The 41,367-nt window shown below is 71.9% G+C and carries 38 protein-coding genes and 1 pseudogene; 21 read left to right on the forward strand and 18 right to left on the reverse strand.

Annotated elements, in window-relative coordinates:
* Positions 1-349: 349 nt before the first annotated feature.
* Both GCU69_RS27700 and GCU69_RS27705 read left to right on the forward strand, forming a co-directional pair.
* Positions 350-826 (forward strand): annotated as a pseudogene (locus GCU69_RS27700) (heme-degrading domain-containing protein); the annotation flags it as partial.
* A 299-nt stretch (positions 827-1,125) separates the two neighbouring features.
* Positions 1,126-2,373: a YncE family protein gene (locus GCU69_RS27705; protein ID WP_156207502.1), complete on the forward strand. Its 1,248-nt coding sequence runs from the start codon at positions 1,126-1,128 to the stop codon at positions 2,371-2,373.
* A gap of 216 nt (positions 2,374-2,589) precedes the next feature.
* Here the strand turns inward: GCU69_RS27705 and GCU69_RS27710 are convergent, their stop codons facing one another.
* The 4 genes from GCU69_RS27710 to GCU69_RS27725 all read right to left on the reverse strand — a co-directional run bounded on the left by GCU69_RS27710 (position 2,590) and on the right by GCU69_RS27725 (position 6,039).
* Positions 2,590-3,171: a GNAT family N-acetyltransferase gene (locus GCU69_RS27710; RefSeq protein ID WP_156207503.1), complete on the reverse strand. Its 582-nt coding sequence runs from the start codon at positions 3,169-3,171 to the stop codon at positions 2,590-2,592.
* 40 nt (positions 3,172-3,211) lie between these two features.
* Positions 3,212-3,958: a YidC/Oxa1 family membrane protein insertase gene (locus tag GCU69_RS27715; RefSeq protein WP_156207504.1), complete on the reverse strand. Its 747-nt coding sequence runs from the start codon at positions 3,956-3,958 to the stop codon at positions 3,212-3,214.
* A 166-nt stretch (positions 3,959-4,124) separates the two neighbouring features.
* Positions 4,125-4,445: a DUF6412 domain-containing protein gene (locus GCU69_RS34145; protein WP_170315948.1), complete on the reverse strand. Its 321-nt coding sequence runs from the start codon at positions 4,443-4,445 to the stop codon at positions 4,125-4,127.
* 406 nt (positions 4,446-4,851) lie between these two features.
* Complete coding sequence (locus GCU69_RS27725; protein ID WP_156207506.1) at positions 4,852-6,039, reverse strand: NAD(P)/FAD-dependent oxidoreductase; 1,188 nt, start codon at positions 6,037-6,039, stop codon at positions 4,852-4,854.
* Positions 6,040-6,110: 71 nt separating this feature from the next.
* Between GCU69_RS27725 and GCU69_RS27730 the strand changes: the two genes are divergently transcribed.
* The gene (locus tag GCU69_RS27730) at positions 6,111-6,737 is read left to right on the forward strand and encodes a helix-turn-helix domain-containing protein (protein WP_098750528.1); all 627 of its coding nucleotides are present in this window, start codon (positions 6,111-6,113) and stop codon (positions 6,735-6,737) included.
* Positions 6,738-6,919: 182 nt separating this feature from the next.
* Here GCU69_RS27730 and GCU69_RS27735 read toward each other — a convergent pair whose 3' ends face one another.
* From GCU69_RS27735 to GCU69_RS27750, 4 genes are all read right to left on the reverse strand, one after another.
* On the reverse strand, positions 6,920-7,402 hold the full coding sequence (locus tag GCU69_RS27735; protein WP_098750527.1) for a GNAT family N-acetyltransferase: 483 nt from the start codon (positions 7,400-7,402) through the stop codon (positions 6,920-6,922).
* A gap of 231 nt (positions 7,403-7,633) precedes the next feature.
* Positions 7,634-8,194: a DinB family protein gene (locus tag GCU69_RS27740; protein WP_235978740.1), complete on the reverse strand. Its 561-nt coding sequence runs from the start codon at positions 8,192-8,194 to the stop codon at positions 7,634-7,636.
* A 70-nt stretch (positions 8,195-8,264) separates the two neighbouring features.
* Positions 8,265-9,011 (reverse strand): hypothetical protein, encoded by a 747-nt coding sequence (locus GCU69_RS27745; RefSeq protein WP_156207507.1) that lies wholly within the window; start codon positions 9,009-9,011, stop codon positions 8,265-8,267.
* A 31-nt stretch (positions 9,012-9,042) separates the two neighbouring features.
* The gene (locus tag GCU69_RS27750) at positions 9,043-9,558 is read right to left on the reverse strand and encodes a GNAT family N-acetyltransferase (RefSeq protein WP_098755451.1); all 516 of its coding nucleotides are present in this window, start codon (positions 9,556-9,558) and stop codon (positions 9,043-9,045) included.
* 245 nt (positions 9,559-9,803) lie between these two features.
* On the opposite strand from GCU69_RS27750, the gene cpt reads away from it, so the two are divergent.
* From cpt to GCU69_RS27785, 7 genes are all read left to right on the forward strand, one after another.
* Entirely contained in the window at positions 9,804-10,337 is a 534-nt protein-coding gene (cpt, locus tag GCU69_RS27755; RefSeq protein WP_156207508.1) for a chloramphenicol phosphotransferase CPT, read from the forward strand.
* A gap of 559 nt (positions 10,338-10,896) precedes the next feature.
* Positions 10,897-12,654 carry a cellulase family glycosylhydrolase gene (locus GCU69_RS27760; RefSeq protein WP_218037991.1) on the forward strand — a complete coding sequence of 586 codons (1,758 nt, stop codon included), beginning with the start codon at positions 10,897-10,899 and terminating at the stop codon, positions 12,652-12,654.
* Between the two features lie 322 nt (positions 12,655-12,976).
* A complete protein-coding gene (locus GCU69_RS27765; RefSeq protein WP_156207510.1) occupies positions 12,977-13,519 on the forward strand; it encodes a DinB family protein in 543 nt (180 codons plus the stop codon).
* A gap of 193 nt (positions 13,520-13,712) precedes the next feature.
* A complete protein-coding gene (locus GCU69_RS27770; RefSeq protein WP_156207511.1) occupies positions 13,713-14,597 on the forward strand; it encodes an alpha/beta hydrolase in 885 nt (294 codons plus the stop codon).
* 504 nt (positions 14,598-15,101) lie between these two features.
* Positions 15,102-15,662, forward strand: coding sequence for a GNAT family N-acetyltransferase (locus GCU69_RS27775; RefSeq protein WP_098755394.1), 561 nt, complete (start codon positions 15,102-15,104; stop codon positions 15,660-15,662).
* Positions 15,663-15,732: 70 nt separating this feature from the next.
* Positions 15,733-16,413 carry a maltose acetyltransferase domain-containing protein gene (locus tag GCU69_RS34630; RefSeq protein ID WP_156207512.1) on the forward strand — a complete coding sequence of 227 codons (681 nt, stop codon included), beginning with the start codon at positions 15,733-15,735 and terminating at the stop codon, positions 16,411-16,413.
* A gap of 429 nt (positions 16,414-16,842) precedes the next feature.
* A complete protein-coding gene (locus GCU69_RS27785) occupies positions 16,843-17,391 on the forward strand; it encodes a DUF2165 domain-containing protein (RefSeq protein ID WP_098755212.1) in 549 nt (182 codons plus the stop codon).
* A 79-nt stretch (positions 17,392-17,470) separates the two neighbouring features.
* Here the strand turns inward: GCU69_RS27785 and GCU69_RS27790 are convergent, their stop codons facing one another.
* The 4 genes from GCU69_RS27790 to GCU69_RS27805 all read right to left on the reverse strand — a co-directional run bounded on the left by GCU69_RS27790 (position 17,471) and on the right by GCU69_RS27805 (position 20,717).
* Positions 17,471-18,406, reverse strand: a complete 936-nt coding sequence (locus GCU69_RS27790; protein WP_098755211.1) for a hypothetical protein — start codon at positions 18,404-18,406, stop codon at positions 17,471-17,473.
* The gene (locus tag GCU69_RS27795) at positions 18,403-19,527 is read right to left on the reverse strand and encodes a S1 family peptidase (protein ID WP_156207513.1); all 1,125 of its coding nucleotides are present in this window, start codon (positions 19,525-19,527) and stop codon (positions 18,403-18,405) included. The genes GCU69_RS27790 and GCU69_RS27795 overlap by 4 nt, the downstream gene beginning before the upstream one ends.
* Positions 19,524-19,931, reverse strand: a complete 408-nt coding sequence (locus GCU69_RS27800; RefSeq protein WP_156207514.1) for a CU044_2847 family protein — start codon at positions 19,929-19,931, stop codon at positions 19,524-19,526. Before GCU69_RS27800 ends, GCU69_RS27795 begins: the two co-directional genes overlap by 4 nt.
* Positions 19,932-20,234: 303 nt before the next feature.
* A complete protein-coding gene (locus GCU69_RS27805; RefSeq protein WP_156207515.1) occupies positions 20,235-20,717 on the reverse strand; it encodes an SgcJ/EcaC family oxidoreductase in 483 nt (160 codons plus the stop codon).
* Positions 20,718-20,950: 233 nt separating this feature from the next.
* Between GCU69_RS27805 and GCU69_RS27810 the strand changes: the two genes are divergently transcribed.
* Positions 20,951-21,439, forward strand: coding sequence for a very short patch repair endonuclease (locus GCU69_RS27810; protein ID WP_156207530.1), 489 nt, complete (start codon positions 20,951-20,953; stop codon positions 21,437-21,439).
* Between the two features lie 28 nt (positions 21,440-21,467).
* On the opposite strand, the gene GCU69_RS27815 is transcribed toward GCU69_RS27810, so the two are convergent.
* Positions 21,468-22,040 (reverse strand): rhodanese-like domain-containing protein, encoded by a 573-nt coding sequence (locus GCU69_RS27815; RefSeq protein WP_098755207.1) that lies wholly within the window; start codon positions 22,038-22,040, stop codon positions 21,468-21,470.
* 288 nt (positions 22,041-22,328) lie between these two features.
* Between GCU69_RS27815 and GCU69_RS27820 the strand changes: the two genes are divergently transcribed.
* Positions 22,329-23,177, forward strand: coding sequence for an endo alpha-1,4 polygalactosaminidase (locus GCU69_RS27820; RefSeq protein WP_156207516.1), 849 nt, complete (start codon positions 22,329-22,331; stop codon positions 23,175-23,177).
* Between the two features lie 610 nt (positions 23,178-23,787).
* On the opposite strand, the gene GCU69_RS27825 is transcribed toward GCU69_RS27820, so the two are convergent.
* From GCU69_RS27825 to GCU69_RS27835, 3 genes are all read right to left on the reverse strand, one after another.
* On the reverse strand, positions 23,788-25,194 hold the full coding sequence (locus tag GCU69_RS27825; protein WP_156207517.1) for an MBL fold metallo-hydrolase: 1,407 nt from the start codon (positions 25,192-25,194) through the stop codon (positions 23,788-23,790).
* An 805-nt stretch (positions 25,195-25,999) separates the two neighbouring features.
* Positions 26,000-27,766, reverse strand: coding sequence for a hypothetical protein (locus tag GCU69_RS34150; RefSeq protein WP_235978742.1), 1,767 nt, complete (start codon positions 27,764-27,766; stop codon positions 26,000-26,002).
* Between the two features lie 541 nt (positions 27,767-28,307).
* Positions 28,308-28,835: a hypothetical protein gene (locus GCU69_RS27835; protein WP_156207518.1), complete on the reverse strand. Its 528-nt coding sequence runs from the start codon at positions 28,833-28,835 to the stop codon at positions 28,308-28,310.
* Between the two features lie 452 nt (positions 28,836-29,287).
* On the opposite strand from GCU69_RS27835, the gene GCU69_RS27840 reads away from it, so the two are divergent.
* The 5 genes from GCU69_RS27840 to GCU69_RS27860 all read left to right on the forward strand — a co-directional run bounded on the left by GCU69_RS27840 (position 29,288) and on the right by GCU69_RS27860 (position 36,395).
* A complete protein-coding gene (locus tag GCU69_RS27840; RefSeq protein WP_156207519.1) occupies positions 29,288-30,820 on the forward strand; it encodes an ATP-binding protein in 1,533 nt (510 codons plus the stop codon).
* Positions 30,810-31,829 carry a PD-(D/E)XK motif protein gene (locus GCU69_RS27845; protein ID WP_156207520.1) on the forward strand — a complete coding sequence of 340 codons (1,020 nt, stop codon included), beginning with the start codon at positions 30,810-30,812 and terminating at the stop codon, positions 31,827-31,829. The genes GCU69_RS27840 and GCU69_RS27845 overlap by 11 nt, the downstream gene beginning before the upstream one ends.
* Before the next feature lie 85 nt (positions 31,830-31,914).
* Positions 31,915-34,902, forward strand: coding sequence for a Z1 domain-containing protein (locus GCU69_RS27850; protein ID WP_235978743.1), 2,988 nt, complete (start codon positions 31,915-31,917; stop codon positions 34,900-34,902).
* Positions 34,903-34,941: 39 nt separating this feature from the next.
* On the forward strand, positions 34,942-35,898 hold the full coding sequence (locus tag GCU69_RS27855) for a NaeI family type II restriction endonuclease (RefSeq protein WP_156207521.1): 957 nt from the start codon (positions 34,942-34,944) through the stop codon (positions 35,896-35,898).
* Between the two features lie 5 nt (positions 35,899-35,903).
* Positions 35,904-36,395 (forward strand): very short patch repair endonuclease, encoded by a 492-nt coding sequence (locus tag GCU69_RS27860; RefSeq protein ID WP_156207522.1) that lies wholly within the window; start codon positions 35,904-35,906, stop codon positions 36,393-36,395.
* Here the strand turns inward: GCU69_RS27860 and GCU69_RS27865 are convergent.
* On the reverse strand, positions 36,318-37,475 hold the full coding sequence (locus tag GCU69_RS27865; RefSeq protein WP_156207523.1) for a DNA cytosine methyltransferase: 1,158 nt from the start codon (positions 37,473-37,475) through the stop codon (positions 36,318-36,320). The genes GCU69_RS27860 and GCU69_RS27865 overlap by 78 nt on opposite strands.
* A gap of 160 nt (positions 37,476-37,635) precedes the next feature.
* Between GCU69_RS27865 and GCU69_RS27870 the strand changes: the two genes are divergently transcribed.
* Positions 37,636-38,391, forward strand: a complete 756-nt coding sequence (locus GCU69_RS27870) for an HNH endonuclease (RefSeq protein ID WP_156207524.1) — start codon at positions 37,636-37,638, stop codon at positions 38,389-38,391.
* 23 nt (positions 38,392-38,414) lie between these two features.
* Here GCU69_RS27870 and GCU69_RS27875 read toward each other — a convergent pair whose 3' ends face one another.
* Complete coding sequence (locus GCU69_RS27875) at positions 38,415-38,891, reverse strand: ATP-binding protein (RefSeq protein ID WP_156207525.1); 477 nt, start codon at positions 38,889-38,891, stop codon at positions 38,415-38,417.
* A gap of 219 nt (positions 38,892-39,110) precedes the next feature.
* On the opposite strand from GCU69_RS27875, the gene GCU69_RS27880 reads away from it, so the two are divergent.
* From GCU69_RS27880 to GCU69_RS27890, 3 genes are all read left to right on the forward strand, one after another.
* Positions 39,111-39,956, forward strand: coding sequence for a helix-turn-helix domain-containing protein (locus tag GCU69_RS27880; protein ID WP_156207526.1), 846 nt, complete (start codon positions 39,111-39,113; stop codon positions 39,954-39,956).
* Positions 39,956-40,192: a DUF397 domain-containing protein gene (locus GCU69_RS27885; protein ID WP_235978744.1), complete on the forward strand. Its 237-nt coding sequence runs from the start codon at positions 39,956-39,958 to the stop codon at positions 40,190-40,192. The genes GCU69_RS27880 and GCU69_RS27885 overlap by 1 nt, the downstream gene beginning before the upstream one ends.
* A 651-nt stretch (positions 40,193-40,843) precedes the next feature.
* Positions 40,844-41,257 (forward strand): peptidoglycan-binding domain-containing protein, encoded by a 414-nt coding sequence (locus GCU69_RS27890; RefSeq protein WP_156207527.1) that lies wholly within the window; start codon positions 40,844-40,846, stop codon positions 41,255-41,257.
* Positions 41,258-41,367: the final 110 nt, after the last annotated feature.

Raw genomic sequence — 41,367 nt, forward strand, 5'->3', positions numbered from 1 at the left:
GGGCCGGGACCGGGGCCGGGACCGGGACCGGGACCGGGACCGGCAGCCGGGGCCGGGACCGACCCCGAGCACCCGGCCCGTCGGCCGATGCGTCGGCCGACGCGTGGCCCCGCCGACCTACCGACCCGCCGGCCTGCCGCCCCGGCGACTGACGACTGACGACCGCACCACCGCTCCACCGACCCTGCCGACCTGCCGACCTGCCGACCTGCCGACCGATCTCTGAACGACCGATCTGCCACCCACGGATCCACTGACCGACCGATCTGCCGCCGACCGCCGATGACCCGACGACCGGCCGGGGACCGGCCGGCCGGCCGCGCACCCCCACCTCTCACGGGAGCAGCCCATGACCGACCCCGCGTTCGACCCCGCCGCGCTCGTCACCGTCCTCCGTTCCCAGGAGAGCCGGCTGGTGCTGCGCCGCTTCACCCACGACGACGCCTGGAACCTGGGCTGTCTGCTGGTCCGGCTGGCCCGGGACCGGCAGGCGCCGGTGACCGTCGACATCCGCCGCGGCCACCAGCAGCTGTTCCACGCCGCTCTGCCGGGCACCTCCCCGGACAACGACGACTGGATCGACCGCAAGCGCCGGATCGTGGAGCGGTTCGGAGAGAGTTCGTATCTGGTGGGCACCCGGTTCCGGGCGCGGGGGACGACCTTCGAGGCGTCGTCGCCGCTCGACCCGTGCCGCTATGCCGCGCACGGAGGCTCGTTCCCGATCGCGGTCGAGGGCGCGGGGGTCATCGGCACGGTCACGGTTTCCGGACTGCCGCAGGCCGAGGACCACGCGCTGGTGGTCGAGGCGCTGGAGAGCTTCCTGACACCGGACGCGCCGCAGACCCCGACGCCCTCGCCCTCGCCGCAACCAGAACCGGAACCGGCACCGCTGCCGGGCCCGTCGCCCGCCCCCGGGCCGACACCCGCGCCGGCACCCGGGCCGGGCCCCTCCCCCGCGCCGACTCCGGAGCCCTGACGGCTCAATCACGTCCGGCGGGGCGGGCTTTGGTGCGCACGCACCCTTGCCGGGGCGCGGCGCCGTGGTTACCGTCACGTAGCGCACGTGCTTACCGACGGTAACTCTCTCTCCTCGCCCGCCCCTGCCCGGATCCCCGGAGGACGACGATGCCCGCACCCGCCCCGAGGCGCCCGCGCCGCCCGCTGCTTCCCCTCTCCACCGCCGCCGTCCTGGCCTCCCTCGTGCTGACCTGCGGCACGACCCCGGCGGGCGCGGCCGAACGGGCCGCGCCGCGGGCGGCCGGAGCGCCGCGCGACGTGATGGCGGTCGGCAACGGCCAGGGCGGCACCGTCAGCTTCATCGACGCCGCGACCTTCGAGAACCTGGGCTCCTTCGACGCGGTGCCCGACCTCGAACAGCGCATCGACGAGATGAACCCCGTCGAGCGCATCGCGTACGAGACCGTCAACAGCATCCAGGGCTACCGCAAGCTCGTCGACGACATGGCCGTCTCCCCCGACGGCAGCACGCTCTACGTCTCGCGCGGCGTCCTCTCCGACGCGGTCGCCTTCGACCTCGCGAGCGGCACCATGCTCTGGCGCTACGAGACCGCGGGGTTCAAGGCCGACCACGCCGCCCTCTCCCCGGACGGCAGCAAGTTCATCGTCTCGGCGACCACGGCCAAGAAGGCGGAGGTGCTCAACACCGCCGACGGCACCCTGCACGCCAGCTTCGAGACCGGCACCTACCCGCACGGCAACGACTACTCCGCCGACGGCAGCCTCCTCTACAACTCCAGCATCGGCGTCACCTCCATGCCCAAGGCCCTCAACGGCCTCAAGGGCGCCAAGCAGGTCGTCGCGGTCGACGGGGAGACGTTCGACCCGGTGCGGACGTACGACTTCGAGTACGGCGTCCGGCCGGCCGTCTTCACCGCCGACAACAAGACGATGTACGCGCAGCTCTCGTACCTCAACGGCTTCGTCGAGTACGACCTGGAGGCCGGGGAGATCACCCGCACCGTCGAGATGCCGTACAGCGACAAGGCCGCGGAGCTGCGTGAGGACGACTACCCGCAGAACTCCGCGCACCACGGCATGGCCATGAACGCCGACGAGTCGAAGCTGTGCATGGCCGGGACCATCGACGACTACGTGGCCGTCGTCTCCCGCCCCGGTCTGGAGACCGACGGCTACGTCCACTACGGGACCGACGCCCTGCCGTACTGGACCGCGACCGGCCCCGGCGGCCGGTACTGCTTCGTCTCGCTGTCGAACGAGAACGAGGTCTCGGTCGTCGACTACGCCACCGCGAAGGAGGTCGCCCGCGTCCCGACCGGCCACTTCCCGCAGCGAGAGCGCCCGGCGAAGCTGACGGACGAGGCGCTCGCGGGCCTCGACCCGTCGGACGGCTGACCCCGGCCGACCCGGCGGGGCACGGCCGCCCCGGCTCCTCCCCCAGCTGCCCGCGGCTGCTCCCGGCTGCTCCCGGCTGCTCCCGGCTGCTCCCGGCAGAGCTTCCCCCGCTGCTTCGGCAGACCGCCGCCGGACGTTGCCGGACGTTGCCGGACCGAGCGGGGCGCGTCGGGCCGGAGCCGGCCCCGGTGCGGCGGGCGCGGCGCCGGGGCGCGGTCAGGACGGAGGCGGCCCGTGCCCGGCCGGCCGTGCGGCGCGCTCGGCCTCGTACCGCACGTCGCCGTGCTCGGCGCCCTCGACGTACTCCGGCCAGGTCGCGTGGAAGGTGCGGACGTACCGCAGTCCGGCCTTCTCCAGCACCCGGCGGGAGGCCCGGTTGACGGTCATCGTCTCGGCGACGACACGCTCGATGCCGAGTTCGGTGAACGCCTTGCGGACCAGGGCGCGGGAGCCCTCGGTGGCGTAGCCGCGCCCCCAGGCTGCCCGGTGCAGCCGGTAGCCGAGTTCGGCCACCGGCGAGCCCGGATCGCACGGGCGCAGCTCGAACCAGCCGAGGAACGCGCCCGTGGCCCGCTCCTCGGCGGCCCAGGCTCCCAGCCCGCGGTGCTCCTGGTACCGGCGCAGGATGCGGGGCAGCACCTCCTCGCGGACGGTCTCCGGCGGTTCGGGGGCGGCGGAGATGAAGCGCATGACGTCCGGGTCACCGTGGAGGCCGCCGAGCAGGTCCGCGTCGGCCCCGGTGAACCGGCGCAGCGTGAGCCGCTCGGTCTCCAGGAAGACGGTTCGCGTGGTCCGCATCCGCGCGAGCGTAGTCGGCCCGCCGCGCCGGCCCCAGTGGTTATCGGGTGAGCCAGGCGCGTTCGGCGGCGGTCCACGCCGTGCTCGTCACCACGTACAGCCCGGCGGCGAGCGGCACGACGGCCGCCGTGAGCAGCGTGCCGAACGACAGCAGCGGAAGCATCCTGGCCATGCCCGCCACGGCCTGCGCCCCGGGCACCGCCCCGGTGTCGCCGGACCGGCCGGCCGGCGCGGCCGGGGCCACGAGCTGCGGGGCGTCCCGCGCCGTGCGCCGGGCCCGTGCGTACGTCCAGGTGGCGACGGCCGCCGTCAGCGCGAACAGGGCGAGGTAGACCAGCCCCTGCGGCCCGAACGGGCCGCCGTCACCGAGCGCGTCGGCCCAGCGGCCGCCGAGCGGCGCGGCGAGGAGCCGGTGGTCCAGCAGTTCGTTGGCCTCGCCGCCGATCTCGGAGGCCGTGAACAGCCGGTACATCACGAAGAACACGGGCAGCTGCACCAGCATCGGCAGACAGCCGGCGAGCGGAGAGGACTTCTCCTCGGCGTACAGGTCGGCCAGCGCGCTCCGCAGCCGCTCCGGGTTACGGGCGTGCTTCCGGCGCAGTTCGGCGACGCGGGGCGCGAGCCGGGCACGGGTCTTCTCACCACGTACGGCGGCACGGGTGAGCGGGTGGAGCGCGAGTTTCACGCACAGGGTGAACAGGACGATGGCGGCGGCGGTGGCCGACGCGGCGAACACGGGCTGGAGCGCGCCCGCGAACAGCGAGACGAGGTGCGCGAATACGGACATGGGTGAGCCCTCCGGGGGTCTCGTCGTGCCGGAACGAAGGATTTCGGCGTGACGAGCCGGGCAGGCGTGCGTGCTCCGTTCCCGGCACCGCGCGCTGCGTAGCGCGTGCCGCGTGCGCGCGCTGCGCGCCGCGTGCTGCGGGGAACGTGTGGAGAGGGAGCGCCGCCTACCCGGCTGCCGGGGCGGGACGCCCGGGTGCCCTGGGCCGTGGCCGGCCGGAGGCGTCGGGGTCGCGCTGGGGCAGGAAGGCGGTGCGCAGGGCCCGTTCGCGCAGGGCGGTCCGTACCCGGGTGGGCGGAACGGGACGGGCGGCGCGGGCGGTGAGGACGGCGCAGGCGAGGAGTGCCGCGCAGACCGCGGTGGTGGCGGCGAGGGCGACGGCCCCGGCCAGGGCCTCGCCGAGGAGGCCGCTCTGGCCGAGCAGGATCTCGCCGAGCAGGGTCAGCACGAGCCCGGCCCGCACCCGCTGCACGACGTCGCCCCTCATCCCGCTCCTTCTTCGACCGACCGTCTCATCATAGGGCCGGCCGCCCCGGCGAGCGGAGGCGCGCCCCGGAGCCCGGCCCGCGACCGTGGTGACGGCAGTGGTGAGGGCGGTGGCCAACACCACCTCGGCGGTGACCAGCCGGTGCGCCCGCGACTCCCTGCGCTCACCGGATTCCGCGTCGAGGTTGAGCCCGCCGCCCGCGACGGCGGAGAGCACGCCCGGCGAGGACGCCCGCGACGGTCCGCACGAGCGGGACAGCACATCGCGCGCTTCGGCGGCTTTCCGCGGACCGAGCGCGCCCCCGCGGCCGCCCGAAGCCGGGTAGGCCGCCCGGGCGGCCGCCCGAAGCCGGGTACGCGCCCGGGCGGCCGCCCGAAGCCGGGTACGCGCCCGGGCGTGCCCGGATTCAGGGCCGGGGGAGGCCGTGGCGGGCGGAGCCCAGCACCCGTTCGGCGACCTCGCGTTCCGCCGCGGCGGTGAAGACGCCGCCTCCGCCCCGGCGGGCGGCGACCGCGCGCCGGGTCTCCTCGGCGAGCAGATCGGCGTTGATCGCCGCCCCGGCCAGCAGACCGGCCGCGACCGCGCCGGCGACCTGGCCGGTGATGTCCGCGGCGTTCCCGGCGACCCACACCCCGGGCACCTCCGTCGCCCCCGACGGGTCGGCGGCGACCTGGCTGCCGACGACGTGGCCCGCCATCTCCCGGCCGGTGGCCGTCAGGCCCAGCCCCTCCAGGACCCCGGCACGGCCGGTGAGGCGGGAGGCGACCGTCAGCGCGTCGCGCGGGATCACCCGTCCGCTCGCGAGCCGTACGCCGCCGAGCCGCCCCTGCCCGGTGAGGTCCAGCCCCGCCACCTCGCCGTCCACCACGGCCACCCCGCGCGCGGCCAGTTGCTCGTACTGCTCGTCGTCCGGCTCGGGGCCGGTGTGCAGGAAGAGCGTCACGTCGTCGCTCCACTGCCGCCACAGCAGCGCCTGGTGCACGGCGAGCGGACCGGTCGACAGCACGCCGATGGCACGGTCGCGCACCTCCCAGCCGTGGCAGTACGGGCAGTGCAGCACGTCCCGCCCCCACAGCTCGGCGACGCCGGGCAGCTCGGGCAGTTCGTCGGCCAGCCCGGTGGTGACGAGCAGCCGGTCCGCGTGGGCCGCCGGGGCGCCGCCGTCGAGCAGCACCCGGAAGCCCCCGGCGGCGGGCCGCTCGACGGTGACGACGGTGCCCTCGCGGACCTCGCCGCCGTAGCGGGCCACCTCTTCGCGGCCGGTTGCCAGGAGTTCGGCGGGCGGCACGCCGTCCCGGCCGAGGTAGCCGTGGACCTGTGCGGCGGGGGCGTTGCGGGGCCGGCCGGCGTCGACGACCAGCACCGAGCGGCGCGCCCGGGCGAGGGTGAGCGCCCCGCTGAGCCCGGCGGCGCCACCGCCGACGACCACGACGTCGTACCGCCCGGCCCCTCCCGGCCTGGCGGGCTCCGCGCTCGGTACCCCGTTGACCGAGCCACCCGGCACGTCCGCGTTGCCCGCGCCGCCCCAGTGATCCGTATTGCCCGTACTAGCCGTTACGTTCTTCTCATTCGTATTGCTCGTGTTGTCCGTCATGCGAATGACCTCCTGATGCGAGGGTTCGCCGCACCACCCCGTCTTGACAAACTTTCTTGCCGGGGTGGCAAATGGAGGGCATGGCAGAGCCGACATCCGACAACGATGAATTCGCACCGGTCCTGGACGCCGTGGGCCCCCGGCTGCGCGCCCTCCGCCGCTCCCGCGGCACCACGCTGGCCGCTCTGAGCGAGACCACCGGCATCTCGATCAGCACCTTGTCCCGGCTGGAGTCCGGACAGCGCCGCCCCACCCTGGAACTGCTGCTTCCGCTGGCCAAGGCGCACGGCGTACCGCTGGACGAACTGGTCGGCGCGCCGCCGACCGGCGATCCGCGCATCCATCCGCGGCCGTTCCAGCGGAACGGCCGGACCATCGTGCCGCTGACCCGGCATCTGGGCGGGCTGTCCGCGTACAAGATGGTCCTGCCCGGCCGCCCGGACGACACGACCGGGGACGACAAGCTCGAACAGCGGGTCCACGAGGGCTACGACTGGCTGTACGTCCTCTCCGGCCGGCTGCGGCTGGCACTCGGCGAGCACGATCTGGTGCTGACGGCCGGAGAAGCGGCGGAGTTCGACACCCGGGTCCCGCACGGGTTCGCCGCGGCGGGCCCGGAGCCGGTGGAAATCCTCAGCCTCTTCGGCAAACAGGGCGAACGGATGCACGTCCGCGCCCGCTCATCCGAGAAGAAGTGACCGGGCGGGGCACCACGGCACCCGCCGCCTCGGACCGCACTCGGCGGCCGACCGGCCATCAGCCGCGTCGACAATGCCTCAGGCCGGTACAGCCGGCGCTCAACAGGCAGCGGGCAGCGGGCAGCGGGCAGCGGGCAGCGGTTAACAGATAGCAGGCAGCAGGTGGCAGGTGGCAGCAGTCTTCAGCCGTCGGCGGGCGGGCCGTTCCCGTCCTCCGGGAGCACCAGCAGCAGGTGCTCGTACTCCCCGTGCCGCAGCGTCCCCGTGCGGCGGAAACCGTGCTTCTCCAGCAGCTTCACCGAGCCCGTGTTGCCCTGGTACGGGTCGGCGTGGAGCGGGCGGGTCCGTTCCACGCCGAGGAAGAGCGCCAGGGCCCTCGTGCCGATCCCCCGTCCCCAGAAGCTCCGGCCGAAGACGTAGCCGATGAACCGCCGGTCCCCGTCCCACCAGGACACGACGGAGCCCGCGACCACCCCGTCCACCGTGACGGTCCGCGTCAGCACGGTCGGGTCGCCGAGCACCTTCGTCGTCCAGTGCTTCATGAAGGCGTCCCGCTCCCTGGGCGTGAACTTCGACCTCCGCACCGTCTCCGGGTCGCGCTCGTGCTCGTGGAACAACTCCAGGTCGGCTTCCACGACTTCCCTCAGTCGTACGTCTTCGCTCATGCCCGGAGTCTGACAGCGGGCACTGACAACACCCCGCCCGCGCGCAGCCCCACCCGGCCCCCGCACCCGGCATGCCCCCGCCCTTCACCGGCACGAACACCGCGCTTCACCGGCCCCCCGGCACTGGCTCGGCGCCCCGCCACTCCCCGGCACCACTCCCCGGCGCCGCCCCCCGCACCGACGCCGAGCCCTGCTCCCCCGGCGCCTTCCCGGCAGGGACTCCGCGCCCCGCTACTCCCCCACCCGGCCGTCTATCCGCTCGCGCAGCAGATCCGCGTGGCCGTTGTGCCGGGCGTACTCCTCGATCAGGTGCACCAGCACGTCGCGCAGCGTCACAACGCCGTCCGACACCCGGCCGGACACGTAGAGGTCGGGCACCCCGGTCACGAAGCGGTCGGCGAAGGCGACCTCCTCCCGCCACACCTCCCATGCCCGCGCCACCACTTCCGGGTCGGCGACCGCTCCGTTGAACTCCCCGTCCGGGTCCGCCGCGGACCAGAAGTGCGGCGGCGCGTCCTGCCCGGCGAGAACCCTGCGGAACCAGTGCCGTTCCACATCGGCCAGGTGCCGGACCAGGCCCAGCAGCGACAGCGTGGACGGCTCGACGGAGCGGCGCGCCAGCGCTTCGGCGTCGAGGCCCGAGCACTTCAGCTCCAGGGTGGTGCGGTGGAACCTCAGATACTCGAGCAGGAGGGAGCGCTCGTCCCCCGTGGAGGGCTCGTTCGGCCGGGGGTCGTTCTCGGGCGCGACGAACATGTCGGCTCTCTTGGCGGGTCCGCTCTGGCTGCTCATCCGGTCATCCTCAACGATCACCGCACGGCTCCGCCACGGCTTTCCGGTGCCGGCCGCGGCGCCCGCCGCGCTACCGGAGGACGGCCACCGCCACCGCCACGGCCGCGACCACCGCCGCCACCAGGGCGACCACGGCGACGGGACGAGCCCGGCCGGCCCGGCTCTCGCTCACCCCGTCCGGGAAATCGAACGCCGGACGGGCGGGCGCCGACGTGGCCGGCTGGGCCGCCCACGGCGTGTCGACGGCGCGGATGACGGGCTCCTCCCGCGGCCCCCACGTCGTCACCCCGTCCCGCTCGGTCCCGCGCCGCAGCCCGCCGTCACCGTCCCGGCGCCAGTACGCGCCGGCCGCGTCGGTGAAGGACAGCCGGACGTCCGCGAGCCGGGCGGAGACCTCGCCGCTCCGCCCGGACGGCAGCGTGAACGTCCGCCCGGTCGCCGCGTTCACGTCGCCGCACACCTCCGGTACGGGCTGTTCGTGCAGCGTGGCGGCCAGCTCACGGACCGGGTGGCTGCTGCGGTTGATCACGTCGAGCTGCGGCGTGACGTATCCCGGGTGGATCGCCGACGGCACGGTCCGCAGCCGGACGTCGATCAGCGACGCCTGCACCAGCGCCTCCCTCGACTCCGCCTGCCGTGCCCGCTCGGCGGCCTCCCGCTCCCGGGCCTCGATCCCCCGCTCGCGCTCGGCCGTCTCCCGCTCGCGCTCGGCCGTCTCCCGGGCGCGCCGCACCTGGTGCCGGTGCCCGGCCCAACTGACGTACAGCGCCCCGAGGGCCACGGTGGTGCTGATCACGGCGATGAGCGTCTCGGCCATGGGATTGCTGTGCCCGCCTCTCCGCGCCCGGTCAGCCGGTCGCCCGGAGCCGGGCTGCGACCCGGCCGGTCTCGTGGTCGGTCGTCAGTTCGGCGCCGCAGCGGCGCAGTGCGGCGATCGCGGCCCGGTTGCCGGAGTTCGTGTCGGCGACCACGGCGCGGGCACCCGCCCGGGCCGCCTCGGCGAGTACGGCACGGAGCACCGCGGTGCCGATGCCCAGGCCGCGGGCGGACCGCCCGAGCCACAGCCCCGTTTCGAGTTCCCCGGGCGCGCCGCCGCGCCGGGCCAGCCGGGCGGAGCCCACGACCTCACCGCCGGCGACGACCGCGTAGGTGGCCTCGGCCCGCGGGCCGTCCAGCCCGGGCCGCCGCGCCCGGTGCCAGGCCACGAAGGCGTCGCGGCGGGCCGGGGTCCAGCCCGGCGGACCGGCGACGGGCGGCATGACGTCCTCGGGTTCGGCGTCCGCGACGGCCGTCGCGAGCAGTTCCCGCAGCGTCTCCTCGCCGAGCCTCCGCAGTTCCACGTCACCGCTGTCCGTACGCACCATCCGTCCCCGTGGTTCGGTGAGTCCGGCGCTCAGAATAGGCCCAGCCGGGCGCTTGCGCCCGGGAGTTGCCCCGGCGGGGCGGGCGGGTGCGCGCCCGGGCGCCCGGGTCCGCGGGCTGCGAACGGCGAGCAGCGAGCGGCGAGCCGCAGGCGGCAGGCGGCAAGCGGCGGGCGGCGGGCGGCGGGCGGCGGGCGGCGGGCGGAAAAGACTGGGAGATCCCCGTCCCGCGCCGCTACCGTGCCCCGGTGACAACTCAGGTGATCGTGCTGAACGGCGGCTCCAGCTCCGGGAAAACGGGTATCGCCCGGTGCCTCCAGGCGGTTCTGCCGGATCCGTGGCCGGTCCTCGGGGTCGACACGCTGATCGAGACGATGCCCGCCTCCCTCCAGTCCTCGGACACGGGGCTCCTGGTCACGCCGGACGGCGGGGTGAGCGTGGGACCGGAGTTCCGGGCGCTGGAAGCCGCGTGGCGGGCGGGGGTCGCCGCGATGGTCCGTGCCGGCGCGCGGGTCGTGGTCGACGAGGTGTTCCTCGGCGGCGCCGCGTCCCAGCAGCGGTGGCGGGAAGCTCTGGCCGGGCTGGACGTGCTGTGGGTCGGTGTCCGCTGCGAGAGCGCCGTCGCCGCGGGCCGCGAACTGGCGCGGGGCGACCGGGTCGTGGGGATGGCAGCGGAACAGGCGGAGCCGGTGCACCGGGGCGTGGTCTACGACATGGAGGTGGTCACGACGCACACCGAGGCCCTCGTGTGTGCGCGTGCCATCGCCGAGCGGGTCGGGTGACCGGGCACGCCCCGGGCCAACGCCAACGGTCACCTGGGGCGTGCCCCGGGAGCCGGCCGGCCCGCCGCGTAGCCCCGGCACGGCCGTAACCGGCACCACCGTGATCCGGCACCGGTCCGGCACCATGCTGGTCCGGTACGACGGCACGCCCGGCCGCGCCCCCGTGACCGGCCGGCCGCGCTCCGGGACGACCGACCGGGATCCGGGACCGGCCGGGCGGCCGGGCGGCCGGGCGGCCGGGAGACTTCCGGCGGCCGCGGCATTCCGCGCCTGGCCGATTGATGCCGTTGAGGTCGAGTTCGCCAGTTTTTTCGTCGAATTGCATTCGACGGTCGACACCGCATCGAAATCACGGGTCGAATAGCGTCGAATATTCGACACCGGAATCATAAGCCCTGGTCGCGCGGTTCATGATTCACCGTGCAAGACAAAACCCTTGCATTGTTGTCGTGTTACTGCCAGCATTTCCGCCGCCGTGACAAACATGCTGCCACGGTCGGCCGCTGACCATTCGGCCCTCTCTTCTCCCCCGCAGCAGTACAAGATGACGAGGACTGCCATGACCGGATCAAGCCGCAGCACAGGACTGAGACATTGGTGGGCCGGCCTGCTGGCCGGCTGCGCGGTCGCCCTGCTCGCCGGGCTGGGCGTACTGGCTCCCGGCAGCGCCAACGCGACGCCCCGGGGCCCCGCTTCCGGCAGCACCGGGTCCGGTCCCGCCTCGGACGAGGCCATGGCCGCCGTCGAGGCGATGCAGCCGGGCTGGAATCTCGGCAACTCCCTCGACGCCACCGGGGAGGACGAGACCTCGTGGGGCAACCCGCGGGTCACGCAGGAACTGCTCGACAACGTCCGGGCCCAGGGGTTCAACAGCATCCGTATCCCCGTCACCTGGGGGCACCACCAGGGCGCGGCCCCGGACTACGCGCTGGAGCAGGCGTATCTGGACCGGGTCCGGGAGGTGGTCGACTGGGCGCTGGACGACGGCTTCTACGTGCTGATCAACATCCACCACGACTCCTGGGAGTGGATGGCGGACATGCCCGCCGACCGCTCCGGTGTGCTGGCCCGCTACAACGCCATCTGGACACAGCTGGCCGACACCTTCCGGGACTCCTCCGCCAAGCTGCTGTTCGAGAGCGTCAACGAGCCGCAGTTCACGAACAGCTCCGGTGACGCCCAGAACGCGGAGCTGCTGGACGAGCTGAACACCTCGTTCCACGAGATCGTGCGCGCGTCCGGCGGCAACAACGCGAACCGGCTGCTCGTCCTGCCGACCCTGCACACCTCGGCCGACCAGGCGCGGGTGGACGAACTGGCCGCGACGTTCGCGGCGCTGGACGACCCCAACCTGGTGGCGACGTTCCACTACTACGGCTACTGGCCGTTCAGCGTGAACGTCGCGGGCGGAACGCATTTCGACGCCACCGCCCAGCAGGATCTGACCGACGCGTTCGACCGCGTGCACACCGCCTTCGTGGCACAGGGCATTCCGGTGATTCTCGGCGAGTACGGCCTGCTCGGCTTCGACCGGCACACGGGCACCGTGCAGCAGGGCGAGAAGCTGAAGTTCTTCGAGTTCCTCGGCCACTACGCCCGGGCCAAGAACATCACCACCATGCTGTGGGACAACGGCCAGCACTTCCAGCGGACCGGTTTCGCCTGGAACGACCCGGAGCTGTTCGCGCAGATCGAGTCCAGCTGGACGACCCGCTCGGGCACGGCCTCGTCCGACCAGGTCTTCAGCGAGCGCGCCGCGGACATCGCCGACCGGACGCTGACACTGCATCTCAACGGCACCGAGTTCACCGGGCTCCACCACGGCGACACGGAGCTGACGCGGGGTACGGACTACACCGTCGAGGGCGACCGGCTCACCCTCACCGCCTCGCTGCTGACCCGGCTGAGCGGGGACCGGGAGTACGGCACCAACGCCGAGCTGTCCGCCCGCTTCTCGGCGGGCGTGCCGTGGCGCATCAGCCTGGTCACGTACGACAAGCCGGTGCTGGAGGACGCGACGGGCACGACGGACTCCTTCGCCGTGCCGACCGACTTCCGCGGCGACCAGCTCGCCACGATGGAGGCGAAGTACGACGACGGCAGCAACGCGGGGCCGCACAACTGGACGCCGTACAAGGAGTTCGACGCGGCCTTCGCGCCGGACTACGAGGCGAAGGCCACGACCCTGACGCCGGACTTCTTCGCCGAGGTCAACGACGGCGCCCGGGTGACGCTCACCTTCCACTACTGGAGCGGGACGAAGCTGACCTATTACGTCACCAAGTCCGGCACCACGGTCACCGGCACCACGGCCTGACCGGCACGGTCTCTCCGGACGGCCGGGGCGCGGCACCACCGCGCCCCGGCCGCCGCCGCGTGCGACACACCACCACGGGCCGCCGTCCGCCCTCCGTCGCTCGTCCCCGCCGTTCGTCCTCCGTGGCCCGTCCCCGCCGCTCGTCCCCGCCGTCCGTCCTCCACCGTTCATCCTCTGCCGCTCGCCCTTCGTCGCTCGTCCTCTGTCGTTCGTCTTCCGCCGTTCGTCTTCCGTCGGCTCGTCGTTCGTACGCGCGGCAACCGCCCCGCCGTCCGCGGACAACCGCTTTCCGGGAGCGGACGGCGTGTGCCACGGTCGGCCGATGCACGTATCCGCGTCCCGTACCGGCCTACTGCGCCGGCAGTTCGACCTGACCTGGGCCCTCTTCGAATATCACCTGGACCGGCTGGAGCCCGGGGACTTCCTGTGGGAGCCCGGCCCGCTCTGCTGGACAGTGCGTCCGGACACCGACGGGGTGTGGCGGCCGGACTGGGCGGACCACGAGCCGGATCCGGTGCCGGTCCCCACGATCGGCTGGGTGAGCTGGCACATCGGCTGGTGGTGGAGCGTGACCCTGGACCACGCGCGGGGCAGGGAAGCGCGGGATCGGACGGACATCACCTGGCCGGGCGACGGCGCGTCGGCCGTGGCCTGGCTGCGCGGGCTCCGCGAGGAGTGGCTGACGGTGCTGGACGGGCTCACGGACGCCGGTCTGGACGCCACCGCCCCGTTCCCGTGGCAGCACGACCCCGCGTACACGGTCGCCGACATGCTGGCCTGGGTGAACACCGAACTCACCAAGAACGTCACCGAGATCGGCCAGCTCCGGCTGCTGCGGGCGGCGTCCGCGGCGACGTCCCCGTAACCGTCCCCGGGAGCCGTCCGCCCCGGGAGCCGTCCGCCCCGGTTCCCGGGCGTCCCGCAGGGGCCACAGGTGCCGCAGGTGCCACAGGTGCCACAGGTCCGCTGAGCGGGCCTCCCGCGGCCCGCACGGCGCCCGCCACACCGGTCACAACCCGTTTGCCGGTGCCCGCGGCGGCCCACTAGGAATACAGATCATGGACCTGACCCGTATTCCTGCCGAGCCCGACCCCGCCACAGCCCACGCCGCCGTCGCCGAGGTGTTCGGCGGCATCGGCAGCCGTTCGCTCGCGCTGCCGGAGGGCGCGGACCCGGCCCCGGTGCTGCCGGAGACGGGCGGGGTCCCCGGCGCCTGGGTCACGGCGGAGGGGGTGCGGGCCTCCGCCGAAGCGGGTGTCGTGCTGTACGTGCACGGCGGCGGGTTCGGAAGCCGCATGCCGGAGCTGATCAGCCTCATGGCGCACCGCCTGTCCCGGGCCACCTCGCGCCCGGTGTTCGCCGTGCACTACCGGCTGGCCCCGGCCCATCCGTACCCGGAGCCGCTGGACGACGTCGTCGCCGTGTACGGCGCCCTGCTCGGCCAGGGTGTGCCGGCGGAGCGGATCGCCGTGGTCGGCGAGTCCTCCGGCGGAGCGCTCACGCTGTCGGCCCTGCTCCGGTTCAAGGAGTCCGGCACCGCTCTCCCGGCCACCGTCGTCACCCTGTCCCCGGTCACCGACCTCACGGTCTCCGGCCCGTCCGTGGACTCCGAGGCCACGAACGACCCCGGCGTGGACCGGGCCGTGCTCACCCATCTGATCGGCCAGTACCTCGGCGGCGCCCGCCCCGACCGGGCCCCGCAGTCCCCCGTCCACGGTGCGCTGGACGGGCTGCCGCCGCTGCTGATGGTTGCGGGCGGGGCGGAGGCCCTGCTGGACGACACCCTGCGCTACGCGGAGGCGGCGTCGGCGGCCGGAACGAAGGTCGCGGTCGAGGTGTACGAGGGGATGCCGCACGCGTTCCACATCACGGCGCTGGACGACGACAACCCGACGGGCCGGACGGTGCTGCGCCGCACCGCCGACTGGATCGCCGCCCACTGACGGTGGCCCGGTCCCCGGAGAATCCGGGGCTGTCCCCGACACTGCCCCGCGCCCGGCCCCCGCGGGCCCGCCGCGCGAGGGGGCGACCCGGCCCAGAACCGCGGCGAGGGCCCGGCCGGCGCCCGATCCGGCCATCCGGCACGGGCGGGACACCAGCCGCTGGAGCCGGTCGTCCGGCCCGTCCGGGACACCAGGCGCTGAAGCCGGTCGTCCGGCCCGTCCGGGACACCAACCGCTGAAGCCGGTCGTCCGGCCCGTCCGGGACACCAACCGCTGAAGCCGGTCGTCCGGCCCGTCCGGGACACCAACCGCTGAAGCCGGTCGTCCGGCCCGTCCGGGACACCAACCGCTGAAGCCGGTCGTCCGGCCCGTCCGGGCACCGGGAAAACCGGGAGCGTCCGCGCGGTCCCGCGTGGGAAGATCCTTCCCGCATGTACCGGTGTGCGGCTCCGCGCGCCGGTGTACGGCTCGGCGCGTGCCGGTGAACGACCGTGGAGGGGGACGATGTTCGCGGTATCCCTGGGGGACGACGGCGCGGAGCTGTGTCCGCTCGAACCGTGGCAGGCGGAGGAGTTCCTGGCCCACATGGACCGGGGCCGGGAGCACATCGGGCGGTACGTCCCGCTGCCGGACGTGGTCGCCGACCTGGAGTCGAGCCGCGCGTTCCTCCAGTCGTACGCCGACAAGGCCGCCGCCGACGCCGGGCGGATCTACGGCATCCGGAGGGACGGCACGCTGGTCGGCGGGGTGCTCTTCCGCACCATGGACATCGGTCAGGGCACCGCCGAGGCGGGCTGCTGGCTGGAGCCGTCGGCGGTGGGCAGGGGCCTGGTGACGCGGGCGGCGCGCCTGATCATCGACTGGGCGGTCGAGGAGCGCGGCATCCACCGTGTGGAGTGGCGGGTCGCGTCGGCGAACGAGGCGAGTATCGCGGTGGCCCGGCGGCTCGGGATGACGCGCGAGGGCGTGCTGCGCGGCGAGTACGTGCACCGCGGGCAGCGGCTCGACGCGGAGGTCTGGGCGGTCCTCGCGCCGGAGTGGCGGCAGGCCCGGCAGGTTCGCTGACGCCCGCGACCGGCGACAGCACACCCCTTCCCGACCCGCCCGTTCGCCCGCCCGCGAAAGGATCACCTCGATGACCTCACCACACGCCCACCCCGAACCCGACACCGAATCCGTCCCGGGCCCCGGCCCCGACGCCGACGCCCATGACGGCTCGGCGTCGATCCGCGAGCGGATGCGCACCGGCAGGCTCTACACCGACCACGGCGAGGGCCTGGACGAGGAGCGGCAGCGCTGTCAGGAACTGCTGTACGACTACAACCGCTCGCGCCCGGGCGACGCGGAGGGCCGCCGCGCGCTGCTGGCCGAGCTGCTCGGCTCGGTGGGCGAGAATGCCTGGATCGAACCGCCGCTGCGCTGTGCGTACGGGTCGAACATCCACATCGGCGCCGACTTCTACGCCAACTTCAACCTGGTGGTCGTCGACGACATCGACGTCCACATCGGCGACCGGGTGATGATGGCCCCCAATGTGACGATCACCCCGACGGGCCACCCGGTGCACCCCGAACTGCGCCTCGGCGGACGGCAGTTCTCGCTGCCGGTGCGGATCGGGAACGACGTGTGGATCGGCTCGAACGTCGTCGTGCTGCCGGGCGTCACGATCGGCGACGGGTCGGTCGTCGGCGCGGGCAGCGTGGTGACGAAGGACGTACCGGAGAACGTCATCGCGGTCGGCAATCCATGCCGGGTGCTGCGGCCGATCACCGACCGCGACCGCGAGTTCTACTTCCGGGACCGCAAGGTCGACTGACCGCAAGGTCGACTGACCGGACGGCCGGCGGACCGGACGGCCGGCGGAGCGGGCAATCCGGCCACGGTCGCGACGGCGGTCGGCGGTCGGCGGTCGGCGGTCGGCGGTCGGCGGTCGGCGGTCGGCGGTCGGCGGTCGGCGGTCGGCGGTCGGCGGTCGGCGGTCGGCGGTCGGCGGTGAACGCCGGAGGGCAGGACACCGGTACGGCCGGTCCGGCTGACGGGCCGGCCGCGTCCGGGAACACCCTGCGCGTCGGGCGACTTGACATCCGTACGGCCTCGGACGGCCTCGGACGGCCTCGTACGCACCCGGCCGGACCCGGCCCGGAGCGGACCACCTGACCGACCCGACCCGAACCGACCAGACCCGACCCGAACCGTACGGGACCGGGATCGAACCCGGACCCGGCCCCGGACCCGAGGAGGACGCATGGCAAGTACCGGACCGCGCAGGGGCGGTGGGCTCGACCGGCTGCTCTCGCTGGGCACCCTGCCCGTCGCGGCGACCGCCCTGACCGCGACCACCGCGCTCTACATGACCCTGGTCGCCTTCGGGAACATCACGGACTTCGGCACCAACCAGCAGTTCGTCCAGCACGTCCTGGCGATGGACACCACGTTCGAGGACCCGGACCTGATGTGGCGGGCCATCGAGTCCCCGGCCCTGCAGAACACCGCCTACGTCGCCATCATCGTCTGGGAGACGCTGACCGCGCTCGTACTCCTCCTCGCGACCTGGCTGTGGACGACGGGCCTGCGCCGCGGCAGCCACGACCGGGCGCGCCGGGCGAGCACGCTGGGCCTGGTGATGACGCTGCTGCTGTTCGGGCTGGGCTTCATCGGCATCGGCGGGGAGTGGTTCGCGATGTGGCAGTCGTCGGACTGGAACGGCCTGGACGCGGCCGCCCGCAACCTCGTACTCGCCGCCTTCACACTCGTCGTGATCCACCTGCCGTCCCTCCGCAGGGGAGACGGCTGACACGGGGCACCCGCCCCGCCGCCTTCCCCGTCCCGGTACCGGTGCCCGCCGCACGGCACCGGTGCCCGGCACGGACCGCTCACAGATGCGAGCCGAAGGCGTCACCGCTTCCCGACTCCTCCCGCCGTTCGGTGTACTCGCGCAGCTTCGCCCGGATCCGCTGGAGCGTCATCTCCACCTCTTCCCCGTTGCCGAAGCCGCTGGTGCCGAGCTGGTCCTCGAAGTGGAGGCCGACGAGCGTGCTGATGTGGTCGGAGGCGACGCGGAGCCGGAAGAACTGCTGCGTGGTCCAGTGCAGCACGGGCGCGGCCGGGAACCCGCCGGGTCCCGTGCCCGGCGCGGGCTGTCCCTGCCCGTTGTGTTCCGGGGGCTTGGGCATGGTGCGCCGGTCGCTGGCCGTGGCGAGCGACACCACGTCGCGGTAGGCGAACTCCTTGGTCTCGTCCTGGACGGTGAAGCCGGTCTCCATCTCCAGCAGACCCCGGTACATGCACAGGTGCCACTTGGTGAGGAAGAAGACGAAGATGTCGTAGTGGGTGGCGCGCAGGATGCCGTCGCGCCCGATCGCCATGCGGAAACCGGCCGGCGGGACGGGCGGCAACCCGAAGACGACGAGCGGCCCCGATCCCTCGTCGCCCTGCTCGGCCGCGGCTTCGTCCGCCCGGACCAGATTGAGGCGCGCGCGGCCGGTGCCGACGACGCTCTCCCGGCCCTCGACGTAGAGGAGCTGGTCCATCCAGCTGTCCGCCGGCTTGGGTTCGGCCCAGGCCCTGGCCTGCCGGTACCGCTTCAGCCGGGTGAGATGGGTGTGCGCGCCCTTCGCCCCGGCCACGATCCCGACGACGAGGAACCCTCCGGCTGCTCTGTCGGTCACCAGCGCGTACAAGAGGCACACCAGGCCCAGGGACCACACGATCACGGGTCCCCTGAGCCGGGGAGGCGGAGGTGTCGGGGTGAAGTAGCGGCGCACGTCGGCCGCGCGGGGGCTCAGTCCCGCGTACGGGTCGTTGGTCACGGTCGTCTCCTGCGATCCAGTCGTTGCCAGGTGGGCGACTCGGGCGTGGGGACCAGGTCGCAGATCTCGTCGGCGTGCCGGGGTGCGGTGTGGTCGGCGGACGGGCTCAGTTCGCCGGCGCGGGGCGGCCGGTCGCCCAGGCCGCGGCCGATGAAGCCGTCCTCCTTGAAGACGGCCCAGAGCGCGCGAAGGTGGGGTGTCGCGGCACCGGCTTCGTAGCTCTCCCGGAACCGCCGGTCGAGTCTGGGGAGTACGTCCACTACCGCTGTCTCCCGGGGGCGCCGCCCGCCGAAGGCGGTGAGCGCGGCGTAGTAGGCGATGTCGGAGTGCTCGGGTCCGAGGCTCAGCAGTGCGGCGAGCGAGGCGCGCGCCGTGGCGAAGTCCGGGGCGCGCCCGCCGCCGGGGCCACGCCGGTTGAGGGCCGCAGCGACGCGGGCGAGTGCCGGCGGAGGCCGCGTTCCGCCGCGGACCCGCTCGGCGACGTCCGGCGGGAGGCGGTCGCGGAGGGCCTGCGCCGGGATGCCGTAGGAGATGGCCTGACCCGGCTTGGCGTGGGTGGTCATCGCGACGACAAGTCCGGTCCGGTCGTCGACGACGGGGCCACCGCTGAAACCCTGCTGCACCGGTGTGCTGTGCGGTTCGGCCGAGGTGTACTGCAGCAACCCGCCGTCGAACCCGGCACCTTCCGCGACGACCCGGGTCCAGACGCCGGGACCGGTCGCCTCGTCCGCACGGCCGCCCCCTGCCGGTGCGCCGAAGCCCCGCGGGAAACCGAAGGCGAGCAGCGGTGTGGCGGTGGATGGCGGCGGGCCCGTCGCCAGTACGGCGGGCACCGCGTCGGGTAATCGGTGCGGCAGGGAGAGCACGGCGATGTCGCGGCTCATGTCGCCGGACCAGCCGGCCACGGGCACGGCGGCGGCCCGCGCGCCGCGTGTGCCGTGCGGGCCGCCGGCGGCGAGGTCGATCAGGACCTCGGCCGGGCTGTCTTCCTCGGCTATCACATGCGCGCAGGTCAGCGCCGTATCGGGCAGGATCAGAAACCCGGTGCCGAGCACGGCCCCGTCGGCGGAGCGGCGGACTCTCAGCCGCCAGGGCGCCGCCGGGCCGGGGAAGTCGCTCATGCGCGCGGTGCGGCCGGTGCGGCCGGTGTGCCGGGGGACGCGGACGCGCCCGGCGGTGCGGCCGCGTCCGCTGCTGCCGGTGGCGCGCCGGGGGAACGGTGCCAGGTCATTTCCACCGCGAGATTGCCCTCCACCGCGGTTTTCGCGATGACCGCTCCCGCCTCCGCGGTGAATTTCACCCCGAAGGACACCGTGATGTCGTCCGGGCCGAGCCGGTCCCGCAGTTGCGTCAGCGCCTCGCCGACCGCGTCGCGCACGGTGGCGAGACGCTCGGTGAAGTGGGTCGCCGAGTCCACGACCCCGTCCGCCCCGCGGCGCACCGGTGTGAGCCCGTCCGCGGGTTCACCCGTCTCCACGACGACGCCGCGGTCTCCCGCGAGTTCGAATCTGACCAGCTCTGTCATGCCGCCCTGCCCCCCGATCACACGGCCGGTCACCGGGCACAAGGGCGGGCCCGGGGCCCGGTGTGCCGTGACGGTGACCGCTGGATGTCCTCGGAGCGGGACGTGGCGGCGCACGGTGCGCCCCTCCCCGGGCGCCGTGGGCTCTGTCCGCTCCGTAATCGACTGGTACGGGAGTGTAGCGACGCGGCCCGGGCCCCGCGCCGGGTTCGCGTGCTTTTCCCCGTAGGGGTGGGTGCGGGAGGCGCCGGTACGGGAGGGCCGCGCCGTCCCCGGGACGGGGCGGGTCGGCGCGGAGGTGGCGGCTCAGTCCCGGCCGGTGGCCTCGCCGAGGACTTCACGCAGCTCGTCGGTGTGCTGTTCGACCAGCTCGGGGCGGCCGTGGTACTGCGCCGGAGTGTTGTGGAACAGCACCACCCGCCACACCCCGTTCCGGCTCTCGGCGACGAGCGACTGGACGGCGTTCGCGGCGGGGTTCGGCTCGGACCCGCCCGGCGGCACCATGCCCGCGACGGCCCGCAGCAGAACCGCTCCTCCGGCCAGCGACCGCACCTCGCGCACCTTCCACACGTACGACGCCGTGGGATGGTCCGCGAAGACCGGCGTCAGATGCTCCTCGACCTCCGAGCCGCGCACCTGGCTGCCGTCGAACCCGACCAGCGCGCCGTCCGGGGCGAACAGCGCCGCGTACGCGCGGGCGTCGCGCCGGTTCCAGGCCGCGAGCAGATCCTCGAACAGCGCCCGTACCGCCGTCTCCGGTTGCCGCGTGTGCTCACTCTCCTCGGACATGCGGCCATCATGGCATCGGCCGGTGCCGTCCCGCCCGGTGCCGTCTCACCCGGTGCCGTCTGCACGGGTCGGAGCCCCGCTCCCGCCGCCCGGCCGGCGGCCCGCGGCCTCGGCGCACGGGCCTCGGCGCACGGGCCTCGGCGCACGGCCGGTCCGGCGCGCCCGGCCGGCCGCCGGCCCACAATGGACGCGTGTCCGCCGTACTCCCGTCCTCCGCCGCCGTCTCGGCCCGCATGAGCCGCCAGGCCAGCCGGGACACCACTCCCGAGGTGGCCGTACGCCGTCTGCTGTACGCGGCCGGGTACCGCTACCGTCTGCACCGGAAGGTCCCGGGTCACCCGCGCCGCACGATCGACATCGCGTTCCCCGGGCCTCGGGTGGCCGTCTTCCTGGACGGCTGCTTCTGGCACGGCTGCCCGCAGCACGCCACCCACCCCAAGGCCAATGCCGACTGGTGGCGCCGGAAGCTGGACGGGAACATCGCCCGCGACCGGGAGACGAACCGGTGCCTGGCCGAGGCGGGCTGGACGGTGCTGCGCTTCTGGGAGCACGAGGACCCGGCGGCCGTGGCGGACCGGGTGGCGGCCGCGGTGATCACGGCCCGGCACCCGGCCCGTGCCGGTGGCGCCGCGGACGGCGCCGCACCCGGGGGCGCGGGGGCGACGCCGGGCGGCGTACAGGCGGCGAGGGGCGGCGTACAGGCGACGCCGGATGGCGCGTAGGCGCCGCCGCAGGGCCGTCGCGCGGGGTTCAGCCCGCGAGTGCGGCCGGCGTCGCGTCGAGGTCGGCGTCCTGCGACCGGTTGTGCGGCAGCTTGGCGAGGACCCGGGCCATGCCGCAGGTGTCGGTGAGCGCGGAGAAGACCAGACCGCCGGCGATCCCCGCGGACAGCAGCCGGGCGGCGGGCCACCGGCGTCCGGCGGCGAGCCCGACGAGCACGACGGAACCGGCGGTGAGGCGCACCTGGCGTTCCATGGCCCAGACGGTACGGCCGCCCCCGGACCGGTGGACGTCGTGGCCCTGCTCGCTCCAGGCGGCGGTGCCGCCGCTGAGGGTGGCGGCGGTTATGCCGTGCTCGGCGAGGCTCACGCAGGCCCGGGCGGAGCGGGCGCCGGAGGCGCACACGACGAGGAGGTCACCGCGTTCGGCGGCGGTCCGAAGGGCGGGGAGGGCCGCGTCGAGCCGGTCGAGGGGGACGTTGTGGGCACCGGGCACGTGGCCGGAGGCGTACTCGCCGGGGGTGCGGACGTCGATGACGGTCAGCTCGTGGAGCCGGGCGTGCGCCTGCTGGACGTCGAGGGCGGGGGTCGTGGTGGTGCTCATGCGGAAGGTGCCTTTCCGTACGGGGTGCCGGCCTCCGCAACGCTACCGCCTGCGATTTTCATTCCCCGGACTGTCATGCGCCCTTCACAACCACCACTCATCCGGCTCGCGGGAGAGGCCCCTCCGGCACCGTGACCGCGGGGATCGCGATGGCGCCGCCGGTCATCGCGAGGACGCCCCTTCGTGCACGAGTGCGGCCGGTGCCGGGCAATGGTCCGCCGCCCGGGACCGGCAGCGACCGGCCCGGTGCTGTACTGGCCTGCACACCCCACTCCCTGGAGCACAACGATGTCCGTCTCACGCTTCCGGTCCCGCTGGTGGCCGGCCGTCCTCGTGGCCGCCGTCGCGGCGGCCGCGGCCCCGTTCGCCGTCGATTTCACGGCGGGAGCGGCGCCCACCGCGGTGACGCTGCCGCCCGCGGGGGCGCCGTTCGACTATCAGATCAATGGCGGCTACACCCCGGCCGACGGGGTACGGGTCGTCACCCGCGACCGTGAGGACGTTCCGGCGGAGGTTCCGTACAACATCTGCTACGTCAACGCGTACCAGATCCAGCCCGAGGAGATCGGGGAGTGGGACGAGGACCTGCTGCTCCAGGACGCCGACGGCGAGGTCATCATCGACGAGGAGTGGGACGAGGCCCTCCTCGACATCAGCACCGAGGAGAAGCGGAAGGCCATCGCGGAGAAGGTGAACGGGTGGATCGACGGCTGCGCGGACACCGAGGAGAACGGCTTCCGCTTCCAGGCCGTCGAGCCCGACAACTTCGACAGCCATCTCCGCTCGGGCGGGCAGTTCGGTGAGGAGGAGGCCATCGCCTTCGCCCGGCTGATCACCGACCACGCGCACGAAGCGGGCCTGGCCGTCGGGCAGAAGAACGGCGCCGAACTGTCCGCCGAGCGCGACCGCACCGGGTTCGACTTCGCCATCGCCGAGCAGTGCGGGCAGTACACCGAGTGCGGGGAGTACACCGAGGTGTACGGCGACAACGTGATCGTGATCGAGTACAGCGCCGACGGCCTGGAGTCGGCCTGTGACGGCTTCGGCGACCGGCTGAGCATCGTGCAGCGTGACAAGTTCGTCGTCACCGACACCACGGACGGATACGTCCGCAAGACCTGCACGGACGTCACCTGAGCCCCGCGTGCAACGGGCCGCGGGCCACCGAGGAGCCCGCGGGCGGCAGCGCGACAGCGCGCCTCGGCACAACCCGGTGACAACCGCCGGAGGGCGGGCCTCCGCACAGCTCACCGACAGCCGCCGGACGGCAGTGGCCACCGGCCGGCAGTGGCCACCGGCCGGCGGCGGCCACCGGCCGGCGGCGGCCGGACGGCGACGGCCGGACGGCGACGGCCTCCGCGTCACCACCAGCAGCAGCCCGACGACGGTGACCACCGCGTCACCACCAACAGCAGCCCGACGGCGATGACCACCGCGTCACCACCAACAGCAGCCCGACGGCGATGACCACCGCGTCACCACCAACAGCAGCCCGACGGCGATGACCACCGCGTCACCACCAACAGCAGCCCGACGGCGATGACCACCGCGTAACCCAACAGCAGCCCGACTGCGGGCCCGTGGGCGGCCCGTCGAGCCGCCCGACGCGGCGGGCGTCCGACGGGGCGGGCCTACGGCGGGACGGGCGTCCGGGCGGGGCGGGCGTCCGGGCGGGGCGGGCCTACGGCGGCCGGAGACAGCACCACGACAGCGCCACCGGCCGCCGGGGAACGGGCCCGCGGTGCGGTCAGGCGGACCCGTCCCCCGGCCGGACGACGGCCAGACCGGCCCGTTCCGCGGCGTCGACCCCGTCGTCCACGGCGACGACGGACCGGTCGGCGGCGTCCAGCAGGGAGGCCGCGATCGCGGAGCGCAGACAGCCCGCGCAGTGCACCCACACCTGCCCGGGCGGCACCTCGCCGATGCGGTCGTGCAGTTCGTGGACCGGGATGTGCACGGAGCCGTCGATCCGGCCCGCGGCGCGCTCGGAGTCGCGGCGTACGTCCAGCAGGACCACCCCGGCGTCCGCCGGGCCGCCCCCGTGGGCAGCCCCGTCCTCCGGGGGCGGGCCGAGTTCGGCGAAGGCGGCGCGGGGAAAGGAGCGCGGCAGCTCGCCGTCGCGCAGCCAGGAGCGCGGGGAGCCGGTGGCCGCGGAGGCGGGCCGGTCGATGCCGACACGCACCAGCTCGCGCTGCGCGGCGGCCAGTTGCCCAGCGCTCTCGGCGAGCAGGGTGACGGGCTTGCCCCGGGGGACGAGCCAGGCGAGGTAGGTGGCGAGCTTGCCGTCGGCCTCGAAGTTGAACGACCCGGCGACGTGCCCCTCGGCGTAGGCGACACGGTCGCGCAGGTCCACCACCCACTCCCCCTCGGCCAGCCGCCGGGCGATCTCGCCCGCGTCGGCGTGCCGGGGCGGGGTGAGGTCGACGGGGGCGGCACCGGCGGCGTTGACGGGGCCGAGGTGGGCGTAGTGGGCCGGGATGTCGTCGAGCCCCGCGATCAGGTCCGCGACGAAGGTGTCGGCGTCCTTGACCAGGGCGTCGTTGCTCGCGCGTTCCTCGCCCACGGTGGTGGAGTCGCGGTCGACCTGCGCGGAGGAGCAGAAACTGCCGAAGCCGTGCGTGGGATGGACGGACACGTCGTCGCCGAGGGCGCCGGCGAGCCGGTGGGCCGAGGCGTGCTGGGCGCGGGCGAGCCCTTCGGTGAGCCGGGGCGCGACGAGGTCGGGGCGGCCGACGGTCCCGATGAGCAGCGAACCGCCGGTGAAGGCCGCGACCGCGCGGCCGTCCTCTTCCAGGACGTACGAGGTGTGGTGCGGGGTGTGCCCGGGGGTGGCGAGGGCGCGCAGCAGGAGCCGTTCGTCGACGGGCACGGTGTCGTCGTCGGCGACGGCATCCCGGGGGAACGACACCTCGGCGCCGTCCGGCAGGAGGTGGCGGGCCCCGGTGACACGGGCCAGTTCCGGACCGCCGCTGACGTAGTCGTTGTGCACGTGTGTCTCGACAACCCGGGCGATCCGCACCCCGCGCCGGGCGGCGACGGCGAGGACCCGGTCGATGTCGCGCTGCGGGTCGACCACGACGGCGGACTCGGGGCCCCCGGCCAGATAGCTGCGATTGCCGATCCCCTCGGACTCCACGGTGTCGACGAAGAACACGGCCGCGACTCCTTCCGCTGCGCTGGTGGGCGGGCTCGCACACCGGGTTCCCGGAGGGGTGCCCGTACACCGGGTGACCGGGCGGGGTGCCCGTACACCGGGTGCCCGTACACCGGGTGCCCGTACACCGGGTGCCCGTACACCGGGTGCCCGGACGGTCAGCCGCCCGGCCGCGCGGCCGCCCGCGTCCGGACGGCGGGTGCCGGCCCGGCGGGTGCGGGACCGGGGGTGCCCGGTGGCAGGTACTCGTCCACGGGGTTCCCGGTCGGCGGGTGCTCATACACCGCGTGCCCGGACGGCGGGGCGGGCCCGGCGTCCACGGCACACCGATGACGGCGGCTGGGGCGGCGGCTGTGCCCGCCGCCACGCCGGAGCCCTGCCCCGGAGCACCCGCCCGACCGGCGCGGCTCCCGCGCGCTCCGTCAGGGTGCCGCTTCCGTGACCGGCGAGCGGAAGGTGTCCGGCCGAGCGCGCACTGTATCCACCGATCGAGCCTTACGAGACGGGGAGGCCCGGCGTCGGAGACGGCACCGCGTCCCATGGGAGGTGTCCGGCACTGGTCGCCGCCCGCTTCTCACGGGATCACCGGCGGACTGGCCGGGCCCACCGGGACTGCCGGTGCGCCCGCCCGCTTCCGGCCCGCTTCCCGTCCGCTTCCCGTCCGCTTCCGGCCCGGTTCCAGTCCGGTTGCGGCCCGCTTCCGGCCCGGTTCCAGTCCCCTCCCGGTCCGCTTCCGGCCCGGCAGCGGCATCGTGCCGGGGACCGGCGGCACGGCCGTGGGCGGCCCGCTCCCCGGGAGGCGTTGCTAGAGGAGATCCGAGAGGGCGGCGGCCAGGGCCTCGCCGGTGTGCTGGACGGCGGTGCCCGCGACGAGCGCCGGGAGGGAGCGGGCCGCCACGCGCAGGGCGGAGGCGTTGCCCGCGGGGTCCGCGAGGGAGTCGTCCACGAGAGCTGCGTGCTCTCGCAGGATCTGCGGATCGTTCAGGTGCGCGGCATGGTGTTCGACGTCGGCACGGAAGGCGGCGAGCAGTGCCACCACGGCATCGGGGGAGTTCGCGCCCTGGCCGGTGCCGGTCTGGTTGACATGGGAGAGGCGGCGGCCGACAGCGTTCTGGACGGTGCCGCTGTTGGCCCCGCCGATGCTGATGCCGGTGCCGGGGTTCGTTCCGCGCTCCGGTCCGGGGGCCGGTTCGTGACCGCGTTCCGGTTCGGGGGCCTGGCGTGAGGGGTTCGACCGCATCGTTACCGTCTCCTGGTTCTCGACAGATTGGCCGGTACGGATGACGTGCCCGCCGGTGATGCTCTGGATCGGCGCGTTGTTGTCCCCGAAGACCTGGATGTTGTTGATCACGGTCTGGGCCTCGTCGCTGAATGTCTCCGCCAGGACCCCGTGTTCCTCGAGGAAGCTCTCCGTGGCGCGAAGGACACACCACCGCATCAGCACCACGTACTGGTCGGCGTCGTCCCTCTGGTGCAGATCCGTCACTTCCGGCAGGGCGAAGCGCTCCCGCAAGCTCACCGGCTCGGCCTCGGGCTGCGGAACGGCCGAACCTCTGAACCCCGCCTTCCGCATCCTCGTCCACACGTCGTACCCCAGGACGGCCGCACCCCGGATCCCGGTCACGGCGCTCAATCCGGTCTGCCCGGCCGGTACGAGCGCCGGGTGAAGCGGCGCCATGACCTGGGGCCGCAGGACGAGCCGCAGCTGACCGCCCTGAAAGGCGGTGTGGACGAAGAGGCTGACCACGAGCTGCCCGTGCCGGCTGACGCACTGGGCCAGCAGGTGTTCCCGTTCGCCGGAGGAGCGGGCGCCGCCCGGAGGCTCGGCGGCCGGGGCACCTGCCCGAACGCGCTCCAGCCACGAATCGGCGGGCATCGCGACCACCCGTGCCACGGAAATCCCGGGGAGCGAGCCGGTGCCGTGGCCGCCCTCGCCGCCGAGCGCGGAGAGTTCGCCGCCGATGTGCTCCAGCAGCGCCGCCTCACCCGGCGGGCGGGGCCGTTGTCCCGGCTGTTCCGAGCGCAGAGCCAGCCGGATGTCGACGGCATCGCGCACATCCCGGCCCGCCCCGACGAACCGCCCCTTGTCGTCGTACGGCAGCCCCGCGTCGGGCCGGTTGGTGATCGCGGTGATACGGCGTGCGGCGAACGGCCCGATCAGGGGCAGCCCGTTCCCGGGGTCCGCGCTTCGCCGGAGCGCGGATCCGGCGGCCAGCGCCACGGCATGGTCCAGGGCGTACACCACGGCCAGCGCGACGTACACGATCGGTGGCAGGACCAGCAGTTGCAACCGCGGTTCCGCCGACAGGTCCGCCAACAGCGCGAACACCCACGGTGCCGCGAGGGCCGCCGCGATCCAGCCGCCCCCGGACGGCCCGAGCACCCACGCCAGGGCCACCGCGGAGCCCCACACCAGGGCGCCGTACGGCAGCCACACGACGATCACAGCGAGGACGATCAGCACGACGAGGCGGCGTACCAGCCTGATGCGGTGCGCCCGCAGGCTGTGCGCGACCACCGGCCCGAGGTCGAAGCCGTAGGAGGGGAGGTGTCCTGCGGTTCCGTGCAGCACACGGTTCACCACCCAGCGGGCGGCGGCTTCGCCCAACGGCGGGCAACTGTTCCCGGGAGCGGCGGCCTTGGCGCGGGTGGCCGTCGGAGGGCGGGCGTAAACGGCGGCGCACAACCGCCGGGTCGCGTCCTCCGCGTGTGCTGCACGCTCCGCCGGGTCCTCGACGGCATCAGCACGCAAGCCTGACAACCGCCGCATGATCGCCCCCGCCCTCGTCGGCTTCCGAAGGCATCTTCACCCAACGGAGCGGAGCGCACCAGAGCGCCCTGGTCGGCGTGAGTGGCGGCTTGGGGCGGCGGGGTGCGGCGGGGTGCGGCTTGGTCCGGCTGGGTTCGGCCCGAGCGTCTCAGGACTCGGCTCGCTGTGCGGGGCTGGGCCTTGGCCGTGCAGTTCCGGCCTGCCGGTGCCGGTGCGGCTTCACCGTGCAGTTCCGGCCCGCCAGTGCCGGTCAGGCTTTGCCGTGCAGGTCGGTCCAGCTGTGCAGACGGACCGGGCCGCCGCGATGCAACCGCCACCGCCGTGCCACCGTGCCGAGGTCCCCCTACAACTTCCCCCAGTGCGCGTGGGACCCGAAGAGACCGGCACCGCCCAGGAGCAGCAGAGCCGCCCCCGCGGAGAAGCTGTAGGAGGCGACCGGCCATGCGGCGCGCTGAGCCGGCGTTTCGGGCTGCACCCCGTAGCCGTGCTCACGGCCGATCTCCTCGATCAGCCGTTCGACAGCACGCCGGTCCGCCTCGCTCAGGCCACCGCCCTCGGCGGCGAGGGAGCGCGACAACTCCACGATCCGGCCGATCTCGGGGGCGGAGAACGCGCCGACGGGCCGCACCCGGCCCGGACCGGTGCCGTCGTCGTACGGCAATCCGCCCGGCCTGCACCGCAACACCTCGCCCGAGTCCTCAGCGAGGAAGAGAACCGCGTCCTCGGACTCCGACGAGCCGTGGCATCCCGTACCGGGCGACGAGAACTCCATCCGGTACGGCGACTCGGGCGGCCTGGTCACAAGATGGACCACGAGCGCCACCGCCGCGACGAGAACCCCGGCCGCGCCGAGACAGCACAAGACGGTCATGTTTCTCCTGAAACGCCGCTCACCTGCCTCGATTTGCGGGACGGACTTGTCGGCTGAGCCCGGCACATATCCCCCAGAGACGTTCCGTCCGGGCAGCGGAAACGCCGCCCCCCACGCATCATCCGGCACCAGGGCCCGCAGGAGCCAGGGCACGACGTCCGGCCACGGCACCTCTGGTTCTCCGGGGCGGCCGACCGCCCTGGCCGCCCCGACCGGCGCGGCCGCGCGACCGGGCCGACGGACGCACGGCGGGCCGGCGCCGAGGCGGGCATCCCGAGGCGGGCGCCCCAAGACCGGTGTCCGAGACCGGTGTCCCGAGACCGGTGTCCCGAGACCGGTTGTGCGGCAGCCCGTCCCGCTGTCGGCTGCGTGTAATACGGTTCCCTTCACGATTCCCCCACAGTCGTCCCATCCGCACCCGCCCCCCACCCGGACAGAGCTAGGCAGTGCCCATGACCGACTGGAAGTTCGACGTCCCCACCACCGGCAGCAAGCACCTCCCGCCGGACGCGCGCTATGTGGAGGCGCTGAGCAGCCAGGGGTACGACTTCGAGACGGCCGTCACCGACCTCGTGGACAACTCCGTCGACGCCGGCGCCAAGGACGTCGTCATCCACTTCCTCCGCGACGGCGACCGGCTCGTGTCCCTCCTCGTGGTGGACGACGGCCGGGGCATGGACGAGGAGGCTCTCGACATCGCCATGACCGTCGGCGGCCGCAGGGACTACGACGACAAGGCCCTCGGCATGTTCGGCACGGGTCTCAAGTCCGCCTCCCTGTCGCACGCCGAGGCCGTGACCGTCGTGTCCACCACCAAGCGCACCCGCACCGTCGGCCGCCGCTGGCTGATGGAGCACGCGAGGGCCGGCTTCCAGTGCGACATCGTGGACGCCGACTACGCCCAGACGCTGATCGACCGCTACGCCCAGCGCCCCATCGTCTGGCAGGGGACCGTGGTCCGCTGGGACGGCGTCAAGGACTTCCCGCTGCACGGCGGGGGCGGCCAGACCGACCGCTATCTGCACCGGACGATCAACAAACTCGGCCTTCACCTCGGTCTGTACCTGCACCGTTTTCTCGCCCGGCCGGACTTCAACATCACGATCGCGGTCGAGGACGTGCGGACCGGCACCGTCTATCTGGACTTCGGCGTCGAGCCGCTGAACCCCTTCGGGTATCCGGTCACGGGCAGCGCCGACTATCCGCGTACCTTCACCGCACCCGTCGAGGGCCTCACCGACCTCCCCCTCACCGCGCACATCTGGCCCGCGAAGTCGAATGTCGACGAGTACAAGGCGGTCGGCTCCGTCATCGACCGCCAGGGCTTCTACTTCTACCGCAACGACCGGCTCGTCCAGGCAGGCGGCTGGAACAACTTCCGCCAGCCCGAGCAGCACCTCTCCCTGGCCCGGGTCGCCGTGGACCTGCCGGCGAAGCCGGGCGACGTCTTCCGGCTCACGGTGAAGAAGTCGGGGGTGGAGACCTCGCCCGGGTTCACCACCGCGCTGGAGCAGGCCACGGACGGCGACGGCAGACCGTTCACCGACTTCCTCGCCGCCGCCGACACCGTCTACCGCACCGCGCGCAAGCGCTCGGGCACCACCCGCAAGCCGGTGATCCCGCCGGGCAGGGGCATCGCCCCGGAGGTGCGGCAGACCATCGAGGAGGAGCTGCCGCTCCAGCCGTACGAGGACCCGGTCGCCGTCCGCTGGCAGAAGCTCGACAACGACCTCTTCTTCGAGCTGGACCGGGAGGACCGCACGATCATCCTCAACCAGCACTACCGGGCCGCGATCCTCGGCGGCAGGCGCGGCGGGCTCAACGACGCGCCCCTGCTGAAGTCCCTGATGTATCTGCTGCTGCACAAGGTGTTCGAGTCGGAGTACGCCGGCCCGCGCGAGAAGGACAACCTCCAGCTGTGGCAGTCGGTCCTGGTCTCCGCGGCCCGCAGCGAACTCGACCGGGTGGGTGACGATGACGACTGAACCGCCGATACCGCCGCAGCCCGCCCGCGGCGACGCGGACGGGCAGCCGTTCGTCTCGTGGCACCGCGTCGAGGAGTTCATCGGCTCCGGACGGAGTGTCCGCATCCCCCTGCACGCGCCCGGCACCCGTCGGGTCGAGTACGTGGTGCAGGGCGGCTCGGCGGAGTTGCAGCTGGAGCTCGCCGGGAAGCACCGGGCGCCGCGTTCCCCGCTGCCGGTGATAAGGATCGAGGAGATCGCGCACGACGGTCTGCGCATGGCCCGGCTCCGGCTGACCCGGGAGAGTCTGCTCCGCGACTTCCACGACCTGCTGAACGCGGTGACGGACCGCGTCGTGGTGCACGGCCGGACCGCGAACCAGGCGTTCACCGAGACCGTGCGGGCCTGGAGCGCCCTGCTCGAACGGCCCCGGACACCGAGCACGGAGAGACGCATCGGCCTGCTCGGCGAACTGATGGTGCTGACGTCCGTCGCCGCCGGGCACAGCTGGGGATACGCCGTCGAGGCGTGGAAGGGCCCCGAGGGCGAGGAGCACGACTTCGGGCTGGCCGCGTGTGACGCCGAGGTCAAGACCACCGCGTCCGAGCGGCGTCACCACACGGTCCAGGGCCTGCGTCAGCTCAGCGCGAGCCCCGGCCGGCCGCTGTGGCTGGTCTCCGTACAGCTGACGCGGGGCGGCGCCAACGGCCGGACGCTCGCGGACTGCGTCCACGCCGTACGGGAACGGCTCACCGACGAGGCGCCGGACCGGGCGGAGGGCTTCGACCGACGGCTGGCGGCGCTCGGCTGGTCCGCCGGGCAGCCGGACGACGAGCGGTGGTCGCTCCGTACGGAACCGCTGGTCTTCCCCGTGGACGAGGAATTCCCGCGGCTGCACGAGGGCATGTTCTCCGCGCTGCCGGAAGCGGCCCGTACGCACGTCGAGGACGTCACGTACCGGCTCGACCTGTCGGGTCTGGCACCGGGCACGGAGCCACCGGCCGCGCTGACCGCCCTCCGCCTGCCCTGAACCATCCACCACACCGCGCCGCCGCACCCGCCGGCCCGCGCCGCCGGCACCGCACCGCACCCGTGCCACAGACACCGAGGACCCGATGACCACCGAAGACAACACCCCGCACGCGGATCTCCTGCTGCTGCACGAAGCGGCACTGGCCGGCATGCAAACCCTCGGCCCGGCCCCGCTTTCCGCCACCCTGGAATTCTTCGCCACCCAGCAGGGCCTCGGCGGGACCGACCTCTCCCAGGCCGCGCTGAGGGACGCGCTGACGACGGCGCACAGCGACCACGCCCTGCTGTGGCTGTGGCGCAAGAAGCTCGCCGACTGGGACTTCCGTACGGACGCCAAGTGGACCGGCACCGAGCCGCGCACGGACGCCCGGCGCGCCGCGATCCACGACAAGCTCGGCTTCGAGCCCGAGACGCGCAAGGTCGTCGACGACCTGATCCCCGTCTCAAGACTCAGCGGCCCGGTCGTCATCAGCAAGGAGTTCACGCCCTGGCGGGCGGCGCGGTCGCAGCAGGGACACGACTGGTACTGGCCGAAGTACGCCGGTCTCCTGGCCACCAGGCCGTCCTGGGACGCCGAGGCGATCGCGAACCTCGACGAGGCGGCCGAACGCGTCGTCGAACGCCTTGCGGACCCGACCGCGGAGCAGCCGTACCAGTCGCGCGGCCTGGTCGTCGGCTACGTCCAGTCGGGCAAGACGGCCAACTTCACCGGTGTCGTCGCCAAGGCCGTCGACGCGGGCTACCGGCTGGTCATCGTCCTCGGCGGCACCCTCAACCTCCTCCGCGCCCAGACGCAGCGCCGGCTGGACATGGAACTCGTCGGCCGCGAGAACATCCTGCGCAACGCGAGCGAGGTCGAGTCGGACTACGCGGACGACGAGGACTGGGTGCGCGACAAGTTCCTGCGCCACGGCGGCCGGCCGTCCACGATGGGCGCGTTCGACATCATCCGGCTCACCACCCGCGACAACGACTACAAGCCCCTGGCCCAGGGCATCGGCGAGCTGGAGATCGAGAAGCGCGAGCAGACGCTGCCGCTGTACCACCCGCGCAACCTGCACCACAGCGCGGCCCGGCTGATGGTCGTCAAGAAGAACAAGATGGTGCTGGGCAAGCTGGTCAAGGACCTGAGGAGGATCGGGCCGCTGCTGGGCGAGATCCCGGTCCTGATCATCGACGACGAGTCGGACGAGGCCTCGCCCAACACGACGAGCCCGAACAAGCCGGACGCCAACCGGACAGCGATCAACGAGAAGATCTCCGAACTGCTGAGGCTGATGCCGCGCGCCCAGTACGTCGGCTACACGGCGACCCCGTTCGCGAACGTCTTCATCGACCCCAGCGACACCGAGGACATCTTCCCCCGCGACTTCATCATCTCCCTGGACCGGCCGGCCGAGTACATGGGCGTCCAGGAGTTCCACGACCTCGACTCCGAGATCCCGCCGCAGGAGCGCACCGTCGCGAACTCGCAGGAGAAGGCGCACGTCCGCGACGTCCGCCCGACGGACGAGGAGGACGACAGCAGCCTGCGCGAGGCGATGGACATGTTCGTCCTGACGGCGGCGATGAAGGTGTACCGGGAGTGCGCGGGCCCGGTGCCGCTCGGGGTGGGCCACTTCCGGCACCACACCATGCTGGTCCACGAGTCCCGGCTCCAGCTCGACCACCGCGAGCTGCGCGGCAGGCTGCTCAAGCTGTGGCACGAGGGCGGCTACGCGGGCGCCGCCGGCCACGAACGGCTCCGGCAGCTTTTCGAGTCCGACGTGGCCCCCGTCTCGGCGGCCCGCGCCGACGGCTACGCCGTACCGGCGTCCTTCGAGGAGCTGGCCCCCCACATCGGCGCGGCCTGGATGCGCATCGGCGGCAACGAGAACCCCGTCATCGTCGTCAACGGCGACAAGGACATCGAGCGCGGCGAGGCCGACTTCGACCGGCGGGGCATCTGGAAGATCCTGGTCGGCGGCCAGAAGTTGTCCCGCGGCTACACGGTCGAGGGTCTGACCGTCACGTACTACCGGCGGAGCGCGGGCAACGCCTCGACCATGATGCAGATGGGCCGCTGGTTCGGCTTCCGCAGGGGTTACCGGGACCTGGTCCGCCTGTACGTCGGCCGGGAGGAGACCTTCGGCAAGAAGGACGTCGACCTGTACGAGGCGTTCGAGGCGATCTGCCGCGACGAGGAGACCTTCCGCAACCAGCTCGAGCAGTACGCGGTGATGGTCGACGGCAGGCCCCAGATCACTCCGGCCCAGGTGCCGCCCCTGGTCTCCCAGCATCTGCCGTGGCTGAAGCCGACGAGCCGGAACAAGATGTACAACGCCGAACTGGTGGAGATCCGCTCACCGGGCCAGCCGGTCGAACCCGCGTCCTACCCCACCAGCGCGGCAGCCATCCGCCGTAACACGGAGCGCTGGCGCCCCGTACTCGAAGCGCTGGGCAGCACACCTACAACTTTCACGAATCCCCCGGACAGATCCAGCCGGCTTCCTCGCAGTTTTGCGGCCTGCACAGGCGTTGTCAGCCACAACGATCTCATGAGCGTCCTGGGCCAGCTGGAGTGGAGCCGACCGGAGAACTTCCGCCCGCATCTCACGTACCTCAGCCAGCTCGACGGCACCCTCGCCAAGGTTGATGACTGGCTGATCGTGGCACCGCAACTGGAGTCACCCGGCCGGGTCCGGGCCACGATTGCGGGCTCTCTGCCGCTTTCCCTCGTCCAGCGAAGCCGGCAGCGCGGCAAGGACTCCTTCGGCCGCATCGCCGGCCTGGAGCACCAGATCGCCGCAAAACGCATGGTCAGCAGGGCATCCAGTTCGGTAGCAGCCGACGAGAACAATGAGCAGCTCATCGGTTCCCGCAGCGGCATCGTCCTGCTCTACCCGGTCGTCGACAGTGACAAGTTCCGCACCGTCGAAGAGGCGGCACCTGGCAGCATCGCGGACCCGGGAAGCGTGATCATGGCCTTCAGCCTCATCCCGCCCAAGACAGCCATCGACTCAACTCGCCGGCTGGTCCGCTTCCGCACCAAGACCTCTGCAGACACCGCGATCATTGACCTTCCTGCCTGACTCACACTCCCTTGCGCGACGAAAGCAGGTCAGCCCTCCGTGAGCCTCGAAGACGACGGACTCTTCTCGATGGACCAGCCCACTCCAGAACCAGTCCACACAACCGCGACCAACGACAGAAACCTCCAAGAAGTAATCCACTGGTTCAAAAGGCAGAAGAATATTGCAGAGCGCTTCGGGGGCATCTTTCGGCAGGCGTTCGATGAAGTCCTCGACGGCCCGCGGACTGGGCGGTTCAACGTCGAGGACCTGGAGAAGACAGAGAAGACCTACCTGGGAACCAAGGTTGAAATTCTGGTGCGCGCAGAATTTTCCCTGGACCGCGGCCGCCCGATGGACTACTCGGTAGCGGGCCACCAGGTGGACTCAAAGTTTACGGTACGAAGCAATTGGACGATTCCCCAGGAGGCCATTGGGCACATATGCCTCCTGATGTCAGCAGATGATGCGAGTTCTCAGTTCAAGGTCGGATTGCTGCGCATCAGCGATACGAACCTGAACCCCGGAAGAAACAGAGACGGAAAGCGAGGAATTTCCCGCAGCGGCAGGGATGAGACGCATTGGCTCGTTCCCTCAGGGACTCTCCCCAAGAACATTCTGATGCAGCTCAGCCAGAGCGAAAGGACAGCCATCTTTCGCCACTCCGGCGGGCAGGGCAGAACCAACGAACTGTTTCGGGTGGCCCAACGAGAACTGATCGACAGAAAAACCCTGCTGACGGTCGCGCAGCAGGCAGACAGCCCTAAACGAGTACGGGATGCCCGGATCCATTTGCGCAACGAAGGCATCCTGATTCTCGGCCACCAAGAAAATCATCCCGCTATCGCCCGAGCCTTGGGACTGCCGATACCAAAAAAGGGATCCTGGGTATCTGCCAGAGTGATCCCCATGAACCCTGATCACCCTTCAAACTCCGCTCACGCTGTAATTGGCGGCACCTCTTACATTCTCGCTCCGGACGAAGCGCCGCCCGAACACGGACCCCTGTCATACTAGTTGCCATGCAAGACCAGCAGCCGGACGAACCGCACCTGCAGGACACCTGGCAGGCGCCCCCGGGTTCTTGGGCATCGTCAGCCGCGAACCGCCGGAACATGCAGGCGATCCGCAGCCGCGACACCAAGCCCGAGCAGACGATCCGCCGGCTCGTGCACGCCCAAGGCCTCCGGTACCGAGTCTGCGCCAGGCCGCTTCCCGACCTTCGCCGGACGGCAGACATGGTTTTCCGTCCGGCGAAGGTCGCGGTGTTCATTGACGGCTGCTATTGGCACGGCTGCCCTGAGCACTACGTGTCGCCGAAGACCAATCCCGGCTACTGGTCGGACAAGGTGGCCAGGAACGTGGCCCGTGACCGTGACACAGACGCACGTCTCCACGAGGCCGGCTGGACCGTGCTGCGTTTCTGGGAGCACGAGTCAGCTGACGACTGCGCCCTCAAGATCGCCGCTACAGTTGCCGCTCTCCGCGGGCGCCGGGCCCGCGGGAGAGGGTAGCTCAAAGAGGGCGTCACTCTGGTGAGCAGCCTCCGCCTTGGCGCCTGCCTCCAGCGCTGCAATGATCTGCTCGCCGACAGCCTGTGCAACAGGCGGCGGAAATGCATTTCCCACCTGACGGTAGGCAGCGGTTTTCTTGCCTGTGAACTCCCAGTCGGACGGGAATCCCTGGATTATCGCCGCCTGGCTCACCGTAAGCTTCGGCCCCCGGGGGCCGAACAAATCCCTCTCGGGGTCCGTCATTTCTTCGGGCTCGTTGGCGACACCCATACCATCGATCCCCAGAGCTGCCCAGGCGTTCTTGGCCCTCGTCGGGCCCAGGTCTGCCCCACCATGCTTCTTTGATCCACCGACAAGAGTCGGCGCAACGGTGCCCTTCTTAGCTTCCTTGAGCCATTTCTTATACGTGACATCCGCTCTCGGGTCACCGCTGGCTTTGAACCGCTTCCTCATCGAAGGAGCCAGCGCCTTGGCCACGGTGAAAAGCTCCTCATGCTCCGGAGGCTGCCACGTCAAGTGCTGCGCGTACTGCTCACGCATTGCAACGAGAATGGCCCGGGGGCGCAGTTGCGGGACCCCGTAATCACATGCCTCCAGGACCCTCCAGTAACAGATGACGTAACCAGCCCTGTGCAACTGCTGCTGAATTTCTTCCCGGTACTCACGGAATTTTTCCGGCGGCTCCAGAAGCCCTCGGACATTCTCAATCATCACAGCCTTCGGCTGCAATTCCTCAACCATTCTCAGCATGGCCGGGAAGAGATCGCGTTCGTCATCACGGCCGAGTTGCTTGCCGGCCGCCGAAAAGGGCGGACACGGAACACCGCCGGCCAGCAGGTCCAACTGGCCCGGAGCGAGATTCAGCTCACGGGGGTCGAAGTCGTTCAGGTCTTCCTGCAGCACTCTGCACCCTTGCCAGTCGGGATGGCTGCCGACATTTGCGCTGAGTGTGGAGCATGCATGCTGATCGATCTCGATGAGTGCAAGGTGCTTGAACCCTGCCTTGTGGAGACCGACTGCCTGTCCGCCTGCTCCGGCACAGATCTCCACCGAGGTGAACTTGGACTCGGTGCGGGTCATGCACCCTCCTTCCAGACTTGCCACGGCAGGCACTCGTTGCAACCCGCCCTCACAGAGGGTGACAGGCACCACTGACATCTCGATCTCACACAGTGTGCGCTACGACTCGACACGCTCAGACCACCCACACACCACGACGAACACTCATACGATATTGCCTATGCTCCGGAGCCCTGCATGGACCTGGGACGAGCTGATGCTCGCCTGTGCCTTGGTCGTCGACAACGGTTGGCACGAACTCCGGGAGGGGGACCGCAGCGTCCGGGAACTTTCCGACCTGCTCCGGTCCCTTCCCGTCCACCACTCCGAAGCCCGCAACCTTCCGGGCTTCCGGTCGGCCGGCAGTGTCAGCCGCAAAACCACCGACCTGGCCACAAACCACCCAGGCTACCGAGGCCGGGCGACCAAGGGCGGCCGGCTGGACAGGGTCGTGATCGACGCCTTCCTCCAGCAGCCCGACGAGATGGCCAAGTCGGCAAGAGCGATCGAAGAAGGACTCAGGTCCGGCGCGCTCCAGCAGATCCCCGAGCAACCCGAGGAGGTGACAGAAGACGGGATCACGGCTCTCGAAGGCCGCCTCCTCGCCCGCTGGGCCATCTCGCGGGAGCGTGACGCCGGGCTCCGGGCAAGGAAGGTCAAGAGCGTCCTGGCTCTCGGGAAGCCGATTCGGTGCGAGGTGTGCACCTTCGACTTTCAGCGGTTCTACGGGGAACTCGGCGACGGCTACATCGAGGTTCACCACACGCTCCCCCTCCACGTCTCCGGGCCTCGAGAGACCCAGCTCAAGGACCTCTCGCTCGTGTGCTCCAACTGCCACCGCATGTGCCACAGGGGGCACCTCGGGAAATCCTGGCGTACTCCGGCCGACCTCCGTGCCGAGCTGCAGAAAGCGGGGCAGGTGCTCCGCACCCAGTGACTGTCTCCACCTCGCAGCGCGCATCACGCGACAAATTCCGGGCGTGCCGTGCCGCCGGCTCGCACCGGAACAGGACCCCGGTGGCCGCCACCCGGCGTTCCCGCGCCGAACTCGCACCACACCACCTTCCCGAAGAAGGTCAGAGCCGCGCCGCTCTCATCGGCCAGCACGGCCACCAGGCGGAGGCCCCGCCCGCGCTCGCTGTCGCCATCAGTGCTCACCACCGCAGGCAGCGTGCGGCCCTCGTCGTGCATCTCGATACGGAGCCGGGCAGCAGCCACCTCCATGACGAGGGCCGCCACAGCACCCTCGCCAACGTGCTGCACGACATTGGCGGCGAGTTCGCTCACGGCAAGCTGAGTCTTGTCCAGCAGTGCCGGCAGCCGCCACTGGGCCAGCTGTGACGCCGCTGCCCTCCGAAGGCCGCGCACCTCGGACGCATAGGCCGTGAACGGCACTACACAGCGAGGCCCGGGGCCGACGATGCCAGAACCAAGCATGGATTGGTCTCCCTCCCGCGCGACACCAGCACACTGCAGTCGTATCCGGGTGACTGCGCTGTGTAGCGCTGCCGAGAAGCATGGCACCGAGAATTCTCGTCACGTAACTTCTCACACAGAGGCCACCCGATCGGATGAACGCGGTGGCCCTCAGATTTCCTCAGGCCATAGCCTGCTGGCGCCATCCACGAACGCGGACCGCCAAAGGGGAGGGATCCATTGGCAGCCAGGGCCACCACACGGCGCCGCCAACTCGGCACCACCATGCGCAAGCTCCGGGGCCGCACCGGTATGACGCTGGAGGAAGCCGGCGCGCTGGTCGGTGTATCCAAGGCCACCATCAGCCGGTACGAGACTCAGGAAGGGCCGGTCAAGTGGCTTGTCGTGGAGGCACTGTGCCGTGAGTACGGTGCCAGCGACGCCGAACGGCAAGCGATCGTGGCCCTGGCCAAAGACGCCAAGCAGCAAAACTGGTGGCATTCTTTCGCCGACTACTTGCCGGAGAGCGCAAACCTGCTCCTCACCTTGGAGGACGAGGCGGTACGGGAGGACCACTTCGCGTGCGTCTACGTCCCAGGGCTCCTGCAGACCCGCCGCTACGCCGAAGCCGTGCAGCACGCCTCCGAAATGCGCCGTCCGCCCGAGGAGATCGAGCAGCTGGTTGATCTCCGCATGAAGCGGCAGCAGATCCTGGCCCGCAAGCAGCCGCCGCACCTCTGGGTGATTCTCGACGAGTCCGTGCTGCGTCGCGTCGTCGGCTCCAGGGAGGTCATGCGCGAGCAGTTGACGCACTTGCTGGAGTCCAACAAGTCACAGAACATCACCCTCCAAGTGCTGCCCTTCGCCCAGGGCGCGCACTCCGCTGCCAAGGGCAGCTTCGTGATCCTCGGTGCCGCAGAACCCTCTCTGGACGTCGTGTACGCGGAGACCCATGTGGCATCACTCTTCATGGAGAAGGAGGAGGAACTGGCCCAGTACCGGCTTGCCTTTGACTACCTGCGGGCCCAAGCATTGGACATGGCCGCCTCTTCGGCCTTCATCGAAGAATCTCGCAGGGAGATGTGATGCGCTCAGGCATGAACCAGTCCGGCATACCGGACAAAGCCTGGTTCAAGTCGTCGTACAGCAGTTCCGGCGCTACTGAATGCGTCGAAGCAGCACCGTTCGAGCATGGAATGGCCGTACGCGACTCCAAGGTGCCACTGGGCGGCAAAATCTGCGTGAGTGACGGAGCTTGGGCGGATTTCACGCGGGGGATACAGGCCGGACACTTTTCCCTGGGGCGTGAACTTGCCGCGTGAACTTGCCTGCTGAAGCAAGACCTGATGAGCCTCAAGGGTGCGAATGAACCACCATGCTCCCGGGTGCTTCCGGTCCACGGCGGCCGATTCCGCTTGCTGCAGACGAATGCCACTTCGCCAATCCGGTTCCCGACAGAATTCCTGATCCGCAAGTTAGCATCCGGGGTGTTCGCGGCCCAATGCGTGCGCCAGGTACAGAAGGCGAGCCTGTGCCCGCGACGCACCGGGGTGCAGGATCTGACAACTTCGCGGTATCAACCGAGTGGGCGGGTCCCACGGCGGACCCCCTGCCGCTCTCGGGAACCAGCGTTGGACAGTGCTCAACTACGGACGGCCCAGCGCTGGACGATCAGCGCACCCTGATGGGCATGCGGGTCGTGCCGGGGATGTACGGGCGCAGCCGCCGTCCCGGAAGCGTGTGACCGCCAACTGGCGTGACAGCAAGTTTTCGTGCGCCTCTCCGGATTTCACGGCCACGTTGAATGAGACGCAGAATCGTGGCGCCCAAACCCTATGACTACACAGGTACTCGGCGCGCCGCACGCCGCCGATGCTGGGAGCGCACCGAGCCCGACCGGGACAACGAAACCGTCCGCGCGGCGCCCGTCCGGCTGACCGGTACGGCGGCGAAGAGTGAAGGAAACGGACTCCATGAACGCAAGCAAACGCATTGCCCTGGTGACCGCAACGCTCGCACTGACAGGCGGAGTGTTCAGCACTCCGGCCTCCGCGGACTCCGCATCCGCAACGGCATCGCAGGAGATCAGCGCCGCCGCGTACACATGTGACGTCGAACGGAGCGGCAACACCTACCAGGCCGGTTACTACAGCGGCAGAACGATCACCCCGTCCACCCGGAGCGTCTCCGCTGCGGGAATTGAGGCCCAGTGCATTCTCAAGCACCGGGGGTACGACCCGGGCACGGTCGACGGCGTTTTCGGGCCCAACTCCCAGGCCGCGATGAAGGAACTCCAGAGGGACGTCAACGACTCCGGCGCGGGCCTGGTCGTGGACGGTCTGCCGGGTCCCAAGTCCTGGGGCTGGCTGCGCGTGTTCGGCTGGTGAGGACCCACGGATTTCCGCGCCGCAGGGTGCGGGCACAGCCCTTCCGCCACGGCCGCCGAACCGGCCGTGGCGCAGCACCAGACGCGCCCTGGTTCGTACCGGTGCACCGG

It is taken from the genome of Streptomyces lycii, from assembly GCF_009735685.1.
Taxonomy (GTDB): domain Bacteria; phylum Actinomycetota; class Actinomycetes; order Streptomycetales; family Streptomycetaceae; genus Streptomyces; species Streptomyces lycii.

What these genes read in the sequence shown, in the direction of transcription:
- GCU69_RS27745 (WP_156207507.1), bottom strand. Translation starts at nt 9,011, where the DNA reads ATGGCCGAGACGCTCATCGCCGTGATCAGCACCACCGTGGCCCTCGGG.
- GCU69_RS27810 (WP_156207530.1), top strand. Translation starts at nt 20,951, where the DNA reads ATGAGCCGCCAGGCCAGCCGGGACACCACTCCCGAGGTGGCCGTACGC.
- GCU69_RS27890 (WP_156207527.1), top strand. Translation starts at nt 40,844, where the DNA reads ATGAACGCAAGCAAACGCATTGCCCTGGTGACCGCAACGCTCGCACTG.
- GCU69_RS27845 (WP_156207520.1), top strand. Translation starts at nt 30,810, where the DNA reads ATGACGACTGAACCGCCGATACCGCCGCAGCCCGCCCGCGGCGACGCG.
- GCU69_RS34630 (WP_156207512.1), top strand. Translation starts at nt 15,733, where the DNA reads ATGACCTCACCACACGCCCACCCCGAACCCGACACCGAATCCGTCCCG.
- GCU69_RS27775 (WP_098755394.1), top strand. Translation starts at nt 15,102, where the DNA reads ATGTTCGCGGTATCCCTGGGGGACGACGGCGCGGAGCTGTGTCCGCTC.
- GCU69_RS27710 (WP_156207503.1), bottom strand. Translation starts at nt 3,171, where the DNA reads ATGCGGACCACGCGAACCGTCTTCCTGGAGACCGAGCGGCTCACGCTG.
- GCU69_RS27715 (WP_156207504.1), bottom strand. Translation starts at nt 3,958, where the DNA reads ATGTCCGTATTCGCGCACCTCGTCTCGCTGTTCGCGGGCGCGCTCCAG.
- GCU69_RS27805 (WP_156207515.1), bottom strand. Translation starts at nt 20,717, where the DNA reads ATGTCCGAGGAGAGTGAGCACACGCGGCAACCGGAGACGGCGGTACGG.
- GCU69_RS27740 (WP_235978740.1), bottom strand. Translation starts at nt 8,194, where the DNA reads ATGAGCAGCCAGAGCGGACCCGCCAAGAGAGCCGACATGTTCGTCGCG.
- GCU69_RS27705 (WP_156207502.1), top strand. Translation starts at nt 1,126, where the DNA reads ATGCCCGCACCCGCCCCGAGGCGCCCGCGCCGCCCGCTGCTTCCCCTC.
- GCU69_RS27815 (WP_098755207.1), bottom strand. Translation starts at nt 22,040, where the DNA reads ATGAGCACCACCACGACCCCCGCCCTCGACGTCCAGCAGGCGCACGCC.
- GCU69_RS27800 (WP_156207514.1), bottom strand. Translation starts at nt 19,931, where the DNA reads ATGACAGAGCTGGTCAGATTCGAACTCGCGGGAGACCGCGGCGTCGTC.
- GCU69_RS27835 (WP_156207518.1), bottom strand. Translation starts at nt 28,835, where the DNA reads ATGACCGTCTTGTGCTGTCTCGGCGCGGCCGGGGTTCTCGTCGCGGCG.
- GCU69_RS27760 (WP_218037991.1), top strand. Translation starts at nt 10,897, where the DNA reads ATGACCGGATCAAGCCGCAGCACAGGACTGAGACATTGGTGGGCCGGC.
- GCU69_RS27795 (WP_156207513.1), bottom strand. Translation starts at nt 19,527, where the DNA reads ATGAGCGACTTCCCCGGCCCGGCGGCGCCCTGGCGGCTGAGAGTCCGC.
- GCU69_RS27725 (WP_156207506.1), bottom strand. Translation starts at nt 6,039, where the DNA reads ATGACGGACAACACGAGCAATACGAATGAGAAGAACGTAACGGCTAGT.
- GCU69_RS27765 (WP_156207510.1), top strand. Translation starts at nt 12,977, where the DNA reads ATGCACGTATCCGCGTCCCGTACCGGCCTACTGCGCCGGCAGTTCGAC.
- GCU69_RS27885 (WP_235978744.1), top strand. Translation starts at nt 39,956, where the DNA reads ATGCGCTCAGGCATGAACCAGTCCGGCATACCGGACAAAGCCTGGTTC.
- GCU69_RS27865 (WP_156207523.1), bottom strand. Translation starts at nt 37,475, where the DNA reads ATGACCCGCACCGAGTCCAAGTTCACCTCGGTGGAGATCTGTGCCGGA.
- GCU69_RS27870 (WP_156207524.1), top strand. Translation starts at nt 37,636, where the DNA reads ATGCTCCGGAGCCCTGCATGGACCTGGGACGAGCTGATGCTCGCCTGT.
- GCU69_RS27785 (WP_098755212.1), top strand. Translation starts at nt 16,843, where the DNA reads ATGGCAAGTACCGGACCGCGCAGGGGCGGTGGGCTCGACCGGCTGCTC.
- GCU69_RS27860 (WP_156207522.1), top strand. Translation starts at nt 35,904, where the DNA reads ATGCAAGACCAGCAGCCGGACGAACCGCACCTGCAGGACACCTGGCAG.
- GCU69_RS27735 (WP_098750527.1), bottom strand. Translation starts at nt 7,402, where the DNA reads ATGAGCGAAGACGTACGACTGAGGGAAGTCGTGGAAGCCGACCTGGAG.
- GCU69_RS34145 (WP_170315948.1), bottom strand. Translation starts at nt 4,445, where the DNA reads ATGAGGGGCGACGTCGTGCAGCGGGTGCGGGCCGGGCTCGTGCTGACC.
- GCU69_RS27850 (WP_235978743.1), top strand. Translation starts at nt 31,915, where the DNA reads ATGACCACCGAAGACAACACCCCGCACGCGGATCTCCTGCTGCTGCAC.
- GCU69_RS27840 (WP_156207519.1), top strand. Translation starts at nt 29,288, where the DNA reads ATGACCGACTGGAAGTTCGACGTCCCCACCACCGGCAGCAAGCACCTC.
- GCU69_RS27875 (WP_156207525.1), bottom strand. Translation starts at nt 38,891, where the DNA reads ATGCTTGGTTCTGGCATCGTCGGCCCCGGGCCTCGCTGTGTAGTGCCG.
- GCU69_RS27750 (WP_098755451.1), bottom strand. Translation starts at nt 9,558, where the DNA reads ATGGTGCGTACGGACAGCGGTGACGTGGAACTGCGGAGGCTCGGCGAG.
- GCU69_RS27730 (WP_098750528.1), top strand. Translation starts at nt 6,111, where the DNA reads ATGGAGGGCATGGCAGAGCCGACATCCGACAACGATGAATTCGCACCG.
- GCU69_RS27820 (WP_156207516.1), top strand. Translation starts at nt 22,329, where the DNA reads ATGTCCGTCTCACGCTTCCGGTCCCGCTGGTGGCCGGCCGTCCTCGTG.
- GCU69_RS27770 (WP_156207511.1), top strand. Translation starts at nt 13,713, where the DNA reads ATGGACCTGACCCGTATTCCTGCCGAGCCCGACCCCGCCACAGCCCAC.